Genomic DNA, 57,671 nt, shown 5'->3' on the forward strand with positions numbered 1-57,671 from the left:
AATTTCTTTCTATTCTTGAATGGGTAGCTGCCAAGAAATCTAAGCGTGTAGTTTATATTGATCGATGGTTTCCCAGTTCCAAGACTTGCTCTGAATGTGGTTATGTACTGAATGAACTGAAACTCAAAGAGCGTCAATGGTCTTGTCCTTCATGTTCAACAGAGCATGATAGAGATTTGAATGCTGCTTTAAATATAAAATCAGTTGGGGCATCAACTGATTCGTTAGGCTTTAGTCAGACCGTCCCAGACTGCTATTGCTGTTTGAGCGGAGAATCCCCGTACCTTCAGGTCGGGGAGTATGTCAATATTGCCTCAAACTATAACCTAACCGTCCTAACGTAACGAGTTCAATATCAACTACCAAAGGGGCAAAATGGGGGTAATGCTTTCCTGATTGGATTCCGATACTTTACTCCAATGGTGGGAGTTGATAGCCTCAGAAGCCACAGTTTTTACTAAGGTTGTCTGTTGAGGATCGATAATTTCAGACGATCCATCCCAGTCATTTTCCTGTTTTCCAGAGGAGATCGCTGGACTAAACCAAACTAACGCAGTACTGCCACTCGCTCCTAAAATAATCGCTAAGGGCACAAACTCACTCTTCACCACTTTTACAATCGGAATACAAAGAGCTAACATGACTACCGCACAGGGCCAAATAATCGCAGTAGCTGCAATTTTTGCCCCTCGACCTCCTGAATGACGCTCTACTCGATGAACTTGTTTAACCATTAACTGAGCCTCCAATTGAGGGAATAGGGAATGAATACGCTGTTTGGTTGCCCAACAGAAAATCTTTTGACTGAAGACGTATACTATAGCAGTTGATAGCCCATACTTGACTATCAACGGTAATAAGGGTAAAACCCGTTTTTCTTGGATTATCTTTTGCGTAGCGTGAAGCGCTGTAATCTTCCATGTACCGTAATTTTTGGTCTCTTTGCTCACCTAACCGTTTGCTGAGAGTTGATCGTCGCATAGATCGATTCTGGGCCTTGGGATTCCTGGTAGCAGCTCTGGTGCTATTTTTGATTAATCTAGGAGGTGTGGCCTTAAGAGATTGGGATGAAGGAACCATTGCCCAAGTTGCCCGCAATATTAGCCTCTCTTCTAGTTGGCAAGGTTGGTTGTTTCCCACGTTATCCGGATTACCCTATTTTAATAAACCGCCCCTAGTGCATTGGTTAATTGCTCTGATGTATCAATGGGTGGGGGTGAATGAATGGGCAACCCGTTTACCTTCTGCGTTGCTTACTGCTACCTCCGTTCCTATCTTTTATAGCTTAGGTTTGGAAGTGTTTCGACAACGGCTGCCAGTTATTTTTTCTACCTTAATTTATTTAACCTTATTACCTGTGGTTCGCCATGGCCGGTTAGCGATGCTAGATGGGCCAGTTTTATGTTTTTTGCTTTTGATGATGCTATTTGCTGTCAAGGGACGGCGTAATGTTCGCGATAGTCTCGGTTTGGGGTTAGGATTGGGTCTAATTGCTCTAACAAAAAGTATTTTAGCACTGTTATTGGGGGCGATCGCATTCCTGTTTTTAGCTTGGGATACTCCCCGTCTACTCAAGTCCGTTTATCTGTGGAGTGGGATCATCTTAGGTCTCATTCCAGTTGCGCTCTGGTACGGTCTACAACTGTTCCATTATGGAGATCCGTTTTTAGAAACCGGATTAGTGCATCAATCATTGAGTCGCATTTGGCAGTCTGTGGAAAATCGTTCTGGCCCCCCATGGTATTATCTGCTGGAAATTCTGAAATTATCCCTTCCATGGTTGTTGATGGTTATTCCCGGTTTAGGATTAGCTTGGCAACACCGGAGTCTGAGTTGGGGAAAATTGGTTTTAGTCTGGGGAGGGGTTTATTTTACAGCGATTTCTATCATGAGTACCAAATTACCTTGGTATGTTCTGCCTTTGTATCCCGCCTTAGCGTTAGCTGGAGGTGCGCAACTGACAGAATTTTGGCGGGCCTATTCCCAAGGTGTTCCGCGATTGAAATCGAGGTTTATTAAAAGCTTAACTGGAAGTTTTTGGGGATTAGCGATCGCCTCTTGGGGGGCTACCCTATATGTGATGATCGCTCAACCCGTTTCTAGTTGGATAATTCCTGCGCTCTTTGGGTCTATTGCCCTTACTTTGACAGTCGTTAGCCTTTTATTTCAACAGGGTGATTATCAGTTTATTGGGATTTTAGGATGGGGATTGTATGTGTCGTTGTTTCTATTGATGGCTTCTCCAATTTGGGTTTGGGAACTTGAAGAAGGATTTGCGGTTAAACCCGTGGCTGAAGTACTGATTGCCTATACTCCGGTGAAACAACCGATTATGACCAATTATCCCCATGGTCGTCCTTCTCTAGATTTTTACAGCGATCGCCGCCTGATTCCCGCCAATTTTGAGCAAATTCTCCACACTTGGTCTCAATACCCCCAACCCTATCTCCTTTTAGACAAAGCAGGATTAGAGGAACTCGAAGCCCGTTTTCCCCAGGGAGTCCAACGCTTAGGATCGGCAGAAGGTTGGACATTAGTCACCAAATCTTCAGCTTTTTTGGGTTAGGGTTCGAGTTCCAGTTGTGGATGTAGCGATCGCATAATTTGACTGCCTTGTTGCATCCAATGGGGAATAGGATTATCTAACTCTTTTAACCGTTCAGTGGCAGCTAAGGCAAAACTAAACAGTACAATGCTAGCCATCACGGTGATCCAACAGGGGGGTTTAGCACTACCAAAATCTCTCATTACCCTCGCTAGGGGATGACTTTGGCGGCGCAATAATTGACTGGAAATGAAGGGTTTCAACTTGAATGGATCGCGGACATAATGGCCACTCTTGCTGACCACTAATCGTTGATGACAATAGGGACAGATATACAATCCACTCTGCAACTGTCCTAACGGTAAGACCTGGACTTGATGACAAATGGGACAAGTCGAGGAGTGACTCTCAAAATTAAATGTATCTGCATTCATTGCACTTATGCGTTGAAAACCCTTTTTATTTTACCCCAGACCTAGGGAGAAATCAGGTTAAGAATCCTTACTCTTTTGAGGCGGTCTCCAGATTCACTCTGTTCTGGAGTCTTCTTCCTGCATTTCTCCCCTGAACCCGAATTCACGGGCGTGGATTCAGGAGGTTAGATTGCCCACTGGTTGCTCGAAAGGGAGAGCAAATACTTATTCTTCGGCGTTATCTTCACCTCCGATTTGCTTCAGATGAATATGTTTGCGACCTAAAGAGATTTCAAACTCATCACCCTGTTGCAGATTCATCTGCTTAGTATAGGCTGCTCCAATGAGTAAGTTGCCATTCGATTGAACCGTAATCCGATAGCTGGCACTGCGTCCGCCCCGTCCATTCGATGAGCTTTTCCCATCCAGCTCAATTCCTTCTGCATCGATCAATGCATTGAGGAATTTCATCATATTCACCCGTTCTACTCCACCTTTAGTGAAGGTACAGTAGCCACATGCTTTCGCTTTCTCTTCTTTGCTCAGGTGGTCTAGCTCTTTAACCTTGTCAACTAACTCTTGACCGACTAGAGGTTTTGTTTTCTCTGCTTTACTCATTACTTAATGGCTCAATTTAGAACTGTTTTCAGTTTAACTGATATTTGCCGAAAAAAAAAAGGTTTTTCTTTCCAACGGCTAGTAACAATATATTACAACACCTGGCACAAAAGTTGGCCCATGTCAGAATAAAATCGTGACCTCAGACAACCGAATGCTAAGTAAGCGATTGTGAGGGTTTCCATGGAGGTCATAAGTCACCCCATCCGATTAATAGATTGCCCTAAAGATGAAGTTGACAACCCGGGGTCATTATAGTGTTAAGGCCCTGTTAGATTTAACCTTACAACCCGGCTATGGCCCATCATCTGTGCAGGCGATCGCCACTCGTCAAGATATCTCGGCTGCCTATTTAGAAAAACTCTTAATTCAACTGCGAGAAGCAGGCTTAGTTTATTCGGTTCGAGGGGCACAAGGAGGCTACGGTTTAGCCCATCAACCTGCCCATATTTCTCTGGGGCAAATCCTCGAAGCAGTCGGTGAAAGCTTACCTTCTCTAGCCAATCGTCCTCCCGATAGCAATCAAGTAGAAGACTGGGTAACCTATAGTTTATGGAATCGCCTCCATCAAAAACTTAAAGAATCCCTGTATACTATTTCCCTAGAAGATCTCTACTTCGATGCTCGTAGTTGGCAAGCCTCCCAAGGAGAAGCCAGTAATTTTGTGGTTTAGGGCAAAAACTTATGGTATTCTTCTGGCCCCAGATCGCTTTAGCGATCGCCTCAATTCTGGATTTTGCGATCGGCGATCCTTGGCATTGGCCTCACCCCGTTCAACTCATGGGAAAACTGATCGCTCAGGGCACAGAGTTTATCCTTAAATCTTTCCACTCTCCCCAGAGCCAACGGTGGGCAGGAGTTATCCTAGGGCTTACCGTCATAGGCGTGGCGGTCCTAGTTAGTGATAGAATCATCTGGCTGGCTAACAAGGGTCATCCTCTCCTAGGAATTGGTCTCGAAAGCATACTTTTAGCCAGTTGTTTTGCGGGCAGAAGCTTACACCATGCTGCCCTGGATGTCCTCAATCCTCTACAAGCTGGAGATCTCCCCAGCGCTCGCCAAAAGCTCAGTTTGTATGTAGGTCGAGATACCCAAACCCTCGATGAACCAGAAATTCTTCGGGCCGTCCTAGAAACGATCGCTGAAAATGCCATTGATGGTGTGACAGCGCCCCTCTTTTATGCTATTTTGGGCAGTCTAATTCCCGGTTTGGGAGGACTCCCTCTGGCGATGGGGTATAAGGCTGCCAGTACCTTAGATTCGATGATTGGTTATCGAGAATCTCCTTACTTATATATCGGTTGGTTTAGTGCCAAGCTGGAAGACTTACTAACTTGGCTTCCCTGTCGCTTAACAGTGATTACTCTGGGTCTATTATCCGGTCAATTAAAAAAAGTTTGGGTTCTGTGCAAACGGGATGCAGTCCATGACCCTAGCCCTAATTCTGGCTGGAGTGAATGTGTCTATGCAGCCATTTTAGGAGTGCAATTAGGGGGAGTCAATCGCTACGGCTCAACGATCAAAATCAAACCCCTTTTAGGCGATCGTATCCACCCCATTACCCCCACTTCTATCCGCCAAGCCCTAAGCCTAACTCGCCATTGTTTTCTCATTTGGTTAGGGTTAGGGATTAGCCTGGGATTACTCCTCTAGGATTGGGGATTAGACCTCTCCTGAGCGACCGGGTCGATCGCCCTCGCTTTTTTCCGGTGAATCGACGATAATTAGAAGAGAGCTTCCCCGAAACTTGTCCGAAGTACTCCCTATCTCGGTGCAATTATGGCCACTCAAATTGTTGAAATTCTTGATGCTGACGAAATTCGTCGCACCTTAACTCGGTTAGCCTCCCAAATTATTGAAAAATCAGGGGAATTATCCCAAATCGTGCTATTGGGTATCCATACCCGTGGAGTTCCTTTGGCCCATTTAATTGCTGAACAAATCACGTTGCTCGAACAAACTCCGATTGCGGTGGGAGCATTAGATGTGACATTTTATCGGGATGACTTGGAGCAAATTGGCGTGAGAACGCCGGCAAAAACCGAAATTCCCCTAGATTTATCGGGGAAGACCGTCGTTTTAGTTGATGATGTCATCTATAAAGGACGAACGATTCGAGCTGCTCTGAATGCAGTCAGTGATTATGGAAGACCGGCAGAAATTTGGTTGGTGGTGTTGGTGGATAGGGGCCATCGCGAACTGCCTATTCACCCCGATTTTGCGGGGAAACAGTTGCCCACCTCTAGGGAAGAAAAGGTGAAAGTTTACTTAAAAGAGGTGGATGGCCGGGATGCTGTAGAATTACAGCGCTTCGAGCTGTAATGTCATCAGTTACAGAAACTAAACCCTATAAATTACAGAATCTTCTCCAGACCATAGACCAGAGTTTTCAATTCTAAGACTTTACGAATAGCTAACAGAACGCCAGGCATATAGCAAAGGCGATCGCTGGTATCGTGGCGTAAGGTATATAATTCTCCAGGGGAACCGAATAAGACTTCCTGATGGGCAATTAACCCGGGAAGGCGCACGCTATGGATCCGAATATTCTCATCCGCTAAACCACCCCTCGCTCCCGCTATATTTTCCTTCTCCTTGACCTTGGGAGGATTATAGGATTTACCTAACTCACCTAACAATTGGGCCGTTTTTATCGCTGTTCCACTGGGAGCATCTGCTTTCTGGTCATGATGGAGTTCAATAATCTCTACATGGTCAAAATATTTTGACGCTTGGATGGCCGCCTGTTGTAATAGAACCATACCAATAGAAAAATTCGGAATTACTAAACACCCCGTACTGGCTTTATCGGCAAATTCTGCTAATTCCTGGAGTTGTTGGGGACTCAGACCGGTTGTCCCGACCACAGGACGAATACCATAGGCGATCGCACTGCGCACATTTTCATAGACCGAATCCGGGTGCGTAAAATCTACCATCACCCCCAACTGACTCTCTTGAGTCGCATAGGCTAACATCGACTCCAACTGATTCAGAACAGGGACTTCTAGAGGGCCACATCCAGCTACTTCTCCTACATCCTTGCCATTATGATCCGGATTGAGATCCACCCCCCCAATCAACTTCATATCTTCAGCTTGGGAAACAGCCTTAATGACCTCTCGGCCCATTTTCCCGGCTGCACCATTGACAATTACTGGAATCGGCCCATCGCTCATCATCAACTCCTGAATCATAAAACAAACAAGCACAATTGGCAGATCACCCCTTGGCGTTAAGTCCTCTAGAAAGACACAATAGAACAGTTAGGGGATCAGAGGCTTATCCTATCATGACCCTTGACATTCCAACATAGATCAACTGTCTTCTTCAGATGATCCGGTTCCGTTGACAATCTCCTTGGAGAGAGGATAATAACAATCTTTTATCTTTGACTAAAACTTAAATGGACTTAGAGATCTATGACCCTCAGCCATCATAAAATCTATTATCATAGCTCAATATTAGAACAAATCTCAGTCCTAATCTGAGCGGATGTAACGATACTTCCTCGCCAAGTAAGTTTCTCCATCTAAATCTAATTGCTAAAACTCCAGATGTGACAGGGTGCGACAAGCAGCAAGACGGTTTGCCGCTGATGCCAACCATACCAACCATAAAAACATGATGCACCGTTCCTTACAGGTACCTGTTCATGTCGGACTCAGTCCGAAACACCAGCCGATGAGAGACAAGGATAAAACGAAAGAAGAATTGGTACAGGAATTAGTCAGCCTGCGCCAGCAAGTCATTAACTTGCAACATCAACTGCGGTCAACTCAGTCTGACTGGGAAAGCCGATGGGAAAAAACAGAAGCTGAACTCAAGTCTGAGGTAGAGGCTCGTACGGCAGCGCTCAAGGAGTCTAACGATCAGTTTGTGGCAGAGATTGCTGAACGCTATCAAGCCCTTCATGCCTTGCGCACCGCTAAAGATCAATTAGAAGCCATTTTAGAAGCGGTACCGGGAACGGTTTCTTGGATTAGTCACGATCTGCGCTACCTGGGAGTGAATCGTCATTTAGCAGAGATCTTTAATTTGCCCCCAGAAGAATTTGCTGGCAAACCCTTGGGCTTTTTAGGGAGTAGTGATGGCTTCGATCAATTTGTGCAAGATTTCTTTGCCAGTGATACTCAGGAAGCCTTTCGGGAAGTGGCGATGCGTATTAAAGGAAAGCATCGAATCTTCTTGATTGTGGCCCAAAAATATGATAGGAATAAGGCGGCTTTTACAGTCGGAATTGATATTACCGAACGCAAAGAAGCAGAAGAAGCTCTACGCGAAGCAGAAAATAAGTATCGGAAAATTTTTGAAAATGCAGTAGAGGGCATTTTTCAGACCACTCCCGACGGGCGCTATTTAAGTGCTAATCCAGCTTTAGCTCGAATTTATGGATATGGCTCCCCGGAGGACTTGAAAAGTACGCTTATTGACGTTGAGTCTCAGCTTTATCTCGATCCTCAACGACGACAAGAATTCATTAATTTGCTAGAGCAGTACGATTCTATTGTGGGGTTTGAGTCCCAGATTCGCCGGTTGGATGGCAAATTAACATGGATTTCCGAGAATGGGCGATCGGTTCGGGATAAGGCGGGTAATTTGCTTTATTACGAGGGAACAGTTGAGGATATTACCGAGCGCAAGCAAGCAGAGGAGCAACTCCGACGGCTGAATGAGGAGTTAGAACAGCGGGTTGAGGAGAGAACAGTTGAGTTAAAGCAGGCAGTGGATCAGTTAACCGTGGAGGTGGCAGAACGGGAACGGGTGGAAGCAGCACTGCGGGTGTCTGAGGCAGAATTGCGGGCATTGTTTGCGGCAATGACAGATATTATTACGGTGTTTGATGCTGACGGTCGGTTTATGAAGGTGGTTTCGACTAATTCGGAGACCTTGTTTAGTCCCACAACTGATCGCGTGGGAAAAACGGTTTATGATGTTTTTCCTCCCGAACAAGCAGAGCTTTTTGCCCGGCAAATTCAGGCGGTTGTGGAAACGGGGCAAACCATGAACTTAGAGTATTGTTTGCCCGTTTGTCTGATGCCAGGAATGGTGGAGGAAAATCAGGATTTTCTATCTCAGGATACGCAAAGAAATGAGGTGTGGTTTGCGGCTAGTGTTTCTCCGATGCCAGATAATTGTGTGATTTGGGTGGCTCGGAATATCACGGAACGCAAGCGAGTTGTGGATGCCATGCGGGCGGCAGAAGAAAAATATCGAAGTATTTTTGAGAATGCAGCCGAAGGTATTTTTCAACTGACTCCAGATGGATGCTATTTGAGTGCTAATCCAGCTCTGGCTCGGATGTATGGTTATACATCTCCAGAGGAGTTAATGGAGCACTTGCGAAATGTGGGGACTCATCTTTATGTCGATCCAGGTCGTCGGGAAGAGTTTATGAGGTTGATTGAGCGGGAAAATGGGGTCTCTAATTTTGATTCTCAGGTGTATCGCCAAGATCGCAGTATTATTTGGACTTCTGAGAATGCTAGAGCCGTTCGCGATGAGCAAGGAAATTTATTGTTTTGTGAGGGAACAGTAGAGGATATTACAAAGCGGAAGGAGGCGGAAGCTGCCTTAAGGGCAGAGCAGGAGAAGTCGGAAGATTTGCTCTTAAATATCTTGCCCGGGGCGATCGCCCAACGGCTGAAACAGGAAGAGAAAAATTTGATCGCCGATCGCTTTGATGAGGTGACAATTTTGTTTGCTGATATCGTGGGCTTTACCCGCATGTCTTCAGGAATTTCGGCAACGGAGTTGGTCAATTTGCTCAATGAAATCTTTTCTCAATTTGATAAATTGGCGAAAAAACATCAAGTGGAAAAGATTAAAACGATTGGGGATTCTTATATGGTGGTCAGTGGGATTCCCATGCCCCGTAAGGATCATGCAGAGGCGATCGCCCAAATGGCCTTGGATATGCAACGGGCAATTCCTCGCTTTCGTCAACCGAATGGTCAACCCCTTCAATTGCGAATTGGCATGAGTACAGGTCCTGTGGTGGCTGGGGTAATTGGGATGGCTAAGTTTATTTATGATTTGTGGGGAGATGCGGTGAATGTGGCTTCGCGTATGGAGTCTATGGGCATTCCCGGTAAAATTCAGGTGACTGAAGCGGCCTATGAACGGCTTAAACATCGCTATTCATTTGAAAAGCGAGGTGAAATTGAAGTGAAGGGGAAAGGGATGATGACGACCTATTGGTTGACGGGAACTGAGCTTTGAAAACCTATCCACGCTTGGGATTGGATGTACAATGGCCAGATCTGATGGGTGGATTGGTTAGGGGTTCACAGTCGAGATTAGAATTAGAAGGGGCGATCGCTTCCCATTGGCCCCCTTCCCGTTCTGTTCAAGTCACCCTCTCCGTTAGAACAGCGTTCGATTTGCTCTTGCAAGCACTGGATTTTCCTCCAGGAACCGGGGTGCTCATGAGTGGGGTGAATGTACGCCACATGGTTGAGATTGTTGAATTTCATGGCCTAGTTCCCATTCCTGTCGAGTTAGACTTAGATACCTTAGCTCCTAATTTAGACCATTTCCGCCGCCTCATTTCGCCTCAGACCCGTCTATTTGTGATTGCCCATTTGTTTGGATCAATTATTCCTCTCGCGCCGTATATTGCTCTCTGTCGCCAGCATCAGATTACCTTGGTGGAAGATTGTGCCCAAGCTTTTGCTCAGTCTTATTACTTGGGGGATGAACAAGCAGAAGTGAGTTTATTTAGTTTCGGCCCGATCAAGACTTGTACGGCATTGGGGGGTGGTGTGGCGATGGTTCGTGATTACGATCTAGCCAATAAAATGAGAGAAATTGGCGATCGCTATCCCCTCAAAGGCGATCGCTGGTACAGACAACGCCTGATCAAATATTTGGCGATTAAAGCGATCTGTGACCCTTATCTGTATAATGCTCTGGTGCGATCGATACGGCTTCTAGGTAAAGATGTAGATCGGGCGATCGGATCGAGCGCCAGAGGGTTCAGAGCTGGAGAACTCATCCCCCAACTCAGGCAAAAACCCCCTCAACTGTTATTGCAATTTTTGGCTCATCGGCTGCAAACTTGTCCGAGTTATGGCGATCGTATCACTAGAGCAAAAAGGCTTTTAAGTCAACTCGATAGCTCGATTATCTGGCCTGGATATCGTGCTATTCAACACTCTTTTTGGGTCGTTCCGATTCAAACTTCATCGCCTAAGCTTTGGATGAAAACACTGAGCGATTCTGGCTTTGATGCTACTCAAGGAAATACGAGCTTAATTGCCATTAGGACACCGAAAGGAAACCCATTACCCCACGCTCAAGAACTAATGCAAACCCTACTATATTTACCCATTTCTCCTGCATTACCGGCTAGTGAAGAGCAGCGATTAATTCAACGGATTAACTCCCTTGCAGTACTTTACTCTAGGGAATAGACAATAGCTTGTATTGTTTAGGCTCCAAGGCTTCAAGCTGTACTCCTCCAGAAGAGAGAAGTTCTATAGCAGAGAAAGAGAGTTAGGACATTTTCTATTGCCTATTGCCTCAAACCATAACCTAGCGAAGTTGACACACTCTTTGTAGGCGATCTCCTTCAACCACAAACACATTACACTGCACTTGATCTTGCTCAAGCCGCTCTAGTAGGGCCATTGTTGGCTGATCGGATAAAACGCGATCGGATACCAGAGGATTAAACACGGTAGCCATCAGGGTTGAAAAAGTTAAAAGAACAAAACTCACGTTCATCGGGTCAAATCTCCGTTTGCTGCTTTAGCTAACTGTCTGCTCAATTCATCTGGGATTCCCCGGATACTATCGGCTACCTCTTAGCTGTTATAATCCAATTCTGGAAAAAAAACAAGCGGAAACACGAATAGACTATTCCAGAATTGTAACCGTCTACTCTTAGGCGATCGGGGGGTTAGCTTCGGTATTTTCTTAGAAGCCCCCCAGCTAACGAAGTTCCCGTCCGAAGGGAAACAAGGCTAAAGGAATTAACTTAAAGTGCTGTTGGGCAAAAGGAATCCCAATAATGGTAATAAACAAAAGTGCCCCATGGAGGAGGTGAGAAAGGGCAATTTCCCAACCAAAGCAAACCACCCAAATGATATTCAAGATCATGGGAATTATCCCAGATGCACCGGGACTCACTTCGATCTCTTTACCAAACGGGGTAAAGGTGGCAAAACCAATTTTCATGGTTTGTAAACCGAACGGAATTCCGATAATGGTTATACACATACCCAGACCACCGATAATATAGCCCAATCCAGAGATGAAGCCACCACAAATCAACCAGATCAGGTTACCTAAGAGTGTCATAACTGGTTTATCTCCTGTTGAAAGACTAAATGGGTTGATTGTATCAAACCTAGAGTGCGATATTTAATAATATCAAGAAGGTTTGAGAGGATTAGGGGAGATCGCCCTCTTCTGGGATGCTGATGCCATATTGCTGACATTGCTGGAGCAATTCTTGAATATAGCGATCGCGCAGATTCTGCGGTGCAATAATCTCACAGTTTTTCCCGTAGGGGCGAATATCGCGCATAAACCAGAAGCTACTATAGATTTGCCGTATGACTTGTCGAGTAGGTGGATCGCCTTCAAGGTTGCCCACAAATTGATCGCCGGGTTTGCTGCGGTATCCAAAGGCTAATCCTCCACATAGGCACAGTTCTACGGTGATGTATTCTAAGTCGGGTTGCCATTTTTGATTCACAGAAACTACGGCTGCTTCTTGGATACGTTCTAGCAGCAGACTCCAATTGTGACAGAGTTCTTTGATATCGTAATTTCCTTCAGTTTCTTGGCAACGACAGAGCAGATATTCTCGTTTTTCAATGGGGATAATGCGGGCATAAAGGACAGTGTAGTGAAAGAGGCGATCGGCGGCATCCCGGTAGGAGAGACGGAAGGGTTGTTGACGGTGGATGAAGGTTTCAATTTGTTCTCTCCATGCGGGAATGGGAGCGTTTAGAAAGGCTTCGATTTCTTGTCTGAGAGGGAGTGAGAGTTCGCCGTGATCGCACAATATTTGGGCAATTTCTTTGGCTTCTGGCAGTTTTCCATAATCAACCAGCAAATTTCTCACTCGGTTGAGCAGTTCTATTCTCTCGCGTAACCAGTCGTTATTGGGGGCTATGCGGAGCTGTTGGCGGGCGATCGCCGTAATGAGTTTAGAGATATTCGGCTTTTCTCCCCAAGTCATGCCGAATTCTCCCGCAAGTTCCTCTAAATGGACTTTGTCTCGTTCGGATACGGATAGAGTTATGGATTGACCTTTACGACTCATATTTGTACGGACACTTTATGGGTGCAATTATTGATTTTCTCTATTTTCAGCACTATTATGGGAGATGTAAAGCAGGTACGGACAGAAAAATATGGAAATTAAGGAAACGTTAGGAGAACGTCTCTTGCACCTGATGTCTGACGGCAACTGGCACTCCACCCAGGAACTGGTAGAGAAAATCAGCCATCGCTTCTCAGCCACCATGCACAAGCTCAAGCAACGCGGGTATCAGTTTGACAAGCGCCATATTGAAAAGAGTCAGTACGAGTATCGGTTAATCGAGTAGGAAGGCATCATGAATGAGTATTCCATTACCCTAAAATCCGTTTATTCTTGTCCGGCAACGGAATCCATTGACAAGATTAAACTCCCGAAAAAGTGGCGATTATCTTGGCATCAGTTGGAGACGTGGAGAGCACTACAAGATCCCGATATTGATGTGGTGTTTAATACGGCAATGACGGGAGATGGCAAAAGTTTAGCCGCCTATTTATCGAGTTTGCAAAGTAAAGAATATTGTATCGCGCTTTACCCGACCAATGAATTAGCGCGAGATCAAGAGAAGCAGGTTCAAGACTATATCGCCAAATTCCAACCGCACAACGATCTGCGTGTGGTGCGGTTAAGTGGGGCAGAGTTAGAATTGTATGCTGAACAAGAGGGTTTGAAGAAAGCTGGGGCGATCGCCACCCGCATTACGCAATCTGATATTATTTTAACCAACCCAGATATCTTTCACTATCTCCACCGAGGCGCATATCTCACTCCGAAAGACAGTCCCGATCAATTATGGCAAAGACTCGATAAAAACTTTGACTTATTTATCTTTGATGAATTCCATGTTTTTGCCGCTCCCCAAATTTCCAGCGTTATCAATACTCTACTTTTAATTCGCTGTACCAACCGTCGCAAAAAGTTTTTATTTCTCTCAGCTACACCGAATTCAGAGTTCAAAGAAAAATTAAAAGATGCTGGATTTCGTTGCCATGAAATTAATCCGATTGACGAGCATAAGTATCAATTTCCAGAGACTCCAGAGGAAGCGCAAGCCTTGTCAGAACAAGAGTGGCGTAGAGTTACGGGAGAAATATCGCTGAACTTTATCCCGTTGGAATCATCAGGGAATTCTTCAGAGCAGTGGCTAAAAGACAACAGCGAGTTGATTGTCAAACAATTTCAGGATAAGCCAGGTAGTAAAGGCGCAATTATTCTCAATTCCATTGCCGCAGTCAAGCGACTCACTCCATTTTTTAGTAACTTGCTCTCTCCTTACGGCTTAGAGGTTGGCGAAAATACCGGCTTATCGGGAAAACAAGTAAAAGCTCAGTCTCTCTCGGCGGATCTGGTAATAGGAACCAGCACTATTGATGTAGGGGTTGACTTTAAGATTAACTTCTTGTTGTTTGAAGCGGCAGATGCCGGTAATTTTATTCAGCGCTTAGGACGATTGGGACGACATGAAAGTTACGATCGCGATGGAGAAGATATCCAATTTGATGGCTTTACGGCTTATGCTTTGGTTCCCCAGTTTTTGGTTGAACGACTGTTTAGTGGAGAAACTGCACCATTAGAACCAGGACAACGTTGCGATCGCCCCTTTTTCCACCAGCAGATTACTGAAAACTATCGCCAAATCAACGACTTTCGCGGTTACTATTCCCGGTGGGGTGCGGTGCAGTCGATGGTTTTGTGCAGCCAGTTGAAGCATCATAAGACGATTAAAGCCGTTTACAAAGAGAGTGCGGAAGCCTTTGAATCGATATCAGAACAGATTTTCAAGACTCGTCTAGTCAAGTTATATGGTTTAAGTAAAAAATGGGGAAGAGAATGGCAAGAGCTATCGGGAAATAAGACAGGAAATCCAATTTTAGAAGATGCGGCAAGTTTCCGGGGTTCGAGTAGCTTGCAATACGGTTTATACGATCTGACGGAAACCCATGAGGCGGATCGGTTCAAAACCTATGAGTTACCGGGGATTTTGGGAAATTTGGATGTGGAAGTGATGACGGAGAAGGCGTTTATGTATTCACTTCGGGAAACTAGCGATCGCCTGAATACCGTAATTCCCAAAGGACAATTTCAGTATTGCTTGGGATTTATGAAACTGCACGCTTATCGCGAAGAGCGCCTCAACTGGCGGTTTATTTATCCCGCAGAGCTGCAACCGGTGGCAGATGCATGGAAGGTTCAGGTATTGGTGGGGTTGGAAGTTTGGCAACCCGAAAATCCTTGGATCGATGGCATTAATAAGCGTCTGAAGCGTCAGGGGTTGGTGAGCTATGTGTTGCGGTTTCCAGTTGGTGAAGTGCGATCGCGCCTGCGTTTACCGATGCATTTCCAGATTTACCCCATCAGCGATGCCAACAGTCTGCTCGATCCTACCGCACCCTATTCTATTGCCTTCGGACAATCGGCACTACTGATAGATACTCTCGCGTACACCTTAAAGAGCAAAGGAGATGAAGAATGGATAGTTTAGAGTTGTCATCCCTCATAGGGATTATAGCTACTTGGAAGAGTAGGGGAGGGAGACGAGCGCCAGCACGTAGACAAGGCATTGTTTCAATCCCTAATAGGTATTTATACTTAATTTTTTTCCCTCCTAGAGTAGATCTTAGGGGACAAGCAGATGCAATTGCAAGAGGTTCCCCAAAAAAATGGTTAATGCATTGTCAAACGTGATAGACACTTGTCCAAAAAACATCTATACTCAAGATGTAGGCTGAAGAAATTCGACCAATCTATGGGAAACGAACGCGAACAGGTAGATAAAGCTGCAATCCTCGCTCTCCTGAGATGGGTGTTAGTCTGGCACAAATACTGCAAATCCTTTCGAGATGGAAGGTTTGCAGAAAGAGGTCGATTCCAATTCAATCTCTCAGGACAACAGCTTGGTACGCTCCCTCTTTTTTAGAGGGCAAACCTTCTAAGTTAGTTACCTCATACCAAGGGTTGAACTTCTTCACCTATAGACCTCACTATGGAGCATCTTCACATGAAGAAAGCACAAGAGTCTGAACAACCTCGATTATTTATTCCTTATTGTCGGCAGCCATTCTTAGAATACAAGAAGAAGACTCGCGGAAAAAATAGGGAAGGATTCAAACTGATTGAAGAAGCTGTGAGTTTGTTTGAAGTGCAACTTCAGAGAAATGAAATCCAGTCTCCGGAAGTTCGAGCGGCAATTCATGAGTTTTTTCAGTTTGTTCAAGGTAAGTAGGCTTACTCTAAGAAGGGATAAAATCACCCTAATTTAGATAGCGCAGAATACTTGCCAACTCAAAGGTTCATTTGTGGATAGATTCTTAGCTTTATTGGCTGAGGATCTGTCCCAACATGGAAAAATATTGAAATTTAATTTTAGTAGAGATTAAGATATGGATGCAGAAATACAAAATTCTCTCCAAAGTCTTCATGAAAGTTCCCAACAAATACTAGCTAAAATGCCCTATCTCAAAATGCTGGTTTTGTTTGGTTCTCGCGCCAGGGGAGATAACCACGAAAATAGTGATTGGGATTTTGCCGTACTCTACGATGAAGAACTCAGAGAACCCATCCTAAAACAAAATGCCTGGAGATGGTTAGAAGCCTTTCACATTCTCGGAGAAATCTTTGGATTGAACGACGATAATATGGATATTGTCGAACTCAATCGCTGTTCTCCCTTAATTGCTCATTATGTGGCACGAGATGGAAAAGTCATTTATGAGCAAACCCCAGGAGAGTTTGAAAAATTCCAGCACAATAATCTTATGAGTGATACAGAATTCAAACAAATGCGTCGCGATCTTAGGCAAAAACTCGAACGTTCTTTACAGAGGAAAGGCGTATGACTGAAGATGTAGAAGAGGGATACAACTCAGGGGAAGAAGCAGTCAGTTTAGAAAGAACAAATCACGAAATTGCCTCGCCACCATCGGAACTGCTGACGCTGAAGCTACTCAAACAAGCCATTACAGCAGAAAATCCAGGCGATCGCATCATGGCTGATTTTGCGGAGTACGTGCTTCCCTATTTACTCAAATATACGATTGGAGTTACAGCTAAAGGTGGGAAATATTTCGATCGCCTAGATGAAGAGCGCGAAGAAGGATACAATCGCCGCAATGCTGCCGATCAATCCTTAAACACCCATCTCCTCAATGGCTTATTTCCAGCCAACTTAGTAGAACGAGAACTGCAAAAACTGAATACCACCGTGCGCCGGGAAATTGATGAGCCAGAGCGCCGCTTGCTGATTGCCGGGTTTATTCTCCATGACTTTGAGAAATTTGCCGACATGCCGGAAGATTGCCGGAATCTGCAAAAGGAAGAACATCGGCAAATCATTGCCCAGAAAATTGTCCAATTGGGATTAGATCAGTTTTTAGATCCTGAAAATCCCCAGGGTTATCAAGACTATATTGATGATTTACTTTGTGTTGCCTATAATGCTCAGAGAAGATGGGGAACGAACTGGAATTTTTCCGAATTTGGGCTTAATCCGAGTTTACGCGATCGCACTCTCATTTGCCTAGCCGAACTTGCCTGTTTAGCCGACTCCCTTTCCTCCATTATCAAACATCCCCAAGATGCAGAAACTTCGCGCCTGCAACAACTCATTCACAGCCTCAGCGACGGAGAACTAAAGTTTACTTATCACAGCATTGCCGAAAATCGAGGCGTGCTAACCAATGTCGTCAATAACGCCTTAATGGAAGCTCATACTTCTCTAAATGCCCCCTCTCCCACGGAAGAGGGGGTTGGGGGAGAGGGTAACTATTACAAACCCTTACTCTATCTTCCCACAGGAGTAATTTACCTCGCTCGTCGCCATGCTCCCCCCATTTCCAGAGTAGACATACCCAACCGGGTGGTGGAAAAAATCAAAGCCTTATGTCGAAATCAATTAGTCCTGCGACAAACGGGATTTAGTCGCGATGGCAAAGGAATGAAATATGCCGATTATTACGAACAGTTTTTCGATATCGTGGGCTTAATGCAAGTGGCATTAAAGGCAACCTTGCGAATTTTACACGATAAAAAGCCTTCCGTTGCCAAAAGCCGCAGCGAGAACCTAGTTAAGTTTCAGGATAAACAGGTACTCTCAGCCGACTATGACTTTAGCTTCAGCGATGATATCAGATGCGATCGCCTCGCGGAATTCGGAGATGCGCTCACCCGCAAGATTTGGGGAGAGCAAGTCCACAAAATTGAAGCCGCTCGCAAAAAAGAGAAGACATTACCCCCATTACCGGATCTCGATTTAGTCCATGAAGTCGCCAAATTTTGGCAACTCGAACAATACTTACCCCAAATTCGGGAAATTCAGCGCATTAACGAGAGCTTAAAAGCCTTAAAACTCAAAGGCAATACTGGAGGTGTTCCCTACGAATGGTACTTTCTCGCAGCCAAATATCTTCAACATCATCCCGGTATTGAAGACGTGCGCGAAACCTGTGAAACGCTGATTTCCCATATCGCCAAACTGATTAATCCGATTTTAGAGCAATATTCCTTAGCCGATGGTTGGGAAGATGTGCAGTTATGGGTAGAACAAGTGGTGATGTTACCCGATAATCAACCCCAGGAATTGGCACAAGCTGACATCTTTTTCAAAGAGTTAGAGCATTACCAACTGGCGAAAAAACCAGGACGAGGAAAACAGCTCATTTGCTCCATTTCCCATTCCCCCTATAGCGTCAGCGAACAAATGGAATCAGCCGTTTTATTTACCCCTCAAGTCTACACCAATAAACAGATGTTAGGCGGCTCCAATGCCAAGCGCAATATCTCCAGTATTTCGGGCACAGAGATGATGCTACGGCAAATTTTGATGAATCAAACCCAAGCCGTTGGCAAACGCTTTGAGGAGGGCAAATATCGCTATCTCTACTTCTATCCCACCTACTACTTCACCCCAGAAACCAACAAATTTCTACACCAAGCTTACCGCAATATTGCCCAAACCCGATTTAATACGAGTCTGCGTAACCATTTTATCAGCAATGACTTACAAGCCGACTTTAGCCAGGACAACTATCAAAGCGCCGATGTTTTTCTCATGGAAGAAGATTTAGCAACCAAAAAAGCCTTACCCGAAAACGATCCGAACCGCAAATTTGACCGCACCTTCAAGCTCTCCTATCCCGAAAATCAACCCCTCACGTTCTACTTTATGGCACTCCCTCCAGGGCGAGATCCAACCGATACCGAATCCTGGGTAATGCCGACTTGGTTAGCCTTCGCGTTTCCCCTAATTTTAGATGTGAAAACCGTTGTTTCTGAATCTCCCATTCCCCCATTCAAAGATGGTGCAGAATTCGAGCAAACCGTTTTCCTCGATAGCGCCCCCCAAGCCTTCCAATCATTAGTACAAGCTGATTATTTCCGCCTCGACTATATCCTCGAAGGCTGGAAAGAAAAGCACGGCACAAAACTTTATCCTGCACCCCTGAAAGTCCTCACTGCTGCCTATGCCATTCACCTCGATGTTAACGCCAAACAAGGCAAAGGAAAATATGATGCCAACTGGGGCAAACTCTCGGAACTGGCACGAGATTTGCAAACCAGTCCTCTGACAGTTTTTAGTTCCCTCAATACCTGGATACGCGGTCAAAGTATAGAGAATATTTCTATGAAAAGAGTCCGTCTCTATGCCTATGCCTTTTATCCCTGTTTCGATCCGTATTGTAGTTATGAAAATCAGGAGTTGATCGTGTCTGAAGAATCCCCCTTAAATCACCCCAAAAAACTGACCGAACTCTATCGCCAATTTTATCGCGCCAATAAGCGATACAATCCCAAAGCCAATGCGGTTTTGAAACCCATTGATATTGCCTCGGAAACCATACTCAAAGCTGAATCTGCCGTCTTTCAAGGAGAAACCTTAGTTTTTGTTGTCGCGGCTGAGATTTATAAACTTATGGATCGGGTGCATAATTCTACGGCTGAAGGACGTTGGGTATTCAAAAATAGAGAAGAAGAACGCCAGAAAATATTAGAGTTTTCTGAATATTTTGTCGTCGAAGTTTTCGATAAATACTTTAGCGGTGATCGCGCTCTTTTGTCAGGACAACCAATTAACTTAATTCGAGATACTTGCGAATTTCTCTATCGCCTCGCAGATGACAAAGAAAACCAACAATATGAACAAAACAAAGAATCCTCGTAGGGGCGGGTTCTGATATCAACTTTGAGATCCAGCAGAAAATTTTCTAAACTCGCCCAAACACACCCATTTTCACATTTATTAGGAGACCAAAACTATGTCATTTTTAACTACTGTCGATGCCAAATTTTTCCATGATGCTATTCCTTATAAACCCATGGGAAAATATGCTCACTTCCTCACCATCCGTGTCACCGAATCCTATCCTCTCTTTCAAACGGATGGCGAGTTAAATAAATCACGAGTTCGTGCCGGAATCCAAGATCAAACCCCCATTAGTCGCCTTGCCATGTTCAAGCGCAAACAATCTACACCAGAGCGTCTCGTTGGTCGGGAACTCCTGCGAAACTACGGATTGATGACGGCTGAAGAGTGCGAGTACAATGTAAAATTTGCTATGGACAATCCCGACTGTATTATCTACGGATTTGCGATCGGTGATTCCGGTTCAGAAAAATCAAAAGTCGTCGTTGATACAGCGTTTTCCATTACCGATTTTACTAAATCTCATCAATCCTTTACCCTAAATGCACCCTATGAAAATGGAACTATGGCTTCTAAGGGAGAAGGTGACAGCAAACCTGGAGAAGTCACTAGTCGGATTAACCGACAAGATCATATTAAACCCCAGGTTTTTTTTCCCAGCATTGTCACCCTAAAAGATCCCACAGAAGCAGGGTTTATCTATGTCTTCAACAACATTTTACGCACCCGCCACTATGGAGCGCAAACCACTCGCACTGGACGGGTTAGGAATCACTTTATTGGTGTAATCTTTTCTGATGGAGAAATCACCAGTAACTTGCGGTGGACTCAATCCATTTATGACTTTTTGAAACAAGGAGAAAAATTGAAACAAGGAGACAAGCAAGAAGAATTTAACCCATTAAATGAGGATGATGTGATCGAAGCAGCTCAAGAAACCATGTCTACTTTAATGTCAGATGAATATCTTATTCATCACGATTATATTGGTGATCGCTTTGTTCCTTTGTTAACTGAAGTCAAAGAGATTATCGGCAATGAAGACAAGCTGAAAGAGTTGTTGGAAACCGCAAATCGGGAAGCTAAAGACTATGCTTCAAAATACATTAAAGGTAAGAAAGCTGCTGCTGCAAAATCCTAACAATCATGGCTTTTATTTATCACCTGCAACTGGAACTTCACGACAGTCTCTATTTTGCTACTCGTGAAATCGGCAGACTGTATGAAACTGAACCCATTATTCACAATTATGCCCTCTGTTATGCTCTGGGACTGGTGGATAATCCTCAATATGCAACTACGGTTAATGAAACCGAGTCTTATCGCTACTTTTGCCGTCATCAAGTCCCCCAGTATCAGGAACATCTTACCCCTTTGAATCAACAGGGAATTTATGTGACTCCTGCTAAGGCTGTGTATTATCAAACTGTCCTCACGACTTGGAAATATGCTAATAACAACTACCATGTAGAGATGGAAAAAACAGCGAAAAACTGGCCCAGTTTTGGACGCAATAAGGAGGTTGCGCCAGAGAGCAAGTTTGAATGCTTCGTGATTAGTTCCAAAAAGATTAGTTTTCCCAAATGGGTGCGTTTGGGAAAATGGTTGAGTAAGGCAGAAGTCACCTGCAATTTTTGCCAAGAGGTCAAAGTGTCTCCTTCTGAACAAGAGTTTTTTTATCGTGATGCTCTCAATCCTTTGGATGTGATGTTTTCCCACCAAGTTATCAGCTATGATGTGATTAACATGCCTCCAGTGAGTTTGATCCGCAATGTTCATTTACGCGGTTCTTATTATCAGATTGAAATCCAGGATGAATCTCGTAAGTTTAGGCTTAAGCTTCCTGCTGGTATGGCATACCAATTTGCACCATAAGACGGATATAGCGCTTCGCGCGGTAATGGGTAATGGGTAATGGGTAATAGGAAAACCGTTTTTCACGCTATAGTGCCCATTTTGAATGATGAAAGAGGGAAATATGACAATCTTAAAAGATGACCAAACCTACACTTTTAGCCAGATCGTTGACCTAAACATTGATCCCCAAGATTTGGCGGAAGAATTTGGTTATTCCTTAGAGCGATCGCCTCTACATCTCCCCCAATACCCAGGAGATATGTATCTACTCGAACAAACGCGATCGCGCATTCAACAGAGCTTGCCCCACATCAGCTTAACCACGGAAACCTCCCGTCGGCAAGTCCTGGTTGCTCCAGTTATTTTAGATTTAGTTCAGTACACTAAGTCTTGCCTACGGATTGAATACCCTTTAAGGGTTAAGCCACTGCAAGGGATTCTAGATTATTTGCTCAGAACCGAAAGTCACTTATTAGTCCTAGAAGCCAAAAAAGAAGATTTAAACCGTGGCTTTACGCAACTAATGGCTAAAATGATTGCTCTCGATCGCTGGGAAAAGACACCCAACCAGCCGATCTTGATTGGTGCGGTTACAACGGGCTTCATCTGGAAATTTGGGCGCTTAGATCGGGAACAAAAACACTTCCAGGAAGGGTTAGACAGTTATCGAGTTTTGGAAGATATAGAACCGCTCTTACGCATTCTTATTCGTACTCTTATCCCCTAATTTTACTATGTCTTACAGTAACTTCACTACCCTGGAAAGCGTGCAAACCCATCTCGATCTGCAACTGGAAGAAGATCGCAACCTGTTTACCGAAATTCCAGAAATTACGCCCTCTGACTATCTCCAGCAAACTCTAGATGAATACTTACCCTTAGCGACGGCGATAAACACCGAAAAAGCACGATCGGAATTCTTAATTGCGCCCATTTTAGCCGAAGTTCGTCGCCAAATTCAGGCTCAAATTAGTCTATTTTCGGGGACGGAATTCGATGTTGATGGAGAACGGGAACTCCCTAGCTACTGCGACTACATCCTCAGTTGCTCCCCCGAACAATATTTTATCCGCACTCCCATTATTACCATTGTCGAAGCCAAAAACGAAAACATCAAAGGTGGACTCGGACAATGTATCGCTACTATGGTTGCTGCTCAACTGTTTAACCAACGGCAAAATCAAGCTTTACCCGCTATTTATGGCGCTGTCTCCACCGGAACCGTTTGGAAATTCTTGACGCTCAAAAATAACCTCGCTTCTATTGATCGCCAAGAATACTACATCAACCAGATCGACAAAATCCTCGGCATCCTCCTCCATCCCATCCAAACCTACCTCAGCACCCAACATCCCTAATTTTGAATATTGACATGCCCTACAGCCTTGTTCTCAACCTTGTTCCCCTCTCCCCCATTCCCCTCGGATACCTGAGCGGACGGCATTTACACGCTCTTTTCCTCAACCTCGTTAGCTCCGTCGATCGCACCCTGGGCGATCGCCTGCACGACTCCCAAGCAGACAAAGCCTTCACCCTCTCCCCCCTGCAAACCCGTCGCCACTTCAAAACCCTATCCTACGAACATCAGCAAGCTATCCCTGCTCAAACCGCCTGCTGGTGGCGGATCTCCCTGCTGGATGACGCGCTCTTCGGAGAACTCACTCAACTGTGGCTCCATCTCAACCGGGATAAACCTTGGCATTTAGGCCCTGCGGATCTGACAATTACCAGTATCCTCGCCACTCCCCAGTCTACCCATCCCTGGGCGAACTCCTGTCCCTACGCCCAACTCTATGACGAAGCTTCAGAGAGCGACAATACCTTTCGCTTCTGTATTGCCACCCCCATGGCTTTCCGCCAAGGCAAATATGATACCGCACTGCCCAGTGGCGATCGCCTCTTCGCCAGTCTGCGCCAACGGTGGAACAAATATAGCGGTATTGACATGCCCGAACTGGTTCTAGATACCGTATTTCCTAGTTTTTTCCATATCGAAACGGCGATCGTTGCCGATAAACGCAGTAAATTTATCGGCTCTATTGGCGAAATTACCTTCCGACTTCTCGGCGATGCCACCCCTACCACTCTCAAACACCTTAACGCTCTCGCGAACTATGCCCTTTACTGTGGAATTGGACGCAAAACTACCATGGGAATGGGCATGGCAAGACGGATCGCTAGGGTGGGGGGATAGGGGGATAGGGCGATCTCCAATTAATAATTACCAATTACCATGAACACTGAAATTCCCATATCTTCGCTCAATCAATATGCCTATTGTCCCCATCGCTGTTGGCGCATGTTTTGTACGGGAGAATTTGAAGATAATGCCTACACCATTGAAGGGACAACCATTCACGATCGCGTTCACACCCTCAGTCAAGAGATGCGCGATGACACTTGGCAAGTTCGATCCATTTGGCTCAAATCAGAACAGTATAACCTGATTGGCAAATCTGATTTAATTGAAGCCCAAAATGGACAACTCTACCCCGTCGAGTATAAGCGAGGGAAAGTTGGAGACCATGAAAACGATGCCCTCCAAGTCTGCGCTCAAGCACTCTGTCTCGAAGAAATGACTGGCACTGCGGTTACCCAAGGCTTTGTCTATTATGCCCAATCTCACCAACGGCATCCTGTGAAGATTGATGATACTTTGCGGCAAGGGGCGATCGCCGCCATCCAAGCCATCCAAAACCTCTTTTCAGGAGACCATATACCCCAACCCAAATACAGCCCCAGATGCCGTGGATGTAGCCTGTATAGTGCCTGTTTGCCCCAAGCCACCAAAAAACTCAAAACCTATCAAGAAGTCAGGTAATAGGCAATAGGCAATAGGGGGAAAAGGCAATAGAAAATCCACATCTCTCCGCGTCCCCCTATCTCTCCATCCCCCTATCTCATCTCAAACCACAAACAGTAAAAAGGAGAAACTACAATGGGAACCCTTTATGTCACCCAAGAAAACGCCTTCATCGGAAAAGTAGATGAACGCATTCACGTCAAAGTTGAAAAACAAAAAATTGCCGACGTTCCTCTGATTAAAGTTGACGGAGTAGTGGCTTTTGGAGCCGTCAACTTTTCCCCTGCCTTAGCTGAAGAACTGCTCAACCGTCGCATTCCCTTTACCTTGCTCTCCCCCACTGGAAAATATCGCGGCTGTTTAGAACCAGAACTGAGAAAAAACATCTTTCTGCGCCAACATCAATGGGCGGCTGATGGCAACACTCCCCAAGCCATTCACTTGGTGCAAGCCTTTGTGCGGGGAAAACTGAAAAACTACCGCACCACCTTACAGCGTAGAGGACGACGGGCGGACATTGATCTGAGCGAAGAGATTGAACAGTTGAAAGGTATTATAGGGGCGATTCCTTCGGAAAGCTTCGCTAACGCCACCACCGACAGCATCAACTCCCTACGCGGACTCGAAGGAGCTGGGAGTGCCTCCTACTTCCGGTGCTTCAAACAACTCATCCAAAACCCAGACTTCACCTTCACCACCCGCAACCGCCGTCCTCCCACCGATCCCGTCAACTCCTTACTCAGCCTCGGTTACGCCCTCCTGCGCCATGACATCCAAAGCGCCGTCAACATCGTCGGCTTCGATCCCTATCTCGGCTATCTCCATGTTAAACACTATGGTCGTCCTGCTCTAGCCCTAGACTTGATGGAAGAATTTCGCCCTTTAGTTGTCGATAGTATGGTTCTCGAAGCCATCAACCGTCAAGTTTTCAGCCCCAGCGACTTCACCCAACAACCCATCAGCAACGAAACCGCCCTCACCCGCGAAGCCCTGAAAACCTTCCTCAGCCTGTATAAAGACAAAAAACAATCCTCCTTCAAGCACCCTGTCATGAAAACCAAATGCACCTACCAAGAAGCCTTTGAAATTCAAGCCCGTCTCCTGGGCAAATACCTCATGGGCGAAACCGAACAATACCCTCCCCTAGTCCTGCAATAACCCCACCCATGTTCATCGTCATCAGCTACGATATCCCCGAAGACAAACGGCGCACCCGCATCCACAAAATCCTCAAATCCTACGGACAATGGATGCAATATTCGGTCTTCGAGTGCAATCTCAATGCAACTCAGTACGCCAAACTGCGCCAGCGACTGAGCAAAGTCATTAAGCCTGACACCGATAGCATTCGGTTCTATTTCCTCTGTGGTTGTTGCCAAGGTAAAGTAGAACGCATCGGCGGCGAACAACCCCGCGACGACTCCATCTTTTTCGCCTAAAATCCGACGCTAGGGGGGTGTGGAAATCGCCCTTGAGTTCAAAATCGCTGTATCGCTTACCCAGTTTGCCTTACAGCGTTTTTTTGGTTTCAAGGTAGCGTCGGACTAGACAGGGCAAGGGTTTCAGCGATTTCGACTTGCTTTTTACTCTCCAGTGAGCTACCATTAGAGGTGTGCGTCGGAAATGTACCTTGAAAACCAAATATCATAAGGGTCTCAGGAGCCAGCAGTTGAAACCAACATAAATCCCTATGAGGGATTGAAACATATCCATAGCAGCCACACAGATGGCCGCCGCACCCGGAAGTTGAAACCAACATAAATCCCTATGAGGGATTGAAACTTCACGATGAAGACGACGAAGCGGTTTCAGCTCAGTTGAAACCAACATAAATCCCTATGAGGGATTGAAACTTATGGGCAAAGTGGCACGGCAAAGCACCAACCGGCTATGCCGTTGAAACCAACATAAATCCCTATGAGGGATTGAAACACCAATGCCTGAGTTACTGCTTCAATAAGTGGATCTTGTTGAAACCAACATAAATCCCTATGAGGGATTGAAACAACCTATTTCCCCTCTTGCAGGCGATCGCCCATCCTCTTGCTAGTTGAAACCAACATAAATCCCTATGAGGGATTGAAACGAATTAGAGGGTGCGATAAAGATTTCTGAGGTTTCTTCAGTTGAAACCAACATAAATCCCTATGAGGGATTGAAACATCAACTCATTGAACTCGATGAATATCCAGAACCATTCATCAGTTGAAACCAACATAAATCCCTATGAGGGATTGAAACGCCTTGTAGTAGCTCAATCTATCGCTAGGGGATAGTTGAAACCAACATAAATCCCTATGAGGGATTGAAACCCGGAAAATCCACACAGGCCGAGCTTCTATCATGTTGAAACCAACATAAATCCCTATGAGGGATTGAAACTTTTCTCTCTCTCGACGACGATCGCGATATCAATCCTGGTTGAAACCAACATAAATCCCTATGAGGGATTGAAACGCCTTATCAAGCATGAAGTTACGTCGTCGGCAGAGTTGAAACCAACATAAATCCCTATGAGGGATTGAAACATGAAATTCGGATTTTGGGACATACCTTTCATCGAGTTGAAACCAACATAAATCCCTATGAGGGATTGAAACTGCTGCAAGATGACTGCAAATGATGCTTCCTGCAGTTGAAACCAACATAAATCCCTATGAGGGATTGAAACAAGGGCGATAAGCTAAGAACAGGGTGAGGAAGCATGGTTGAAACCAACATAAATCCCTATGAGGGATTGAAACCTTTAATTTCAGCTTCTTGGCATTCTTCAATGCCTTGGACAAAGTTGAAACCAACATAAATCCCTATGAGGGATTGAAACTTAGAGCAAGAGTACAGAGAGAGTAAATTCACTTTAGTTGAAACCAACATAAATCCCTATGAGGGATTGAAACACGCCAACCGACAACAGTTGGATCCCGCAAAACTTCACAAGTTGAAACCAACATAAATCCCTATGAGGGATTGAAACCCCGACGAATGGGACAATCTAGCTCTTTCAGATGAGTTGAAACCAACATAAATCCCTATGAGGGATTGAAACAATGAGCATTTTGAAACCTCATCTAATTTTTGGAAAATTGTTGAAACCAACATAAATCCCTATGAGGGATTGAAACATTGGAAAATTTAATCCAAGAGCCAGAGGGAAAAGAGTTGAAACCAACATAAATCCCTATGAGGGATTGAAACTCGGAAGCACGAAAATCAAGTACCCCACCAGATGTTGAAACCAACATAAATCCCTATGAGGGATTGAAACTTAGATAAATGTTCCATAATAATCACCGCAAAAAATTAGAGTTGAAACCAACATAAATCCCTATGAGGGATTGAAACCGGCAGAGCACGAAGCAACGCCACTCGCCTATCGTTGAAACCAACATAAATCCCTATGAGGGATTGAAACTAAAAATACATACATCTCATCAGTAAATCGGGTGAATGGTTGAAACCAACATAAATCCCTATGAGGGATTGAAACTGATGACATCCATACCTGAAAAAGTTTTTCTAGCTCTTCAGTTGAAACCAACATAAATCCCTATGAGGGATTGAAACTCAAATTGATCAGGAGAAAGCTTAACCTCAACACGAGTTGAAACCAACATAAATCCCTATGAGGGATTGAAACACACCGGAGATCAGGAAAAATCGATCGCAATTTCTGTTGAAACCAACATAAATCCCTATGAGGGATTGAAACGAGAGGTACAGGAGAAAATGCAGCGCTACCCTAGTTGAAACCAACATAAATCCCTATGAGGGATTGAAACATAACATTTGATAGATGAATCCAATTTATGACGAGAAAGTTGAAACCAACATAAATCCCTATGAGGGATTGAAACTAAATACTTGGTTAAACTTACGCGCATTGAGCGACGCGCGTTGAAACCAACATAAATCCCTATGAGGGATTGAAACTTTAGTCCCCTGAATTCCAAAATAATCGACTAAAACATCTTGTTGAAACCAACATAAATCCCTATGAGGGATTGAAACATGGCCCTAAATAGGGTCATTTTTTCATTTAAAATGTTGAAACCAACATAAATCCCTATGAGGGATTGAAACAGAAGTAAAACCGAGATTACGCTTATCAGGAGTGGTTGAAACCAACATAAATCCCTATGAGGGATTGAAACCAATGAATCTTATTATTCCCCACTACCCGAATCACACCCAAGTTGAAACCAACATAAATCCCTATGAGGGATTGAAACAAGTTGAGACTGAAGAGATTTAATATCAAGATAGCTAATGGAGTTGAAACCAACATAAATCCCTATGAGGGATTGAAACCCCTCGAACTGGCTGATTTTCGGAGGTGGGAATCGTTGAAACCAACATAAATCCCTATGAGGGATTGAAACCTTCAATTTTTCTCATAAAAAAGCTCCATTATATAAAATAAAGTTGAAACCAACATAAATCCCTATGAGGGATTGAAACGAGCATTGGTCGATCGCCAACAATGGGCAGCTCCGCAAGTTGAAACCAACATAAATCCCTATGAGGGATTGAAACGGTCTGACGAGCCATGTACAACTCTGATGCAACTGTTGAAACCAACATAAATCCCTATGAGGGATTGAAACCCTTTTTTTGGGTACATTTGTGCCGGATTGATGGTTGAAACCAACATAAATCCCTATGAGGGATTGAAACCAAATTAGCTGTAAAGGAATGTAACAAATCGCTCAAGTTGAAACCAACATAAATCCCTATGAGGGATTGAAACCTAACATCTGGTTCGCTACCACATCCTCACACAAGTTGAAACCAACATAAATCCCTATGAGGGATTGAAACATGTCAATGCAACTTCTAAAATATATACTAGATTCGTTGAAACCAACATAAATCCCTATGAGGGATTGAAACGGATGCCAGCGAACTCACAATATTTGCGATGCCAATAGGGTTGAAACCAACATAAATCCCTATGAGGGATTAAAACAGGAAATGAAGCTTAAATCCACCAGAAACCGGCAAAGTTGAAACCAACATAAATCCCTATGAGGGATTGAAACTGGGTTCCCATCAATAATTGGCAGCAAGTCTCCGTGGCTCCAGTTGAAACCAACATAAATCCCTATAAGGGAAAATTTTTCCAGCTCCGCTACACTTTTAATACACCTGCCATAAAAACCTTACTTTTTTTTTGCTATTTCACTACCTATGATATCTTCATTTTCTTGATGAAGCCCCGCTTCATCAAGAAATAGTATTAGAGTCTAAGGCTTCAAGGTTTATTCCATAGAAGAGAAAAGTGCTACAACCCACTCATTGACTGCGACAACAGCACAAATCGCCGTAAGTTGATGGTAAGTGGAGATAAAACTCACTGCCTTCATTTAAGGTTGAATCATAATCCAAAATACCTTGATGTTTATTGACCACAATTTGATAACTGGTTGCCAAGCCTAACCCTGTCCCTTTACCTACTACTTTAGTGGTAAAAAATGGGTCAAAAATTCGTTCTCTAATCTGATCCGGAATCCCCACTCCATTATCTTTGATTGTCACTTTAATTTCCCCGGAGTTGAGGACTTCAGTTCTAATCTCAATTTTCGGTTGTTCTACATTTTTATCGGACCATTTCCCTTGTTGCACAGCTTCTTCAATAGCATCAATCGAATTGTTCAAAAGATTGAGGAAAACTTGATTGAGAAGCCCAGGATAACACTCAATCGAAGGCCACTCTCTATAGTCTCGAATCACCAAAATTCTTTCATCATTTACTTTTAGATTTAAACGGTTCACTAGAATACTCAATGTAAGATCTAAATGCTCATTCAGATTGACCAATTTACGACCTTCTTCATCTAAACTGGAAAAGGTGCGTAACCCCTTCACTAACTGTCGGACTCGCTCAGTACCTGATTTCATCGAATTCAACAACTTGTGCAAATCTGACTCTAAAAAATCCCAATCTATTTCCTCTAGCTTTTGAGTGATTTCTTCAGGAGGATTAGGCATATAATCTTGATAAGTTTTAACCAATTCTGTTAGATCATTAAAATATTGATGGGCGTAAATCAAATTTCCATGGATGAAGTTTACGGGATTATTGAATTCATGGGCAACTCCAGCGACCAACTGTCCCAAAGAAGACATTTTCTCGGTTTGAACTAATTGTGCTTGAGTCCATTGTAATTCAGCTAAAGTCATGCTTAATTCATGGGCATTTTTATCAGATTTTTCTTTGGCTTGACGCAGATAATTTTGTTCCCAGTTTTGCGCTCGCCAGACAACGAATAGCATTAACAGGACAACAGTAACTATCATGAAAGCCAGAATATGTAAAGGTCGTAAATCTTGGTCAATATTTTGGTGGGGGATAACTAAAGCAATAGAAAAATTGGCTTCTTCTAGGGGCACATAGGCAAGATAGTATTTCCGATCCAGCCAATTGACTAAATTAATTCCCTGATTCCCGTTAACCATTTGTTGCGCTAAGATCCTTAATAGTGGATCTTTATTTTTGAGTAATGAGGTAGGTTCATTGCTTTCAAATCCAAAGATGTCCAGATCGCGAGGAACAATAGGAACCCCCTGAGAATCGAGCATAAATGCATAACTATTTGGGCCATAGGATAACTGCTCAATGACTTGTATTAAACGTTTTAGGGGGACGGGAGCAGCGATCGCCCCTTGTGGCTGATAATCTAAAGGTGCATCTGGAGTGATCGGCGCAACAATCATAATCTGTAATAAGCCTGTGGAACGGGAAATCAGAGGATCGGAAACATTTACTTTCCCTTGCATGGCTCGCTGGAAATACAGGCGATCTTGAGCCTGATTCGTCTTCCCTTGACTGGTATGAAAACGTCCTGTTTTCTCAAAAAAGGCTCCAAGATTAAACGGCTCAATTCTTTCGGCTTCTTGGACTAAATAAGGCTTAATCTGTTCCCAATCTAATGAGCGAGCCGTGGGACTATTGGCGATCGTTTCGACTTCTGTCTTGCGCTGACTAATCCATTGATCGACCTCTTGTACCCCATCTTTGACCTCTTTCAGGGCATGATTCTGAAGTTTCTTGAGCAGAGCCTGGTAAGCTCTCTGATAAGTGTAGTAACCAATAATCGTAGAACTGGCGATCGTCGCCATGACGATCGCCGAAATGAAAATACGATGCCTACTGATTGCCGATAATTTGATTGGAAAGCGGATCATAGTGAACATAGAGAGAATACTCCGCATCGCTGACGCGATCGCGAGCCATAAACGTTAATATACTTACCTTAGAGATTCATTTTAGACCTAAAATAGATCCACGTTGGGATTCTCCTGCACCAACTGAGATTTCAACTGAGCCGCTTCACCACAACTTTTGGGAGTTGGAAACAACTTACCAGGATTCGCTAAACCTTGGGGATTAAACACACTTCTCACCCATTGCATCGTTTCCAAATCTACGGGTGTAAACATCTGTTCCATATAACAGAGTTTATCGGCCCCAATGCCATGTTCTCCCGAAATACTGCCCCCTACTTGCACACAGATTTTTAGAATTTCTCCTCCTAATTTCTCTACCGTTTCTAAAGCTCCAGGAATAGAATTATCGTAGAGCAAAAGGGGATGAAGATTTCCATCTCCGGCATGAAATACATTAGCCACCGGATAGCCATAGCTTTTACTCAGTTTCTCAATTTCTCCCAGAACATAGGGCAATTGAGTCCGGGGAATAACCCCATCCTGGACATAATAATCTGGCTTGATTTTACCCACCGCGGCAAACGCTGATTTACGACCTTTCCATAATTTTAGACGTTCCTCTGGATCGGTCGCTGTTTTGATCTGTCTGGCTCCATTTTGGCGGCAAATTTCGGCAATGCGTTTCGCATTTTCTGCCACTTCTACCTCTAACCCATCTACTTCAACTAAGAGAATAGCAACCGCATCTCTGGGATAACAATTGCTGGCCACCACATCTTCAACCGCATTAATGCTAAAGTTATCCATCATTTCCATACCAGCCGGAATAATACCGCTGCTGACAATATCAGAAACCGCAGCCCCTGCTGCTTCAATACTGGTAAAATCAGCGAGCAGGACTTGAATGGCTTCCGCTTGTTTAATAATCCGCAATCGAATTTCTGTGGCAATGCCTAGGGTTCCTTCTGAACCAACAAACAATCCTGTTAGGTCATATCCAGGCATTTCTGGTACTTCTCCACCCACATCAACGATAGAACCATCGGGAAGCACAAGTTTTAAGCCAAGAACGTGGTTGGTGGTGACTCCATATTTGAAACAATGGACTCCTCCTGAGTTTTCCGCTACATTACCGCCAATCGAGCAAATAATTTGACTGGAGGGATCGGGGGCATAATAGAACCCTGCACCACTGACTGCTTCGGTAACCCAGTTATTAATGACAGCCGGTTGCACCACCACTTGTTGATTTTCCAGGTCAATATCTAGGATATTGCGCATAAATGCCGTAGAAATTAAGACTCCATTTTCTACAGGTAGAGCGCCTCCAGAGAGTCCCGTGCCTGCGCCCCGTGCTACCCAGGGAAGTTGGTAGCGATCGCATAATTTGACGGTTTCTGCCACTTCTTCGGTATCGCGCGGCAGTAATACCAGTTTCGGCCGCACCCGATAACTGGTCAATCCATCACATTCATAGGTTAGAAGTTCTTCCTTGCGCTGGATGACATTTCTACGGCCAAGGACTTGTTCAAAGTCGCGAATAATACGTTTCCAATCTGAGTTAGTGCGGGAGACTTGGGGGGGCGAACTGAGCATGGAGATCCAGAAAAAAAAGTCACTGTTTCTACTTTAACCAAGATCGAGGAGTTGTTGCTGCCTTAAAATAATTCTTTTGGTCTCTCTAGAGACTGTTGTCATCCGTGAAGCGATCGCCTTTTTATCACGGTCTGAGATGCTGACGTTTCCGCGATTACCGACAGGGAACGGGGAAGAGGGAACAAAGTTAAGTCCTTTATTGATGCACCAGACACTGCCACTATACTCTATATAGCCTCTATTCCATCGAGGGATACCCCTCACCCCATAACTAAAATCACTAAATTAATAATGAATCATTTTCATAGAGTATGCCAGCAGAGCTATCCGTATTTAGCAAAAAGTGTACTCTCATTAGCGTTATTAGGCAGTTTAAGTAATTGCACTATAGGCGAGACGATTACATCTGATGCCTATGACTCTCAGATCGAAGATAGGGGTGACATTATTATGAGTTATGAGGAAACCGACGACGAAGTATGGGCAAATATCCGCACCGCATTGATTGAGACTGAGTTTTATGATGATCTGGCAAGTGATTTAAACGAAATGCTTGTATTTCCAACGGATATCACTGTTGTTTTCACCACTTGTGATGAAGCTAATGCTTATTACGATCCAAATGCAGTGACCATTACGATGTGTTATGAGTTGATCGATGAATTTCTCTCAATTTTTACAGAAAATAGTGAAACTGAAGAAGATTTTGCATATGCAGTTATTGATGCGAGTTTATTTACCTTTTTTCACGAACTCGGTCATGCTTTAGTCGATCTGTACGAACTCCCAATTATAGGAAAAGAAGAAGATGCCGTTGATACGTTTTCCACGATTATTCTCCTCGATGTTTATGAAGATGATGCGGGAGCATTGAGTGGGATGTTTCAGTTTGAAGCAGAAGCAGCAGAGGAAGCAGAAAATCTCGAAAGTCTTCCCTTTTGGGGCGAACATGCGTTAAGTTCACAACGTTTTTATGATACGGCATGTTTAATCTATGGTAGCGATCGCCAGGAATTTGCATTCTTGCCCGAAGAGGGATATTTACCAGAAGAACGGGCGGAAATATGCGAGGAAGAATACGAGCAAAAATCAGAGGCATGGGGCACTTTACTAGAACCTTTTTGGAAATGATATAACGCTAGGCAATAGGAAATTACAAGACTATCCTATTCCCTACATTCTTCACACTGTGCATCACATTGGCAAATAGCCCTTAATCGAGTATACTGCCAAAAGCCAGCCAAATTATGCATATTCCATGGGTGAACCCTTAATTGAACTGCGCGGTATTTGCCAAACCTTTGGTCAAAGCAGGATTTTAGATAACCTTGACCTGACGATCTACAAAGGAGAAGCATTAGGGATTATCGGGCCCTCCGGGACAGGGAAATCCACAATCCTAAGAATTATTGCTGGTTTACATCAACCGGATGCTGGCGAAATTTATGTCTCTGGACAAAAGCGTGAAGGGTTAGTGGGAGATATCCAAGACCCAATTACGATTGGTATGGTCTTTCAACAGGCTGCCTTATTTGACTCGTTAACTGTGGCGGAAAATGTCGGATTTCGACTCTATCAAGAAGGCAAAATTCCTCAAAAACATATCCGGGAAATGGTGGAAACAAAACTGGAATTAGTGGGATTATCGGGAATTAGTGATCGCTTCCCGGCTCAACTATCTGGAGGAATGCGCAAACGAGTCAGCTTTGCCCGAGCCATTATGGAAAATCCCCAAGATCCCCAAGACCATCCCGAAGTCCTGCTCTACGATGAACCCACTGCTGGGCTCGATCCCATTGCCTCCACCGTCGTTGAAGACTTGATTCGCTCTCTCAAACAGAAACAAGGAGGCTGTAGTACCTATGTAATGGTCACCCACCAAGAAAGTACCATTCGCCGCACCACAGATCGGATCGTCTTCATGCACCAGGGTAAAGTCCAATGGGATGGCAAAATTGAAGAAATTGATGACACAGATAATCCCTATATTCGTCAATTTGCCGCCGGGAGCTTAGAGGGCCCGATTCCCGTCATCAGTTAAGATAAAGCGGGTACGATCTTGTAGGGAAGCGAAAACCATCATGCGTCAACGGACAATTCGAGAAGGTTCAGTTGGGTTACTTATTTTAGTTGGGATGGGACTTTTTGGCGGTCTTATCCTTTGGTTACGCGGAGCAACTTTTGGTAGACAAATTTACTCCGTAATTGTCGAATTTGACAATACTGAAGGAATACAAATTGGGGCAGAAGTTCGATATCGTGGGGTCGAAGTTGGTTCCGTGGCTGCCATTAATCCAGGATCAAATGGGGTTGATGTCACCCTTAATATTCATCAAGCAGATTTGGTGATGCCAAAAAATGCGCTCATTGAAGCCAATCAATCCGGTTTAGTTGGCTCCACGACAATTGATATTATTCCCTTATCTTCTGTGCCAGCAAATATGACTTCGGCTCAGGGTCAGGACTGCGATCGGACCGTGGTTATTTGCGAAGGAAGCCGACTTTCTGGCCAAATTGGAGTCAGCTATGTTGAACTCCTACGCAGGGGTCTAGATATGGCAGAACTCTTTAGTTCGGAAGAATTTTATGCTCGTCTGATGTCTACCCTGGACGGAGCAACATCTGCGACTGAAAATTTTACAGTTCTGAGCGCTGAACTAGCAGAACTAACGACCCTGGCTAAGGGAGAAATCAGTACGATCTCTAATGCAACTGAATCCGTAGGTGCGGCAGCGGATCAAATTCGTCAATCCACCCTGCAAGCAACCACCCAATTTACTGAAAGTAGTGCCCAACTGACTAGACAAGTGGAAAGCACCAGTGCCGAACTAAGAACTGCACTACAAAATATGAATGGTTTGATTGCCCAAAATCGCACCAATCTTACTAGCACCTTAGCGAATTTAGAGCGCACATCCGAGGAGATGAAGATTGCTGTATCTACATTGACCCCAATTCTCAGTCAAGTGCAACAAGGAGAGTTGATCAATAACCTAGAAATTCTTTCAGCCAATGCTGCCCAAGCTTCTGCCAACTTAAAAGATTTATCTGATGGCATTAACAATCCTACGACTTTGTTGATGCTCCAACAAACCTTAGATTCAGCTCGCTCAACATTTCAAAATGCCCAAAAAATAACCTCAGATATGGATGATTTACTCGGCGATCCCGAATTTCGCCAGAATATTCGTAATTTGGTTAATGGTTTGGGTCAATTGGTTTCTTCTACAGAACGTCTAGAAGAACAAGCGGAAATTGCCCAGGTTTTAGAGCCGATTAAGACCCAAATGCAATCTCCCAAGCTTCAGCAACAGTTGCCACAAGTTGAGGCATTCAATGCTCCAGAGTTAACGGACTGGAACATAGTACAGGATATGGATTCTAATATCAAAGTGGATTTTAAGATTGAACCGAAAACCCTCTTTGAACTGAATCCAGAGTTTCCCTTTGCGGATTTTTCCCCTTCCACACCCTCGCTTGATTTTAATCCATAGGGAGATGGGGAGATGGACGACACAGAGACACGGAGATACAGAGATTCCCTATTCCCTAGCGCACAGCGCACAGCCCTCTAACTCCAATCCTCCTGTTGATTGTTTCCTCGTTTATACACCAATCCTTGGATATGAATGGCACAGGTTCGCTCAAATAAGGCTTCCTCATTCAAGTTCCACTGTTGCATGGCGCGGTTTAAATCCTGTTGTAGCGCTCTAGCACCTGGAAAATCTTGGTAACGAATTCTCAAACGCGCTAATTCTACTAAATGAAAATCTGTCGGTTCTCCAGAATGTTGGAGCAATTGATCCACAATCAGGCGATCGCGATCCTCACGGGGATGCTTTTGATCCTTTCCAGATTCATGATTCATAACGCTCTATCCTGAACTTCAATCAACCGGCAAAAGGGAGACAGTGCTATACCATCTAAACCATAATATGACTAAACGGAATCCTTGACCTATGAGTTAAGCCATTGATTCCGAGCCTCGAGCATTAATGTTAAACTACTCCCAAATTTATTCAATTCCATGGTTGCTCTCAAATCCTTTCCCGATTCCTCCCCTCGTCGCCAACCTCGTTTACACAACCCGAATCGTTCCAGACTGCGGTTAGTCTCTTCCCAACCTCAAGCTCCTAAAATACCATCCACTTCGCCATCGGCTAGTTCTTCTAGAGTGCCTTCACAGATTGCTCGGAATGACCGCTTTCAGCGACGGGTTGTCGATAAATCTACGTCAGTTCAGGGATTAACTCAATCAGGAACCGTTAAACGCTTAGATCCAAAACATAACCAATTACCAAAGAGTGTAGTCGCTCTACGGGCGATCGAAAAAATCCTCTTTTTTTGTACCCTAGGTTTGGGTGCAGCTACCATGGGAATCTATAGTCTAACGGTGCAAACACAGCAAGAATGGATGAAAAAATACGACCATCTGCAAAATCTAGAACGCTATGAGCGTCAATTAGTTACGGCTAGTGAAATCTTAAAAAATCGGATGGCATCCCAAGCAGAAACCGAAGATACCGGTTTAGTTCCTCAAAATCCAGAGACTACGATTTTCCTTGAGCCAGTCGAACAACGTTCGGTTCCTGCTATTTCTGAGTCTTTGCCGAATTTAGCACCGGAACCGTTATCCTCTAAACCTTGGGGATATTAAGGTTTCCAATTAGAAGACCTAATGGGAATAGGGAATGGGGAATAGGGAATAGGTTATGGTAGCTAGGTTTCCGTATTGAACCGGAGTCCTAACCCACTCTTTCTCTGCTATACCATTGGTCTATGAAGTTATACTTAACAAGTGGCTTAGAGCCACTTGTTTTTCAGGGATTAATTAGTTTATTTGAGCAATTATGGCCTCAACTTCTCGGCCGAGCAAACATATAAGCCAACGGAAAGCGATCGCCACGGGTTCTTTCCCTAGAAAGCCAGGTAGAAAAATGGCTGCTGTCCCTCAGATGCGATCAGTAGTGGTTTGGGGAGTGCTGATTGCTGGTTTATTGGGATTAAGCCTAAAATTATTAAGCTTACAGGTCATTCAGAGTGCCGAGTTGCACGAAAAGGCACAACAGCAACAACGCAGTCAAGAACAGAAGGCGACTTCCCGTCGGTCTATTGTCGATCGCCAAGGACATTTTTTGGCAGTCGATCAACCCCGGTTTACCTTGTACGCCCATCCCATCCTGTTTAAGCGACCTATGCCAGAGATTGCTAGCGCCCTCTCTAGTATCTTAGGTATACCGGCCAATCAACTCATGCAACGCTTTTCTGAAGGGCCGACAGGGATTCAAATTCAGTATAGTGTGCCGGAAGATGCCGCTCGTCGGATTCAAACGCTATCTATTGATGGCTTAGAGTTAAATGCCTATCAAGAGCGGATTTATCCCCAAGAAGATCTGGTATCGGAAGTGGTGGGATATGTGAATATGGAGCGGGTGGGACAATCTGGAATCGAAGCTGCCTATGAAAATATTCTAGAGCGCTCTAGTGAGTGGGTCGAAGTGACGCGCACGGGAGAAGGCGATATTTTACCCAATCAAGGATTGACTCCCTTGTTAAATATGGATGCCCTGCAATTGCAATTAACCCTGGATACTCGGCTGCAACGGGTTTCTCGGTTAGCCCTTTCTGAGCAGATGAAACAATATCAGGCCAAGCGGGGTACGGTGATTGTGATGGATGCATCGGATGGGTCGATCTTGTCGTTGGTGCAATATCCGTCGTTTGATGCCAATACCTATTGGAAAGCCGATTTAGGGTTATTAAAAAACTGGGCAATTACTGATTTATATGAGCCAGGATCGACGTTTAAGCCGATTAATGTGGCGATCGCCTTAGAAGCAGATGCGATTGAACCTGACGATCAGTTTTACGATCCAGGACAGATTTATATCGGTGAATGGCCGATTCAGAATTATGACTTTGATGCCAATGGAGGTAGAGGAGTATCAAGTCTAACCGATATTATCAAATATTCCAGTAATGTCGCGATGGTTAGAGTTGTCCAGCAGATGAAGCCAGAAGTCTTTTATGACTGGCTGGAAAACCTGGGACTTTCAAGTCTTATGGGAATTGATTTACCAGGAGAAACCGCGGGTTACCTCAAACCAAAAGAACATTTTGTCAATATAGCTGTTGAGCCGGCTGTTGTCTCCTTTGGTCAAGGATTATCCTTAACTCCCCTGAAACTTGCCCAACTCCATGCCACTTTGGCCAATGGGGGATTTTTAGTCACTCCTCATGTGGTTAAGGGACTTAGGGATGTACAAGGACAATTGCACTATACTCCAAGTATTGAACCTCCCCGCCGAGTGTTTTCTCAAGAAACAACTGAAGCCGTTTTAGCGATGATGGAAGCCGTGGTGGATGGGGGGAGTGGAAAGGCGGCCCATATCCCCAATTATAGAGTGGCAGGTAAAACCGGAACGGCTCAGAAGGCTTATGCGGGTGGTGGGTATTATGAATCCGCAAAAATAACCAGTTTTGTTGGTATTTTGCCGGATGGCCCCTATGTGGTCGTTGCAGTGGTTGATGAACCGAAAGGTGCAGGAGCTTTTGGGGGTACGGTATCGGCTCCGATTGTAAAATCTGTAATGGAAGCCCTCATTCCCATGGAGAAGATTCCTCCGTCTACTCATCAACCTAATGAATAATGGGTATATTGCTTTTAAGGTTTAATGGATAGGACCTGCTGATGGAGAAAGTTTAAAGTTGCTAGAGTCGTATACGTATAAATTCCCAGATCGCCGCGAATGACGGTAAACGGAGCATCCGGTTCGCCCAAATCGCTTAAAACGGCGATCGCCCCAGGAAAGTCATGATTTTGAGTATATTCATTTTGGGTTACTAACGTAGGTAAACCGACTTCAGCCGCTGCTTGCACCCCCGCTTGGGAATCCTCAATCACCAAACACTCTCTAGGCGATAAATTCATTTGCTCTAGAACATAATGATAAATATCAGGCGCAGGTTTTTTTTGGGGGACAATATCACCGGCTGCAATCAATTCAAACGTAGTCGGGTGAAAAAACTTCTCCAATAAAGCCATAGCATTCGGTAGGGCGCTAGTTGTGGCGATCGCCAAGCGTATATCTTTGCTTATAGCCTCTTCAATTAACCGTTGAACACCCGGTCGTAAGGGAATCGAACCTTTAGAAAGAAACTGTCGATAATACTTCGTTTTCTGGCGATGTAATTGGGCAGCCCATACTTCCAACTCCACTGGAGGCTCAAACTGGGGATGATACTGGCGAACATAAGAAACCAGGCGCTCTTTTCCTCCCGACACTTCTAAAAGTGGCCCATAAAACTCAGCAGACCATTGCCACGGTAACCCTGCATTAGAAAAAACCTGATTAAATGCCACACGATGACCATCCCGTTCTGTTTCTGCCAGGGTTCCATCCACATCAAAAATAATCGCTTTCAGTTGCTCCATTTTAGCCATAACTTTCCCCACTTTATACAAACCTTAAGTTTCCGATTAATTTTACACCACAAGTGTAAGATATTATTGGACTGTAAAGATCGGCGGCATATAGGAAAGTGGGGGCATAACCCATTACCTATTACCCATTACCCATTACCCATAAAACGTGTCTTCCATTGAACAACAGTATCAACGAATGCAACGAGAACTTCTAGTCGGTGTTCTTGCCCTAGGGTTCGTTTGCATGTGGGGAACCATCGGCTATATGGTTCTAGAAAAATGGTCTTTTCCTGATGCCTTTTATATGACCATTATTACCCTAACAACGGTGGGTTATGGCGAAGTAGAGCCAATGGAATCACGAGGGAGAATCTTTACCATCGCCCTGATTTTTTTTGGAGTGATTAGCATTGGGTATATTGTCAATCGATTTACAGAAGCCTTCCTGCAAGGCTATTTTCAAGATGGAATACGTTTGCGACAAAAACAGAAAGTGCTGAAAAACTTAATCAACCATTATATTATTTGCGGTTTTGGTCGTACGGGGCAACAGATTGCCCTAGAATTCCATGAAGAAGGCGTTCCCTTTGTCATTGTTGACTCTTCACCAGAAGCTCTAGAAGCGGCTCAAAGTTTAGGGTATCTTATCCTCCAAGGAGATGCCACCCTAGATGATACGTTGCATAGAGCAGGCATTAATCAAGCCTGTTGTTTGGTTGCTGCTCTACCGTCTGATGCACAGAATCTCTACACAGTTTTATCAGCCAAAAGTCTCAATAGCCAAATCAGGACGATCGCCCGCGTTAGTACCGATGAAGCAGCACTGAAACTCTATCGAGGAGGAGCGGATGCCGTTGTTTCTCCTTATACGACGGCTGGACGCAAAATGGCGACTGCTGCCTTACGACCTCAAGTGATGCATTTCGTTGATGGTATGATCACGGGTAAAAATCGCTCCTTATTGATTGAAGAATTCGGGATTGATAGCGATCGCTGTCCCTATATTGGCCAATCGCTTCAACAAATGCAACTGCGATCGCGCTCTGGCGTTCTGGTCCTCGCCATCCGTCGCCAAGATGGAACCGTCATCGGAGCGCCAACGGGAGAAACTTTGCTACTCCCCCAAGACTTACTCATTTGTATGGGAACCTCCGAACAAATTCGGCGCTTAAAACAACTGCTCTCTCCCCTAAATCCTCACGGTTAATTCATCATTCGTGATTACACTTGTTGATGGGCAGATTGGATTCCCAACTGGTTGAGGTTTTGTTCAACTTCTAGGCACAAACGGCGGTTGTGGGGGTCCGTGCGTCTGGCTCTTTGCAGATAGAGTTGCGCCTTTTCGAGTTGATTTTGTTTCAGTAAATGTTGGCCGTAGGATTGATAAGTAATCGCCTGCCATTGACGGACTTCTGGATCGATGGGGAGGCGATCGCGTAGAGCTTCCACTAAGGCGATCGCCCGGGGAAAGCGCTTCGTTTTTAAAAACTCTCGTAATTGCTCATAAGCACTTTGCTTTAGCCGTTTATCCTGGGGGTTTAAGGGAGGAATTTTCACCTTGCGGGGAGCAGGCGCAGGGGAGGGCGTAGGCGTTACGGTGGGTTCAGGGGAAGAGTGAGAAAACGCTTCAAATCCTATTTCTGTATTGGCTACCTCAGAAATTTCTTTTAAGAGAATTTCGTAGGCTTGCGTGAGTTGAATAAACTTTTCCTTGGCTTGTCTATCTCCCGGATTAACATCAGGATGACATCCTCGCGCCAAACGCCGATAGGAAGCCTTAACCTCCGCAAACGAGGCCCCTGGTTTTAAGCTCAACACTCGGTAATAATAGGCAATATCCATCCACAAACAGTGAAAATAAAAACACTCCTCATCCCCTCAACTTAGAGGATAACAGACTATACAGCATATATAGTATTTTTGAATAGACCTCTTGCATCAGTGGGCAGAAAAGGAATAGTCATGCAGTAATCCTATATTCTGATTGACTATTGCCGATTGCCTAACGTCTGCAAGAAGTCTACTCTGTTATCCACCGCTCAACTAAACCCGGTCTACGATCACCTTATCGATGAGACCATACTCTTTGGCCTCTTCAGAAGACATGAAATAATCGCGATCGGTATCCTTTTCAATTTTCTCTAGGGGTTGTTTGGTGTGTTTCGCCATTAGCTCATTCAACTGCGAGCGAGTGCGGAGAATTTGTTGAGCTTCAATTTGAATATCCGTCGCTTGTCGTCTCCCTACACCGCCGAGGGGTTGGTGAATCATGATCCGAGAATGGGGCAGTGCCAACCGTTTACCTGGACTCCCCGCCGCCAGTAAGAAGGCTCCCATGGAAGCGGCTAACCCTACACAGATGGTGATCACTTCTGATTTAATGTGCTGCATGGTATCGTAAATGGCCATGCCTGCGGTCACTGAACCACCAGGAGAATTAATGTACAAGTAAATGGGCTTATTCTGGTCATCGGAGTCTAAATAGAGCATTACCGCTACCAGTTGGTTGGCTAAACTATCCGTAACTTCACGGCCGAGAAAGATGATCCGCTCTTGATAGAGGCGATCGTAAATATTAATCCACCGCTCATAAGGACTTCCAGGGAGACGATAGGGAACACTAGGAACACCGATAGGCATAAGAAAATACCAAAAAATGAACAACAAAACAAAAGGATAAACGTCAATAAACGTTCAATTGCCCAAGGGTTAAGAACTCATGGCAGGCATGGGTTGGGGAAGATCCTTGCTACTGGTTAATACTTTATCAATCAATCCATATTCTTGGGCTTCTTCAGGAGTCAGGTAGAACATGCGATCGGTATCTTTGGCAATTTTCTCTACAGTTTGGCCCGTATTTTGGGACAAGATCGAGAGCATCGTCTGTTTATTGTCGATCACTTCCTTCGCCCGAATTTGAATATCCGTGGCTTGCCCTTGTGTACCTGTGCGCGGTTGATTGAGGACGATGGTAGCATGGCCCAGACTAGCACGACAGCCTTTAGTCCCAGCCGAGAGGATCATGGATGCAGTTCCCATGGCTTGACCAATGCAAATGGTATGCACGGGAGGTTTAATGTAACTGAGGGTATCGCAGATGGCGAAGGCTTCAGTTTCAAAACCAACGGCTTCTCCTCCATACCAGGAGGTTCCAGTGGAGTTGATGTAGAAGTAGATCGGTTTTTCGGGACTGTCAAATTGTAGATACAACAGTTGGGCGATAATCAGTTCGGTGACATCGATCCCAACTTGTTGTTTGACTTGATCGTCGGAAAATAGGGGCATCCCCAAATAAACGATGCGCTCCTTGAGGAGTAAGGAGGCGAGATCTGGGGGGGGCGTTCGATAATAGGCATCTCCGTAGTAGGGAGATTGTACGGCCTTAATCGGTGTATCCATAGACTAGGATTGCTATTGAATGGCTATTTGTTAATATTTCTTATCCTAGCGCGATCGGGCGTTACGCGCTGGGTTAGGGGATGGGGGGACAGGGGGATGGGGAGATGGGGAGACACTCCGGACACTCCAGATGGGGGGATGGGGAGAGTAAACAAAAGAGGTATAGGATGGGAAACTAGAAACCAGTTTGTACAGTACTTACGCATTCGGGCTATATCTGTAGGGATGATTAATGAATCACCCCTACATTGAGGATTAGATTTCCATGCTCTGCGTAAGTCCTATTGTCAAAAGATTAGATCCTAGATTATGCCTAAACTCGATCGTATTGTTGTTATTGATATTGAAGCCACCTGCTGGCGTAAACGATCGCCACCTGGCGAACACCATGAAATCATTGAAGTGGGCATTGCTACGGTTGATTTAACCTTGGGTAAACCTTTAGAAAAGGATAGTATTTTAGTTAAACCGACACTTTCTAAGGTGAGTGAGTTTTGTACTCAACTGACTACATTAACTCAAGAGCAAGTGGATACGGGAGTGAGCTTTCGGGAAGCGTGCGATCGCCTGCAAAGTGAGTATCACACCCATAAGCGAGTTTGGGCAAGTTATGGTAACTACGATCTCACTCAGTTTGAGAAGCAATGTGAAATGCTGGAAGTGCCCTATCCCTTTAGCACTCGACATATTAATATTAAAACTCTCTTGACGGTTCTCCACGGTTTACCGAAAGAAGTGGGCATGGCGCAAGCCTTAGACTTGCTGAATCTTCCTCTGATCGGAACCCACCATCGAGGGATTGATGATGCGTGGAATATTGCCCATATTCTGGCCCATTTAATGGCAGCCTATAGGAATGGTAATGGGTAATCAGTCATGGTTAAGACGGCGATCGCTGATTTAGTCCAATCCTTTCACCTGGTTTGTCCCCAGAGCGATCGCCTTTATCCCCTATTCTGGGAAAAATATCAGCATTTGGGCCAATATGCCACTCCTCCCAGACTGCTGCTCAATGAATCTGAACCTGTTCCTTTCCTCGCAGGGTTTTTCGCTGCTATTGCCGCCCAAACCCCAGTGTTTCTCGGTAACCCCCAGTGGCAAGCTTCAGAATGGCAACAAGTGTGGGAACAGGTTCAACCCCAACTGGTTTGGGGAACGGTTCCCTGTTCCCCAATAGAAGCGCCGCCACCTCCGCCCTTTTCTGGTACTGTGATGATTGCGACAGGAGGATCGTCGGGAAAGATTCGCTTTGCAATGCATACCTGGGGAACCCTCAGCGCTTCTGTTGAAGGGTTTACCCGCTATTTTAACGGTTCAGAATATATTCATTCCCCTCAATCACCCTTAAAAAACGAGATGTTGATCCGTTTGAGAACAGAGGAATTTGTGCCCTCTGATGCTATTGACTGCTGTTGCACGCTTCCCCTCTACCATGTCAGTGGACTGATGCAAGTGATGCGAACCTTTCTCACAGGAGGCACTCTAGCCCTTGTGCCGTATCTTTCTCTGACGGATTTCCTTCCTTTTAATCCGCAAAATTACTTTATTTCTCTGGTTCCTACCCAACTTAAGCGCTTGTTATCCAATTCTTGCTCTTGCTTATCTCAATTTCGGGCGGTTCTGTTGGGAGGAGCGCCGGCTTGGCCAGAATTATTGCAACAGGCTAAACAGGCTAAAATACCTGTGGCACTCACCTATGGCATGACGGAAACGGCTTCCCAAGTGGCAACCCTGAAACCGGATCGCTTTTTTGCGGGTAATATTAGTTGCGGTCAACCCCTACCCCATGCTCAAATTACTATCCAAGATGATGAGGGGAACTCTTTACCCACGCTGCAACCGGGACGAGTGGCGATCGCCTCCCCATCCCTGACTTTAGGCTATTTCCCCCATCTCTTTCCCGGCGATCGCTCCTTCTTAACGGATGATATGGGTTATTTTGATAACGAAAAATACCTGTATATTCTCGGTCGTCACAGCCAGACGATCATGACTGGGGGAGAGAAAGTTTTTCCCCAGGAAGTGGAAGCGGCAATCCGGGCAACACAATTAGTTCAAGATGTAGCAGTCATGGGTCTTCCTGATGCAGACTGGGGGGAACGGGTCACGGCGGTATATGTGCCCCAGAATGAATATGTAACTTCAGACACGGTAAAGGAGGCGATCGCACCCCATCTCAGCCGTTATAAGCAACCCAAGACTTGGGTTGCAGTTGAGAAACTTCCCCGATCTCCCCAAGGCAAGCTTAATCAAGCTACCTTGCGCAAGCTAATCGCACGAATCAACCATTAATCATTGTTAACTATTGATTATTCATGGACAGGCGCTTGAGCATACTCTTGGGTATAGACTTGCTGCCACAAATACTTAACATAAGATTTCGTGGCAGGTAGCAGTTGACCTTGAGTTGCTAAATCAGTAGCTGTGCGGTCTAAAATCCGCAAATCAATGGCACTGAGCCGTTTCCGTCTTCTGGTGGAAGATAAGAGCCAAACCAGTTTGTACATCGTGCCAGGATCTCTGGTCAAATTGGGATTCGACCAAGCTAAAGCCAAGGTACTCTGTGAATCATGAGAGGACAATCTCTCCGTCTGATCCCAGTATCCTCGCTGGCGGAGTTGCTGGTAAAACGATTGTTCAATTGTCATAGCGCAATTCTCTTCTAGCAATCCCCTGTGGAAACTTGACCAGGGGTATTTATCTGAATATCTTAACAATTTATTAATATTTTAGCAATAAATCGAAATGAACGTTACTTCGAGATCGGGAAAAACACAGGATTGAATCCTCAAGGCGATGTACCAAAAGCCGATTTCCTATTCCCTATCACCAAGCGCTATAAGTAAAATGAAATACTCCTCTCTACTGCTAGCAGTAGAGAGGAGCTTAGATGTTAAAGATTGTGAAGTGCGTAGGTGTTTTGATTCACTAGCATTCTTGCTTGCGCTTTAAGCTCATCCCGATAAGTCCCACACTCAAAAGCCCAAGCACTGTAGCGGGTTCAGGAACCTTTTGAACTTTCGCCCACACTCCACGTTTTTTGGATTTCCCCTCTTTGGTAATTAGGGTTCCGTTAACGTTTTCTACGTTTCCAAACCAAAGATCTAATTGATATTTCATCCCATCAGCTTCTACCATGGCAGAGATAGAAGCTGGGTCTATTTTTACTTTGTCAGGTCGGTTCCAAAAAAGATTAAAGGTTTCGTCAACAGTTAAATCAAAATTTAGAGTTTCTTCAAAGTCAGGCAAGGCAAAATCTAAAGTAAGGCTTAGATCTACCCCTTTAAACTTTGTCAAGAAAGGAGTCTGTTCATTCTGATGCAGAATATGACCGACTTTAAAGGCTTCTCCAAGCTCAAAGTCAACATTGTTTTTTCCCTTGTAGCCTAGCCCACTTTTTTCGTGGGGTTTATCAAATAGTCCTCCCCACAGAATAGCTTCATAACCGCCATACGTTCCCTGGTCAATATCAGAAAAACGACTGCTCTCAGGATTTGACCAATCGGCTGATGATCCAGCTAGAGTATAAGCCTCAGCCGGAGTTGCTAAAAATCCCAGGGTTGCAGTTAGGGCGATCGCTGATAATTTGGCAGTGGCTTGATGCATGATAAATCCCTCGCTAGTTGTAGAAAAATAAAGATCTAAAGATGAACTCACTATCAGTAAATTTTGGGCTATTTAATGTATTTTTTAGTTAATCGATTCACTTGGACTCCCTACAAAGCCATCATGCTTGTCCAAACTTTAAAATGTCAATCCTTTTTGAGTGTCTTTACTGAATCTTTAAATTTCTAGAAACCGTAAAATTGCGGTAAAATCGTTAATCGCACTGATGAATACAAGGTTTCAAGGGTTTGAAATCTCTGTAAGAATACAGGGATTTATGAAGATTTTGTAAAGTGAGGCGTTATTTACCAATACAAAACCGACTAAAGATTTGATCGAGTACAGATTCAGTCACTTCTTCTCCCGTGACTTCACCCAAGGCTTGAATCGCTCCTCGTAAGTCAATAGTCCAGAAATCGAGGGGGAGCTGTTCGGCAATGGTGGCTTCAACTTGTTCTAGGGAGACTTTAGCGCGGGTAAGGGCGGAGGTTTGGCGCTGGTTAATAGCAATATCGAGATTAGCCGCTTGCAAGTTGCCTCCATTAACAGCAGTAATAATGGCTTCTTCTAGATCTTCAATGCCTTGTTTATGGGCGGCTGCGGTTTTGACGATCGCCACAATATCCGCAGGCAAACCAGAGGGTAGATCGCCGACTAAATCGATTTTATTGAGGATGAGGATCGTTTTTTCGGGGGACAGTTGCTCGTAAATGGCTCGATCTTCTGCCGTCCATCCAGCAGCAGCGTCGAGGGTAAACAGAATCAGATCGGCTTTTTGCGTAGCTTGACGCGATCGCTCGACACCGATTTTTTCCACGCGATCGCCAGTTTCCCGAATGCCTGCGGTATCTAAAACTTGGATGGGAATTCCCCGCACCACTAACTGGGTTTCCACAATATCACGGGTGGTTCCCGGTAGATCGGTAACGATGGCGCGATCGCTCTGACTCCAAGCATTGAGTAAACTCGATTTTCCCACATTGGGGCGACCGACAATCGTCACCTTTAATCCACTGCGCAGCAGTTCACCCTGATTAGCCGTGGCTAAAATATCCGTTAATTGGTCTAATACTTGGTTGATTGCACGGATGATGTATGGTTCATCCAAAGGGGGGAGATCGTCTTCAAAATCAATCCTTGCTTCAATTTCTGCTAACAGATCTACACAAGTTTTGCGTAGCTGACGAATGGGAGAAGCTAACTTTCCTTGAATTCCGGCTAAGGCTAATTCCGCGGCTTGGGGCGATCGCGCCCCCACCAAATCTGAGATACTTTCCGCTTGAGTTAAATCAATACGTCCATTGAGAAATGCTCTCAGGGTGAATTCGCCCGGTTGCGCCAGTCGAGCGCCTTGCTCTAAGCAAAGTGTCAGCACCTGTTGTACCACCATGATGCCCCCATGACAGTGAAATTCCACCACATCTTCGCGGGTGTAGGAACGGGGTGCTTTCATAATCATCAATAAGGCTTCATCCACCGTTGAACCCGTTTGCGGATCGCAGATATAACCATAAAGGATACGATGGCTCTTCCAAGGCTGATTTCCAGGAGCATCAAAGAGCAATTGAGCGATCTCTAATGCTTGGCTTCCCGATAGTCGAACAATTCCCACACTACCCGTTTGTGGCACAATAGCAGTGGCGATCGCGGCGATCGTCTCTCTTTCTGGGGGATGATTCATCTTTAGATTCCCTTGAGAAAACGCTTACTTGAACTCGCCAATTATAAAGTTACCAAAAAACGAATAGAATGTGGCATTGAATTTACACTGCCAGAACCGAACACGTATGTAGAATCTCCAGTCACCATTTAAATCTTTGTAACTTCAACCCATTTCCACATCTTAGGCTAAGGGTTCGTCATCATCCATTTGTACATCTAAATTAGCCGCTAAAACTTCTGCCATCATCACTTCTAGAGCAGCCGTATTTAAAGAACTAACCGGTTGGTTTTGCAGTGGATTAGAGAGAGGAATTAACCGCAGGATACGATTCTCTTGAACTAAATCAAAATAGGTTTCTTGGTCGTCAGATTGTTTCAATTCTAAATAATCAAAGCTTTCAATATTTAGATATAAGGTATGATTCGCCAGGATAGTCGATCGCAGGGGATCGGTAAACACTTCTTGGATATACGCTTCCCCAGTAGCTTGGGTTTGTTGATCGAATAGTTCAACATAACGGACACGATGGAGATCCCCAATCACTTTCTGAATATCCTGTGGATTCACAACGATCCCTCTGTTGAGAATACAAGGAGCAGGTAACCGTGTATTGCCAGGTAATTGATCGTAACTCATGGGAAAAACTCTCTAATTTCAAAAGAGGACGACAAGACTACTGACGATTTGACATCCCAAGACTGCACCCTAAGATAGAATGGCCTATTAAAGTAGCCTATGAGACAATTCTATCCTAACTCTTTGGCCGATACTTGCCAGATTCTACGGATTTTTTGATCGAATTAGAAGTATCGATCGCGTAAGTAAAACGGCAGTCATCTAGTCGCCGTGTTTCTGATGACACTCACCTCTGAACAGAGGGAAAATGCAGATCAACGACCAAGAAAACAGAGTAGATGTCTATTGGCAGATTAACATAGAGCATGGGGGGAGTGGCAATGATATGGATCTGGCGAATCGGTGGAGCAATTGCTTTTTATACGAGTGTACCGATTCCTCGCTCTTGGCCCTTAGAGTTTTCCGGAATAGCCAGGTTTGCGACTTTAGTAGGAATGCTGATCGGGACAATATTAGGGGTGATGAATTGGTGTTTATGGTCTGTAGGAATGCCTAATTTTACCCGCAGTTCCGTAATCATTGCCCTCTGGGTTGCCATCACTGGGGGATTACACTTAGATGGAGCGATGGATACGGCTGATGGTTTAAGTGTCATGGATCGCGATCGCCGTTTAGAGGTGATGAGCGATAGTGTGACGGGGGCATTTGGAGCGCTATCCGCCATCCTGATTCTATTACTGAAAACGGCGGCTATGAGTTCCTTAGACCCCCAACACCTGTGGATGGCGATCGCCATTCCTGCATGGGGAAGAGCCGGACAACTTTGGGCAATTTGGCGCTATCCCTATCTCAAACCGACGGGAAAAGGAGCCTTTCATAAAGCAGCGATTCAATCCTACAAAGATGTTTTACCGTCCTTGATTCTGCTCATTGGTCTGAGTGGTGTACAAGCAGCGCTCAATCCCCAACAGAGCATCGAGATTCTCAGCTTAACATTAGGATGGGCGGCGATCGCCGGGGGAAGCGCATGGTGGTTCAATCATCAACTCGGAGGACATACCGGAGATACCTATGGTGCAGTCGTGGAATGGACAGAAGCATTGAGTTTAGTTTGGGCGATTTTGATAGGCAATGGGTAATATAGCGCGCAGTGCTATATCTCCGCGTCCCCGCGTCAGCCGGTAGCGCTATACTGGGCAAGGTGTTGGAGTGAATCGTCGAATCTATGCCCTATCCTGTCCCCCCTGAATTGCCGCCAGTTGTTCATACTATTCCTCATCAGAGCATCAGTGCCACCGAGCCAACTGAAGGGATAGATTGGGTTGCTCCTGCACCAATGGCTATTGTAGAAAGTCCTGTATTGCTTCCCCCAACCCCCCTAAAACAAGAGGTGCAGCAGGAGCAAGTCTTCCTTGAAAAGAGGAATATTCCCCAAGCCGACAGGAAAGAGGGATCGAGTGGACTCGACAAGAGCGAACAATGCTGTACTTTGGAGACTGTATATAGTCCTGAACCCATTTCAGCTCCAGAAGGCGCTGTGGTTCAACCCGAACAGTTGAGTTGGGTCGGTGGAGAGACGCTATCACCCATTTCCCCTCCGGAACTCTCTTCTCCAGAAGATGAACGCTTAGTTGCCAGTACGGAGGCTTCAGCGTTAGGAGGTCGGTTATCGGTAAGTTGGGAGGAGAAGGTTGCACCGGTTGCCGATGCTTATGGAGTTAGCGATCTGAGTCTGGAGCCAACAGTTGAGCCAGAATTACCCCTGATTGAACGTCACTCCCCATGGCAAACTACACCAGTTTCTGAGGCAATTGAAGAAGCCTTATCGGAAAAACGGGAAGCGATCGCCCAAACTCCTGCATTGGATGCTCTTCCTGCTTCCGAGATCTCACCCCTGAATGACGATCGGCCCTCACGATCGACCGATGAAACCGAGTCTAGCTCAGAAACGTCCATCCCGATTGAATCAGCCGAACCGGAAGAGGTTGAGATTCCGATCGCTCCTCCAGGACAAGACGCGGTAATTGAATTAACCGCCGATCGCCAGGAATTTGATGATGAACGGCAAATTTTCACGGCTGAGGGCAATGTGGAAATGCTCTTGGATGATGCGATTTTGCGATCGGATAAGCTACAGGTTAATCTGATTAACCGCTTGGCTCTGGCAGTGGGCAATGTATCTTTAGTCAGTGGCGAACAAATTTTATTAGGCTCTCGCTTTCTCTATAACTTTGTACAAGGGACGGGAACCATTCAAGAGGCCAGGGGTGTAGTCTATATTCCCACCGCCGGAACGGATTTCGATTTTACGGACGATAATCCCGATTCCCAACTTCTTCCTCCAGGAGAAAGAATTCTCCTCGATCAACCCCCTACGGATGTCATAGATGCTGGAGGTGTGATTATTAACGTTGGAGGTGGAGGGAGCGCTGCGACTACCAGCGTACAACAAGGGGGACAGGTCCGACGGGTGCGGTTTGAGGCGGAACAGTTGGATTTTACGCCCGAAGGTTGGCAAGCTACCAATATTCGGTTTACGAACGATCCCTTTTCCCCCCCAGAGTTAGAGGTACGAGCCGATCGCGCTCAATTAACGCGCATTTCTCCTCTAGAGGATGAAGTATTAATGACTCGCCCCCGGTTGGTCTTCGATCAGCGGGTGGGGGTTCCCCTGTTGCGAGATCGCCTGATTCTTAGTCGGGAAGAGCGAGATCCGGCGATCGCCACTTTAGGGTACGATAACCGCGATCGTGGAGGCTTGTTTATTGAACGCAGTTTTGAAATTATTGAAACTCGCCGTTTTGTTCTGCGTTTAGCCCCCCAATTCTTGGTTCAACGCGCTCTAAGGTTCTCTAGTGATAACCGAGGTGCAGGCAGTGTATCCGAGCAAAACTTACGAACAGATTCTTTCTGGAGTTGGATCGGTTTAAGAGCGTCTTTGGATGCCAGGTTAGCCTCTCAAACCACGTTCCAAGCCAATGTCAATTTAGCAGGCTTCAATAATACGGGTGATACAGCCAGAGCGAATGTACAATTACAACACCGGATTGCCAATCATACCTTGAGCGCTGAATATACCTATCGCAACCAATTTTATAATGGCTCCCTAGGGTTTCAAACGGTCGATCGCAGTGTGGGAGTCGTGTTTGCTTCCCCTATTCTTTATATTGCCGATACGGGAATTGCAGTCAATTATCAAGCCAGTTTCCAAAATATCTATGCACCGACCGATCGCCTAAACTTATTGGATCAGTCGAATTTGCGTAATAACCGAGTTTCCTTAAATCGCACCCAGGTGAGTGCCACCGTGCGTCGTCCCTTTTCCCTTTGGAAGGGGGTACCCTTACCTTCTACTCCCACGGAGGGACTCAAATATACCCCTCAACCTGTCGTTCCTTATGTGCGATTTGTAGCTGGATTGACCGGAACAGCCGGATTTTATAGCAATGGCGAGAGTCAATCCTATTTACAGGGGTTAATGGGATTTCAAGGTCAATTTGGCCATTTCTCCCGCTCCTGGTTAGATTACACTGGATTTAGTATCCTCTATTCCCAATTTATCCCTACTGGAGAATCCCCCTTTCGGTTTGACCGAGTAGCGGATGTGCGGGTTCTACAACTCGAACTCAATCAACAACTTTATGGCCCGATTCGCATCGCTGCCCGTGCTGGGTTTAATCTAGATACAGGAAAAACCATTAGTACCGATTATATGGTTGAATATAGTCGTCGCACCTATGGCTTGACTTTTCGCTATAATCCAGATTTGGGTTTAGCAGCTCTTGGATTTCGCTTAGGTGATTTTAATTGGAGCGGAGTGAGTCAGTCTTTTTCCAGTCCGAATATTCGCCAAGCTACTCCAACCGTGATTCAATCTTTTTAATTTTAATTCCCTATTCCCCATTCTCCCATGATCGCATCAGCAAACCCATGGATTATTTTTCTGGAGAGCGTATCGGTTGGGCGAAGTGTCTCCGAAATGCGATCACTCTCCTATGTTCCGGCTTTGCTGATTTACTATAGCTTTGATTTAGATCGCTATCGTGTGGAAGAATGTATACAGCATTGGCTCGATCGGTTTAGGGGCGATTGGCTGCGGTTGGCGATCGTAGAAGCTTTGTATCAAGGCAGATATAAAATAATTTCGATTGAGCAAATTTTGAATCTTTGGGCTAGACGGGGACAACCGATCTGTCACTTTAATCATGAGTTTGAGAAAATTGTCTGTAGTAAATTACCAGAAGAGTTACTGCCTTTAGACTATCTCAATATCACTCTGGAAATGCGCCCTTCTGTTCCTGAATTACTTCTCCAAGTTGAAGAGCAAGAGGAGCGGTTTCTCGATCGAGTTTCTGATGAGAGTGGACTAGAACAGCATTTACCCACACTGACTGATTCGATTATTGAAGAAGTCGATGTTGAAGAAGAAGAAAAAAGCATGAATTCAGAGTCTGAAGATCCAGCGATCGCCCTTGAGTTAGACTCTGATGGGGTGAATGGGCGATCGGATCAACTCCCCATTGATCGATTTGCGCCTCGTTTACCCACTTCTGAGTTTTATTTGAAACTGCAAGCCTTCGCTCAGGACTCTCCCAGTTGATAAGGAAATAGGGAATTATTATGCGAATACCCCTCTTCTGTCAAACTGGGAAAACACTTGTCTGGACTGAATTCTAGAACTCTTGCAGTATCGGCGATTACGACAGTTTTTCCTAAAGAAACTCAAAAATCCAGTCAGATCAGTAAATGTCTCTCTCTATCGGGGATACAGCGATCGCTGTATTCTCTATCCCCTAGCCTAGTCCGAACCACTAGCACTATACTACCATTGTGGATTTTTCGCCAACAGCGCCGTTGCCCCTGAAGCATCTATCGGGCGCGATAACCAATACCCTTGACCATAATCACAACTAAGCCTTTGAAGCAACTCAAACTGATCTCCCGTTTCAATTCCTTCCGCTACCACTGTCAACCCTAATTTATGGGCTAAAATAATGATCGTTTCAATAATTTCCCAACTCTCATGATCTAGAGCCGTTCTCTCCAAAAACGACTTATCAATTTTCAAGGTATTCACTGGTAAATTATGTAACCGTGCCAATGAAGAATAACCGGTCCCAAAATCATCAATACTCAACTGAATTCCCGCTTCTCTAAGAGTTTTCAGTAAGTCCAGAGCTATGTCTTCATTTTCCATCAATCCACTTTCAGTAATTTCCAACTTCAAATAACGATGATCTAAATCCATTTCATCTAGTAAGCTCTGGATCTGACTCACGAGCTGGGGATTATGTAACTGCAAACTCGATAAATTCACCACCATGGTCACATCCAGACCATGGGGAAACTTATTTTGCCATTCTCGCAACTGATAACAGGCTGTTTTTAAAATCCAATCTCCTAAAGCCAGAATCAATCCTGTTTCCTCAGCCAGAGGAATAAAATCGACCGGGGAAACCATGCCACGGGTAGGATGATACCAGCGTACTAAGGCTTCAAATCCACTAATTCGACCTGTGCTAAAACAAACAATAGGTTGATAATAGAGACGAAAATCGCTTTGAGCTTCCAATTCCGATCCCCATTGCTCCGAAGCATAAGAAAAATGTGCAGGAGAACAATTAGAATTGTTGATCGAACCCGACCAATTTTCCTGTTGTCGCCTAGCGCGATTAATCGCTCGTCGTAGATCGAGTTCGAGTTCTAATCTTTGAATTTCTGCATGGTGGAGATTTTGGTCAAAAATAGCATAATGATTTCCTTCTTTAACCTTCGCTTGGTACATGGCAATTTCAGCATCCCTGAGCATACTTTCTGCCTGGGAATAGATATTAACTGAAACTTGTTCAAAATCAGAATGAACAGCTGATAAAGCGACTCCGATAAAAGCGGTCATCGCCGATAAATTTTCTTCGAGCAAACTCATCGCTTCATCTGGCTCAATTGGGTTAGTGGGCAACCCCTCAGACACCGAAGCCTGGGAGAGGGTTTGATAAATCGTTTGAGCCACATCGATCGCCTGGGAGGAATAGGAAAGAGCATTAACCAATACCGCAAATGTATCCGTATCTAACCGAGCGATAGTAAATTGAGTCGGTACAGATGAGATCTCAGAACGAGGAGAAAAATGGGAAGAATGGGGAGATAAAAGGGGGCGAGGGGAATGAGCCATCGATCGCTTCAAAGCCTCTTCAATGCGACCGGAGATCGCCACTTGCAACTCATTGCTTAACCGATGTCCCGAATCCGGATTAACGACCTTAGAGCGATCGATATAAATAAAAAATACGGCAAACAAAGGCGGCTGGGATTGTTCGCGAGTACGGGAGAGTACTCCCTCCAAGCGATCCATAAACAGAGCATAATTGGGTAAACCCGTAGCTAGATCGTAAAATGCGGACTCAAATAACTGCTTTTCCTGTTCTACCAACATCGCCTTCATTTTCAAGCGATCTTGAAGTGTTACTAATAACAACGTTAAACCCAACAACACTAAAGGCGAGACAACAGGCAAAAGATAATAAAAATGAAAAGCACTATAACAAATACTTAGCCATACTCCCCCCAAACCCAGGACAACGATAACTTGGTTACGGAATGACCAAAATACAACCGTTGCACTCAAACTGATCGCACCCGTGAAATAGAGTAAGTTGCTCCAAACTGGATGCAAAAATACTCCTACCTGTTGTAATCCCTTATTCGATAAGGCATTACTGACCACCGCCGCATGAATATAAATACCACTGGCTGGAGGGTTAATATCAAACGGCGTTAACACGGGATTAAACCCAGTCACATTCGCGCCTACAATCACAATTTTGTTCCGGAATTCCTCTATCGGCACTCTCCCTTCAATCGCCTCCAACAATTCATATTGGGGCACATGGTTCACCGATCCGGGCCAATTAATCCATAGGGGTTCAGACCCCTGCCGATTCAGCTCCAGAGGCCGATCCATCACTTCATTGGCGACTGCCACTCCAAGGGCCCGGATGTCGCCCAATTGGGGGACTACTGTGCGCGTTAAGCCATCAGAATCTTGGCGACTGACCAGATGACCCATGACTACAGCCTCGGCTGCCAATTCGGGAACTGGATCTTTTTGATTCCCTTGCTTATCCCAAGACACTGGCAGTGCCACGGGAACTTGACGCATCGCTTGAGCCAACTGTAGATCGTCGGGGGAGCGATCGTGCATTAGAATATCCAACACGACCATCCGGGGTTGACTAGGGGCTAAACGCTCTAAAAGGGTGGCATAAATTTGCCGGGGACTATCAGAGTTTTGCCGATTTTTCAGTGTCGTTTCATCAATACCCACGATGACCACTTGGCTATGCCAAGATTCTTCTCCCCGCAACTGAAACAAACCTCGATAGGCTAACTGTTCGAGTTGCTTGACCAGACCGATACCCTCTAGTCCGATTAAGACCAGTGCCGCAAAAGCACCTCCAATCCAGCGTTGCCATCCTGGAGTTGAAGTCAAGGGGTTGATCGGGTGGTTTTGACGGTTCAGCATTTTTGGCTCAATTGAGAGGGGTTGATAACACCGTTTGACCCTGGAGGTGAGTGGTCATCCTCCCAAAA

At 44.9% G+C, this 57,671-nt stretch carries 50 protein-coding genes and 1 CRISPR repeat array; of the genes, 31 read left to right on the forward strand and 19 right to left on the reverse strand.

What is annotated here, in order from left to right; all coding sequences use genetic code 11:
• The coding region (locus J7529_RS05760) for a transposase (protein WP_318728202.1) at nt 1-344 on the forward strand (344 nt) is incomplete at its 5' end.
• 15 nt (nt 345-359) lie between these two features.
• On the opposite strand, the gene J7529_RS05765 is transcribed toward J7529_RS05760, so the two are convergent.
• Complete coding sequence (locus J7529_RS05765; protein ID WP_271942809.1) at nt 360-734, reverse strand: hypothetical protein; 375 nt, start codon at nt 732-734, stop codon at nt 360-362.
• A gap of 185 nt (nt 735-919) precedes the next feature.
• On the opposite strand from J7529_RS05765, the gene J7529_RS05770 reads away from it, so the two are divergent.
• On the forward strand, nt 920-2,566 hold the full coding sequence (locus J7529_RS05770) for a glycosyltransferase family 39 protein (protein WP_318728203.1): 1,647 nt from the start codon (nt 920-922) through the stop codon (nt 2,564-2,566).
• Here J7529_RS05770 and J7529_RS05775 read toward each other — a convergent pair.
• Both J7529_RS05775 and J7529_RS05780 read right to left on the reverse strand, forming a co-directional pair.
• Nucleotides 2,563-2,979, reverse strand: coding sequence for a hypothetical protein (locus tag J7529_RS05775; protein ID WP_271942815.1), 417 nt, complete (start codon nt 2,977-2,979; stop codon nt 2,563-2,565). The two genes, J7529_RS05770 and J7529_RS05775, sit on opposite strands and share 4 nt — an antisense overlap.
• A gap of 204 nt (nt 2,980-3,183) precedes the next feature.
• The gene (locus J7529_RS05780; RefSeq protein ID WP_271942818.1) at nt 3,184-3,576 is read right to left on the reverse strand and encodes an AbrB family transcriptional regulator; all 393 of its coding nucleotides are present in this window, start codon (nt 3,574-3,576) and stop codon (nt 3,184-3,186) included.
• 229 nt (nt 3,577-3,805) lie between these two features.
• Between J7529_RS05780 and J7529_RS05785 the strand changes: the two genes are divergently transcribed.
• The 3 genes from J7529_RS05785 to pyrR all read left to right on the forward strand — a co-directional run bounded on the left by J7529_RS05785 (nt 3,806) and on the right by pyrR (nt 5,898).
• On the forward strand, nt 3,806-4,249 hold the full coding sequence (locus J7529_RS05785) for an Rrf2 family transcriptional regulator (protein ID WP_271942821.1): 444 nt from the start codon (nt 3,806-3,808) through the stop codon (nt 4,247-4,249).
• A gap of 11 nt (nt 4,250-4,260) precedes the next feature.
• The gene (cbiB, locus tag J7529_RS05790; protein ID WP_271942824.1) at nt 4,261-5,229 is read left to right on the forward strand and encodes an adenosylcobinamide-phosphate synthase CbiB; all 969 of its coding nucleotides are present in this window, start codon (nt 4,261-4,263) and stop codon (nt 5,227-5,229) included.
• 126 nt (nt 5,230-5,355) lie between these two features.
• On the forward strand, nt 5,356-5,898 hold the full coding sequence (pyrR, locus tag J7529_RS05795) for a bifunctional pyr operon transcriptional regulator/uracil phosphoribosyltransferase PyrR (protein WP_318701781.1): 543 nt from the start codon (nt 5,356-5,358) through the stop codon (nt 5,896-5,898).
• 32 nt (nt 5,899-5,930) lie between these two features.
• Here pyrR and dapB read toward each other — a convergent pair whose 3' ends face one another.
• Nucleotides 5,931-6,758 carry a 4-hydroxy-tetrahydrodipicolinate reductase gene (gene dapB, locus J7529_RS05800; RefSeq protein ID WP_271943195.1) on the reverse strand — a complete coding sequence of 276 codons (828 nt, stop codon included), beginning with the start codon at nt 6,756-6,758 and terminating at the stop codon, nt 5,931-5,933.
• 502 nt (nt 6,759-7,260) lie between these two features.
• On the opposite strand from dapB, the gene J7529_RS05805 reads away from it, so the two are divergent.
• Together J7529_RS05805 and J7529_RS05810 are read left to right on the forward strand one after the other, a co-directional pair.
• A complete protein-coding gene (locus J7529_RS05805) occupies nt 7,261-9,798 on the forward strand; it encodes an adenylate/guanylate cyclase domain-containing protein (protein ID WP_413038818.1) in 2,538 nt (845 codons plus the stop codon).
• Nucleotides 9,795-10,991, forward strand: a complete 1,197-nt coding sequence (locus J7529_RS05810; protein ID WP_318728205.1) for a DegT/DnrJ/EryC1/StrS family aminotransferase — start codon at nt 9,795-9,797, stop codon at nt 10,989-10,991. Before J7529_RS05805 ends, J7529_RS05810 begins: the two co-directional genes overlap by 4 nt.
• 121 nt (nt 10,992-11,112) lie before the next feature.
• Here J7529_RS05810 and J7529_RS05815 read toward each other — a convergent pair whose 3' ends face one another.
• From J7529_RS05815 to J7529_RS05825, 3 genes are all read right to left on the reverse strand, one after another.
• Nucleotides 11,113-11,304, reverse strand: coding sequence for a hypothetical protein (locus J7529_RS05815; protein ID WP_318728206.1), 192 nt, complete (start codon nt 11,302-11,304; stop codon nt 11,113-11,115).
• Between the two features lie 207 nt (nt 11,305-11,511).
• The gene (locus tag J7529_RS05820) at nt 11,512-11,880 is read right to left on the reverse strand and encodes a YccF domain-containing protein (RefSeq protein WP_318728207.1); all 369 of its coding nucleotides are present in this window, start codon (nt 11,878-11,880) and stop codon (nt 11,512-11,514) included.
• 91 nt (nt 11,881-11,971) lie between these two features.
• Nucleotides 11,972-12,853 (reverse strand): WYL domain-containing protein, encoded by an 882-nt coding sequence (locus tag J7529_RS05825; protein WP_318728208.1) that lies wholly within the window; start codon nt 12,851-12,853, stop codon nt 11,972-11,974.
• 91 nt (nt 12,854-12,944) lie between these two features.
• On the opposite strand from J7529_RS05825, the gene J7529_RS05830 reads away from it, so the two are divergent.
• From J7529_RS05830 to cas2, 13 genes are all read left to right on the forward strand, one after another.
• Entirely contained in the window at nt 12,945-13,139 is a 195-nt protein-coding gene (locus J7529_RS05830; protein ID WP_318728209.1) for a hypothetical protein, read from the forward strand.
• Between the two features lie 9 nt (nt 13,140-13,148).
• Nucleotides 13,149-15,332 (forward strand): type I-D CRISPR-associated helicase Cas3', encoded by a 2,184-nt coding sequence (gene cas3 / locus J7529_RS05835; protein ID WP_318728210.1) that lies wholly within the window; start codon nt 13,149-13,151, stop codon nt 15,330-15,332.
• A gap of 516 nt (nt 15,333-15,848) precedes the next feature.
• Complete coding sequence (locus tag J7529_RS05840) at nt 15,849-16,073, forward strand: hypothetical protein (protein WP_318728211.1); 225 nt, start codon at nt 15,849-15,851, stop codon at nt 16,071-16,073.
• A 157-nt stretch (nt 16,074-16,230) separates the two neighbouring features.
• The gene (gene mntA, locus J7529_RS05845) at nt 16,231-16,686 is read left to right on the forward strand and encodes a type VII toxin-antitoxin system MntA family adenylyltransferase antitoxin (RefSeq protein WP_318728212.1); all 456 of its coding nucleotides are present in this window, start codon (nt 16,231-16,233) and stop codon (nt 16,684-16,686) included.
• The gene (gene cas10d / locus J7529_RS05850) at nt 16,683-20,006 is read left to right on the forward strand and encodes a type I-D CRISPR-associated protein Cas10d/Csc3 (RefSeq protein ID WP_318728213.1); all 3,324 of its coding nucleotides are present in this window, start codon (nt 16,683-16,685) and stop codon (nt 20,004-20,006) included. The genes mntA and cas10d overlap by 4 nt, the downstream gene beginning before the upstream one ends.
• A gap of 94 nt (nt 20,007-20,100) precedes the next feature.
• Nucleotides 20,101-21,129, forward strand: a complete 1,029-nt coding sequence (gene cas7d / locus J7529_RS05855) for a type I-D CRISPR-associated protein Cas7/Csc2 (protein ID WP_318728214.1) — start codon at nt 20,101-20,103, stop codon at nt 21,127-21,129.
• Nucleotides 21,130-21,134: 5 nt separating this feature from the next.
• Entirely contained in the window at nt 21,135-21,863 is a 729-nt protein-coding gene (gene cas5d / locus J7529_RS05860; protein WP_318728215.1) for a type I-D CRISPR-associated protein Cas5/Csc1, read from the forward strand.
• A 103-nt stretch (nt 21,864-21,966) separates the two neighbouring features.
• The gene (locus tag J7529_RS05865) at nt 21,967-22,572 is read left to right on the forward strand and encodes a hypothetical protein (RefSeq protein WP_318728216.1); all 606 of its coding nucleotides are present in this window, start codon (nt 21,967-21,969) and stop codon (nt 22,570-22,572) included.
• Between the two features lie 7 nt (nt 22,573-22,579).
• A complete protein-coding gene (locus J7529_RS05870; RefSeq protein ID WP_318728217.1) occupies nt 22,580-23,203 on the forward strand; it encodes a hypothetical protein in 624 nt (207 codons plus the stop codon).
• A 14-nt stretch (nt 23,204-23,217) separates the two neighbouring features.
• Nucleotides 23,218-24,039 (forward strand): CRISPR-associated endoribonuclease Cas6, encoded by an 822-nt coding sequence (gene cas6 / locus J7529_RS05875; RefSeq protein ID WP_318728218.1) that lies wholly within the window; start codon nt 23,218-23,220, stop codon nt 24,037-24,039.
• Between the two features lie 39 nt (nt 24,040-24,078).
• The gene (gene cas4, locus J7529_RS05880) at nt 24,079-24,666 is read left to right on the forward strand and encodes a CRISPR-associated protein Cas4 (protein ID WP_318728219.1); all 588 of its coding nucleotides are present in this window, start codon (nt 24,079-24,081) and stop codon (nt 24,664-24,666) included.
• A gap of 117 nt (nt 24,667-24,783) precedes the next feature.
• Entirely contained in the window at nt 24,784-25,806 is a 1,023-nt protein-coding gene (cas1d, locus tag J7529_RS05885) for a type I-D CRISPR-associated endonuclease Cas1d (RefSeq protein ID WP_318728220.1), read from the forward strand.
• 8 nt (nt 25,807-25,814) lie between these two features.
• Entirely contained in the window at nt 25,815-26,087 is a 273-nt protein-coding gene (gene cas2, locus J7529_RS05890; protein ID WP_318728221.1) for a CRISPR-associated endonuclease Cas2, read from the forward strand.
• Between the two features lie 229 nt (nt 26,088-26,316).
• Nucleotides 26,317-29,687: a CRISPR direct-repeat array (repeat unit 37 nt; unit sequence GTTGAAACCAACATAAATCCCTATGAGGGATTGAAAC).
• 253 nt (nt 29,688-29,940) lie between these two features.
• On the opposite strand, the gene J7529_RS05895 is transcribed toward cas2, so the two are convergent.
• Together J7529_RS05895 and J7529_RS05900 are read right to left on the reverse strand one after the other, a co-directional pair.
• The gene (locus J7529_RS05895) at nt 29,941-31,833 is read right to left on the reverse strand and encodes a sensor histidine kinase (RefSeq protein WP_318728222.1); all 1,893 of its coding nucleotides are present in this window, start codon (nt 31,831-31,833) and stop codon (nt 29,941-29,943) included.
• Between the two features lie 87 nt (nt 31,834-31,920).
• Complete coding sequence (locus J7529_RS05900) at nt 31,921-33,411, reverse strand: FAD-linked oxidase C-terminal domain-containing protein (protein WP_318728223.1); 1,491 nt, start codon at nt 33,409-33,411, stop codon at nt 31,921-31,923.
• 291 nt (nt 33,412-33,702) lie between these two features.
• On the opposite strand from J7529_RS05900, the gene J7529_RS05905 reads away from it, so the two are divergent.
• From J7529_RS05905 to J7529_RS05915, 3 genes are all read left to right on the forward strand, one after another.
• On the forward strand, nt 33,703-34,542 hold the full coding sequence (locus J7529_RS05905; protein WP_318728224.1) for a DUF4344 domain-containing metallopeptidase: 840 nt from the start codon (nt 33,703-33,705) through the stop codon (nt 34,540-34,542).
• Nucleotides 34,543-34,669: 127 nt separating this feature from the next.
• On the forward strand, nt 34,670-35,452 hold the full coding sequence (locus J7529_RS05910) for an ABC transporter ATP-binding protein (RefSeq protein WP_318728225.1): 783 nt from the start codon (nt 34,670-34,672) through the stop codon (nt 35,450-35,452).
• A gap of 40 nt (nt 35,453-35,492) precedes the next feature.
• The gene (locus J7529_RS05915; protein ID WP_318728226.1) at nt 35,493-36,905 is read left to right on the forward strand and encodes an MlaD family protein; all 1,413 of its coding nucleotides are present in this window, start codon (nt 35,493-35,495) and stop codon (nt 36,903-36,905) included.
• Nucleotides 36,906-36,982: 77 nt separating this feature from the next.
• Here J7529_RS05915 and J7529_RS05920 read toward each other — a convergent pair whose 3' ends face one another.
• Nucleotides 36,983-37,279: a DUF3288 family protein gene (locus J7529_RS05920; RefSeq protein WP_318728227.1), complete on the reverse strand. Its 297-nt coding sequence runs from the start codon at nt 37,277-37,279 to the stop codon at nt 36,983-36,985.
• A gap of 159 nt (nt 37,280-37,438) precedes the next feature.
• Here J7529_RS05920 and J7529_RS05925 point away from each other — a divergent pair, with 159 nt between their 5' ends.
• The gene (locus J7529_RS05925) at nt 37,439-38,068 is read left to right on the forward strand and encodes a hypothetical protein (protein WP_318728228.1); all 630 of its coding nucleotides are present in this window, start codon (nt 37,439-37,441) and stop codon (nt 38,066-38,068) included.
• A 193-nt stretch (nt 38,069-38,261) separates the two neighbouring features.
• Nucleotides 38,262-40,061, forward strand: a complete 1,800-nt coding sequence (locus J7529_RS05930; protein WP_318728229.1) for a penicillin-binding protein 2 — start codon at nt 38,262-38,264, stop codon at nt 40,059-40,061.
• 14 nt (nt 40,062-40,075) lie between these two features.
• Here J7529_RS05930 and J7529_RS05935 read toward each other — a convergent pair whose 3' ends face one another.
• Complete coding sequence (locus tag J7529_RS05935; RefSeq protein ID WP_413038819.1) at nt 40,076-40,846, reverse strand: HAD-IA family hydrolase; 771 nt, start codon at nt 40,844-40,846, stop codon at nt 40,076-40,078.
• A 187-nt stretch (nt 40,847-41,033) separates the two neighbouring features.
• On the opposite strand from J7529_RS05935, the gene J7529_RS05940 reads away from it, so the two are divergent.
• Entirely contained in the window at nt 41,034-42,044 is a 1,011-nt protein-coding gene (locus J7529_RS05940; protein WP_413038820.1) for a potassium channel family protein, read from the forward strand.
• Nucleotides 42,045-42,058: 14 nt separating this feature from the next.
• On the opposite strand, the gene J7529_RS05945 is transcribed toward J7529_RS05940, so the two are convergent.
• The 3 genes from J7529_RS05945 to J7529_RS05955 form a co-directional block, all read right to left on the reverse strand.
• Nucleotides 42,059-42,679: a J domain-containing protein gene (locus tag J7529_RS05945; protein WP_318728232.1), complete on the reverse strand. Its 621-nt coding sequence runs from the start codon at nt 42,677-42,679 to the stop codon at nt 42,059-42,061.
• Nucleotides 42,680-42,880: 201 nt separating this feature from the next.
• Nucleotides 42,881-43,477, reverse strand: a complete 597-nt coding sequence (locus tag J7529_RS05950; RefSeq protein ID WP_271942907.1) for an ATP-dependent Clp protease proteolytic subunit — start codon at nt 43,475-43,477, stop codon at nt 42,881-42,883.
• Nucleotides 43,478-43,546: 69 nt separating this feature from the next.
• Nucleotides 43,547-44,236 (reverse strand): ATP-dependent Clp protease proteolytic subunit, encoded by a 690-nt coding sequence (locus J7529_RS05955; protein ID WP_271942912.1) that lies wholly within the window; start codon nt 44,234-44,236, stop codon nt 43,547-43,549.
• A gap of 309 nt (nt 44,237-44,545) precedes the next feature.
• Between J7529_RS05955 and J7529_RS05960 the strand changes: the two genes are divergently transcribed.
• Both J7529_RS05960 and J7529_RS05965 read left to right on the forward strand, forming a co-directional pair.
• The gene (locus J7529_RS05960; RefSeq protein WP_318728233.1) at nt 44,546-45,106 is read left to right on the forward strand and encodes a 3'-5' exonuclease; all 561 of its coding nucleotides are present in this window, start codon (nt 44,546-44,548) and stop codon (nt 45,104-45,106) included.
• A 6-nt stretch (nt 45,107-45,112) separates the two neighbouring features.
• Nucleotides 45,113-46,528, forward strand: a complete 1,416-nt coding sequence (locus tag J7529_RS05965) for a 2-succinylbenzoate--CoA ligase (protein WP_318728234.1) — start codon at nt 45,113-45,115, stop codon at nt 46,526-46,528.
• A gap of 17 nt (nt 46,529-46,545) precedes the next feature.
• Here the strand turns inward: J7529_RS05965 and J7529_RS05970 are convergent, their stop codons facing one another.
• The 4 genes from J7529_RS05970 to J7529_RS05985 form a co-directional block, all read right to left on the reverse strand.
• Nucleotides 46,546-46,884, reverse strand: a complete 339-nt coding sequence (locus tag J7529_RS05970; RefSeq protein WP_271942921.1) for a hypothetical protein — start codon at nt 46,882-46,884, stop codon at nt 46,546-46,548.
• A 280-nt stretch (nt 46,885-47,164) separates the two neighbouring features.
• Entirely contained in the window at nt 47,165-47,842 is a 678-nt protein-coding gene (locus J7529_RS05975; RefSeq protein WP_318728235.1) for a choice-of-anchor K domain-containing protein, read from the reverse strand.
• A 301-nt stretch (nt 47,843-48,143) separates the two neighbouring features.
• Nucleotides 48,144-49,523 carry a tRNA uridine-5-carboxymethylaminomethyl(34) synthesis GTPase MnmE gene (gene mnmE, locus J7529_RS05980; protein WP_318728236.1) on the reverse strand — a complete coding sequence of 460 codons (1,380 nt, stop codon included), beginning with the start codon at nt 49,521-49,523 and terminating at the stop codon, nt 48,144-48,146.
• Between the two features lie 162 nt (nt 49,524-49,685).
• A complete protein-coding gene (locus J7529_RS05985) occupies nt 49,686-50,141 on the reverse strand; it encodes a hypothetical protein (RefSeq protein WP_271942929.1) in 456 nt (151 codons plus the stop codon).
• A gap of 320 nt (nt 50,142-50,461) precedes the next feature.
• Between J7529_RS05985 and cobS the strand changes: the two genes are divergently transcribed.
• From cobS to J7529_RS06000, 3 genes are all read left to right on the forward strand, one after another.
• The gene (gene cobS, locus J7529_RS05990; protein ID WP_318728237.1) at nt 50,462-51,220 is read left to right on the forward strand and encodes an adenosylcobinamide-GDP ribazoletransferase; all 759 of its coding nucleotides are present in this window, start codon (nt 50,462-50,464) and stop codon (nt 51,218-51,220) included.
• Nucleotides 51,221-51,306: 86 nt separating this feature from the next.
• Nucleotides 51,307-53,964, forward strand: coding sequence for a DUF3769 domain-containing protein (locus J7529_RS05995; RefSeq protein ID WP_318728238.1), 2,658 nt, complete (start codon nt 51,307-51,309; stop codon nt 53,962-53,964).
• 27 nt (nt 53,965-53,991) lie between these two features.
• Complete coding sequence (locus J7529_RS06000; protein WP_318728239.1) at nt 53,992-54,681, forward strand: hypothetical protein; 690 nt, start codon at nt 53,992-53,994, stop codon at nt 54,679-54,681.
• Nucleotides 54,682-54,903: 222 nt separating this feature from the next.
• Here the strand turns inward: J7529_RS06000 and J7529_RS06005 are convergent, their stop codons facing one another.
• Nucleotides 54,904-57,603 carry an EAL domain-containing protein gene (locus J7529_RS06005; RefSeq protein ID WP_318728240.1) on the reverse strand — a complete coding sequence of 900 codons (2,700 nt, stop codon included), beginning with the start codon at nt 57,601-57,603 and terminating at the stop codon, nt 54,904-54,906.
• Nucleotides 57,604-57,671: the final 68 nt, after the last annotated feature.

The sequence above is a fragment of the Roseofilum sp. Guam genome (genome assembly GCF_017746735.1).
Lineage (GTDB): Bacteria > Cyanobacteriota > Cyanobacteriia > Cyanobacteriales > Desertifilaceae > Roseofilum > Roseofilum reptotaenium.

What these genes read in the sequence shown, in the direction of transcription:
- J7529_RS05765 (WP_271942809.1), bottom strand. Translation starts at nt 734, where the DNA reads ATGGTTAAACAAGTTCATCGAGTAGAGCGTCATTCAGGAGGTCGAGGG.
- J7529_RS05770 (WP_318728203.1), top strand. Translation starts at nt 920, where the DNA reads ATGTACCGTAATTTTTGGTCTCTTTGCTCACCTAACCGTTTGCTGAGA.
- J7529_RS05775 (WP_271942815.1), bottom strand. Translation starts at nt 2,979, where the DNA reads ATGAATGCAGATACATTTAATTTTGAGAGTCACTCCTCGACTTGTCCC.
- J7529_RS05780 (WP_271942818.1), bottom strand. Translation starts at nt 3,576, where the DNA reads ATGAGTAAAGCAGAGAAAACAAAACCTCTAGTCGGTCAAGAGTTAGTT.
- J7529_RS05785 (WP_271942821.1), top strand. Translation starts at nt 3,806, where the DNA reads ATGAAGTTGACAACCCGGGGTCATTATAGTGTTAAGGCCCTGTTAGAT.
- cbiB (WP_271942824.1), top strand. Translation starts at nt 4,261, where the DNA reads ATGGTATTCTTCTGGCCCCAGATCGCTTTAGCGATCGCCTCAATTCTG.
- pyrR (WP_318701781.1), top strand. Translation starts at nt 5,356, where the DNA reads ATGGCCACTCAAATTGTTGAAATTCTTGATGCTGACGAAATTCGTCGC.
- dapB (WP_271943195.1), bottom strand. Translation starts at nt 6,758, where the DNA reads ATGATGAGCGATGGGCCGATTCCAGTAATTGTCAATGGTGCAGCCGGG.
- J7529_RS05805 (WP_413038818.1), top strand. Translation starts at nt 7,261, where the DNA reads ATGAGAGACAAGGATAAAACGAAAGAAGAATTGGTACAGGAATTAGTC.
- J7529_RS05815 (WP_318728206.1), bottom strand. Translation starts at nt 11,304, where the DNA reads ATGAACGTGAGTTTTGTTCTTTTAACTTTTTCAACCCTGATGGCTACC.
- J7529_RS05820 (WP_318728207.1), bottom strand. Translation starts at nt 11,880, where the DNA reads ATGACACTCTTAGGTAACCTGATCTGGTTGATTTGTGGTGGCTTCATC.
- J7529_RS05825 (WP_318728208.1), bottom strand. Translation starts at nt 12,853, where the DNA reads ATGAGTCGTAAAGGTCAATCCATAACTCTATCCGTATCCGAACGAGAC.
- J7529_RS05830 (WP_318728209.1), top strand. Translation starts at nt 12,945, where the DNA reads ATGGAAATTAAGGAAACGTTAGGAGAACGTCTCTTGCACCTGATGTCT.
- cas3 (WP_318728210.1), top strand. Translation starts at nt 13,149, where the DNA reads ATGAATGAGTATTCCATTACCCTAAAATCCGTTTATTCTTGTCCGGCA.
- J7529_RS05840 (WP_318728211.1), top strand. Translation starts at nt 15,849, where the DNA reads ATGAAGAAAGCACAAGAGTCTGAACAACCTCGATTATTTATTCCTTAT.
- mntA (WP_318728212.1), top strand. Translation starts at nt 16,231, where the DNA reads ATGGATGCAGAAATACAAAATTCTCTCCAAAGTCTTCATGAAAGTTCC.
- cas10d (WP_318728213.1), top strand. Translation starts at nt 16,683, where the DNA reads ATGACTGAAGATGTAGAAGAGGGATACAACTCAGGGGAAGAAGCAGTC.
- cas7d (WP_318728214.1), top strand. Translation starts at nt 20,101, where the DNA reads ATGTCATTTTTAACTACTGTCGATGCCAAATTTTTCCATGATGCTATT.
- cas5d (WP_318728215.1), top strand. Translation starts at nt 21,135, where the DNA reads ATGGCTTTTATTTATCACCTGCAACTGGAACTTCACGACAGTCTCTAT.
- J7529_RS05865 (WP_318728216.1), top strand. Translation starts at nt 21,967, where the DNA reads ATGACAATCTTAAAAGATGACCAAACCTACACTTTTAGCCAGATCGTT.
- J7529_RS05870 (WP_318728217.1), top strand. Translation starts at nt 22,580, where the DNA reads ATGTCTTACAGTAACTTCACTACCCTGGAAAGCGTGCAAACCCATCTC.
- cas6 (WP_318728218.1), top strand. Translation starts at nt 23,218, where the DNA reads ATGCCCTACAGCCTTGTTCTCAACCTTGTTCCCCTCTCCCCCATTCCC.
- cas4 (WP_318728219.1), top strand. Translation starts at nt 24,079, where the DNA reads ATGAACACTGAAATTCCCATATCTTCGCTCAATCAATATGCCTATTGT.
- cas1d (WP_318728220.1), top strand. Translation starts at nt 24,784, where the DNA reads ATGGGAACCCTTTATGTCACCCAAGAAAACGCCTTCATCGGAAAAGTA.
- cas2 (WP_318728221.1), top strand. Translation starts at nt 25,815, where the DNA reads ATGTTCATCGTCATCAGCTACGATATCCCCGAAGACAAACGGCGCACC.
- J7529_RS05895 (WP_318728222.1), bottom strand. Translation starts at nt 31,833, where the DNA reads ATGATCCGCTTTCCAATCAAATTATCGGCAATCAGTAGGCATCGTATT.
- J7529_RS05900 (WP_318728223.1), bottom strand. Translation starts at nt 33,411, where the DNA reads ATGCTCAGTTCGCCCCCCCAAGTCTCCCGCACTAACTCAGATTGGAAA.
- J7529_RS05905 (WP_318728224.1), top strand. Translation starts at nt 33,703, where the DNA reads ATGAATCATTTTCATAGAGTATGCCAGCAGAGCTATCCGTATTTAGCA.
- J7529_RS05910 (WP_318728225.1), top strand. Translation starts at nt 34,670, where the DNA reads ATGGGTGAACCCTTAATTGAACTGCGCGGTATTTGCCAAACCTTTGGT.
- J7529_RS05915 (WP_318728226.1), top strand. Translation starts at nt 35,493, where the DNA reads ATGCGTCAACGGACAATTCGAGAAGGTTCAGTTGGGTTACTTATTTTA.
- J7529_RS05920 (WP_318728227.1), bottom strand. Translation starts at nt 37,279, where the DNA reads ATGAATCATGAATCTGGAAAGGATCAAAAGCATCCCCGTGAGGATCGC.
- J7529_RS05925 (WP_318728228.1), top strand. Translation starts at nt 37,439, where the DNA reads ATGGTTGCTCTCAAATCCTTTCCCGATTCCTCCCCTCGTCGCCAACCT.
- J7529_RS05930 (WP_318728229.1), top strand. Translation starts at nt 38,262, where the DNA reads ATGGCCTCAACTTCTCGGCCGAGCAAACATATAAGCCAACGGAAAGCG.
- J7529_RS05935 (WP_413038819.1), bottom strand. Translation starts at nt 40,846, where the DNA reads ATGGAGCAACTGAAAGCGATTATTTTTGATGTGGATGGAACCCTGGCA.
- J7529_RS05940 (WP_413038820.1), top strand. Translation starts at nt 41,034, where the DNA reads ATGCAACGAGAACTTCTAGTCGGTGTTCTTGCCCTAGGGTTCGTTTGC.
- J7529_RS05945 (WP_318728232.1), bottom strand. Translation starts at nt 42,679, where the DNA reads ATGGATATTGCCTATTATTACCGAGTGTTGAGCTTAAAACCAGGGGCC.
- J7529_RS05950 (WP_271942907.1), bottom strand. Translation starts at nt 43,477, where the DNA reads ATGCCTATCGGTGTTCCTAGTGTTCCCTATCGTCTCCCTGGAAGTCCT.
- J7529_RS05955 (WP_271942912.1), bottom strand. Translation starts at nt 44,236, where the DNA reads ATGGATACACCGATTAAGGCCGTACAATCTCCCTACTACGGAGATGCC.
- J7529_RS05960 (WP_318728233.1), top strand. Translation starts at nt 44,546, where the DNA reads ATGCCTAAACTCGATCGTATTGTTGTTATTGATATTGAAGCCACCTGC.
- J7529_RS05965 (WP_318728234.1), top strand. Translation starts at nt 45,113, where the DNA reads ATGGTTAAGACGGCGATCGCTGATTTAGTCCAATCCTTTCACCTGGTT.
- J7529_RS05970 (WP_271942921.1), bottom strand. Translation starts at nt 46,884, where the DNA reads ATGACAATTGAACAATCGTTTTACCAGCAACTCCGCCAGCGAGGATAC.
- J7529_RS05975 (WP_318728235.1), bottom strand. Translation starts at nt 47,842, where the DNA reads ATGCATCAAGCCACTGCCAAATTATCAGCGATCGCCCTAACTGCAACC.
- mnmE (WP_318728236.1), bottom strand. Translation starts at nt 49,523, where the DNA reads ATGAATCATCCCCCAGAAAGAGAGACGATCGCCGCGATCGCCACTGCT.
- J7529_RS05985 (WP_271942929.1), bottom strand. Translation starts at nt 50,141, where the DNA reads ATGAGTTACGATCAATTACCTGGCAATACACGGTTACCTGCTCCTTGT.
- cobS (WP_318728237.1), top strand. Translation starts at nt 50,462, where the DNA reads ATGATATGGATCTGGCGAATCGGTGGAGCAATTGCTTTTTATACGAGT.
- J7529_RS05995 (WP_318728238.1), top strand. Translation starts at nt 51,307, where the DNA reads ATGCCCTATCCTGTCCCCCCTGAATTGCCGCCAGTTGTTCATACTATT.
- J7529_RS06000 (WP_318728239.1), top strand. Translation starts at nt 53,992, where the DNA reads ATGATCGCATCAGCAAACCCATGGATTATTTTTCTGGAGAGCGTATCG.
- J7529_RS06005 (WP_318728240.1), bottom strand. Translation starts at nt 57,603, where the DNA reads ATGCTGAACCGTCAAAACCACCCGATCAACCCCTTGACTTCAACTCCA.